Raw genomic sequence first — 57,671 nt, 5'->3', positions numbered from 1 at the left:
TCAATTAACCCTCGTCTTAAGCATTTTATCTTCTCTTGCATTCTTCGATAGTAGTTACCTGGCTGGTGGCGTACTGGCCTTGTTTTCGGTGGGGCTAATAATTACCTACTTCACAGATAAGGCGAGAGCGATGTATGATTTATCAGAAGCCTTTAAAGCGTTGCCTGGGAGTGAAGACCTCATTATGCCAATCACAGAAAAAGTTTTCCAACAGGAAACAAAAATGATAGAGTCACAAGTTGCCTACGTCCAAAGCTTAGTCCAGGAAGACAAAATTGTCAAGAATTATTCACGGCGGGATTTCCGGGAAAAAAGAGTGTTGGAAATCCTTATCGAAAACAATTAGTACAATTTATTCGCCTTAATCGGTTGATCAAATATGACAAACATTGGCGTTATCAAAAGACTGTTGGGTTATGTTTCGTGTTATCGGATAAAATTGATAGCACTGATACTCGTCGCTATGATCGGGGTGAGTTTCGAAGTAGTAAAGCCTTTGCCTATTAAAATTGTAATTGATAATGTGCTGGCAGGTCATCCACTACCCGCATTCCTGCAAGACATAACAGGATTAACTATGCCCGGCGGGAAAAGAGAGCTATTGCTTTTTTGTATTATCGCAATTGTTTTTGTTACGATAGGAGGCACCCTGGTTTCCTTAATCGTAAGTAATATGACAGTTGGGCTTGCCCAGAAACTCGTATATGACATTTCTGTAGACCTGTTTAGCAAGCTGCAGCAATTATCGCTATCCTTTTACAGCAAAAACAAAGTCGGAGATCTTCTGCAACGGGTAACCGGTGATGCTTTCGTTATATATTTCCTGGTAGCACAAATCATTATTCCCGCTATCACTTCGCTGATTTGTCTTGTCGCCATGTTTTATATCATGTCACGTATCGATATGCAGATGGCAATTATTGCTATGGCAGTTGTGCCGTTGCTCGCTGCAACACTGGCTTATTTCAGCAGGCCGATGAATGATACCACCATGAGCCAATATAAGAAGCAGGGCGATCTGTCAGCATTTTTGCAGCAGAGCCTTTCTTCGATCAAGATCATCCAGGCATTTGCCCGTGAATCATACATGCACGGAAAACTGCAAGATCATGCCTGGGACTTTGGCAAAGCTTTTCAAAAAGCTACCAAGGTATCTACAAAATACAACCAGCTTATTACTTTGATCACGGGTCTTGCCTCTGCAGTATTAATTGGCATGGGCGCCTATCGCGGAATGAATGGAAATCTCTCCGCCGGTGATCTGTATATTTTCCTGGGTTATGTCACGGCATTATACGGACCTGTCAATTCTCTTTCTACAGCCGTTGGAACGGCGGTAATCATAGGATCAAGAGGAAAAAGACTATTTGAAATACTAGACTCCAATGAAATCGTAAAAGAAAAAGTCAATCCCCATTCTCTAAAAAATGTTCGGGGCGAAATTGCATTTGAAAATGTTCAATTCGGCTATGAAGACAGTACAGGTAAAAAAAATGTCATTTTACAGGATATAAACTTTCGTACACAACCCGGCCAGATAACAGCTATCGTGGGACCTACCGGTGCGGGGAAAACATCGTTGATCTCGATGATAGCCCGGTTTTATGATCCGGTTAAAGGAAGGGTAACGATCGATGGTTTTGACCTGCGAAATGTTCAGCTACATTCTTTAAGAGAAAATATCTCGCTGGTACTGCAAGAGTCTTTTCTCTTTCCTATGACCATCCGGGAGAATATCGCTTTCGGAAAACCAGGAGCATCTTTCCAGGAAATTATGGAGGCGGCTAAAGCGGCGCAGGCACATGATTTTATTATGCGGATGCCATTACAATATGACACGCCGGTAAGTGAAATGGGCAGTTCGTTGTCTGGTGGCGAAAAACAACGAATTGCTTTAGCCCGTGCTTTTTTGAAAAAAGCTTCCATTCTTATTTTGGATGAACCGACATCTGCACTCGATGCACTCACCGAATCCCGGATCTTTAAAAAACTGCCTGAGATTGCCAAAGACAAAACTATTTTCCTGATCTCTCATCGCTTATCGACCATCAAACATGCGGATCAAATCATTACACTGCAGAATGGCTATGTCGTAGAAACCGGCACTCATGAAAACTTGATGCAGCAGGGAAATTTGTACGCCGATCTGTATAAATATCAACACATAACTTAAGAGGATGGAGGTTGCACAAATAACATATCGACTTTTTGATAAAAAAGATCTTCCGGGCATTCTATCGCTCTGGGAAAATTTTTCTGGCTGGGGCGGCATAAGTAAAAAACAATTCAATGACTGGTATCTTAATATACCGGGCGGCCCTAGTCTTATTATCGTTGCAACGAATGGCGAAGACGAAGTAATCGGTCAACTGGTTTTTGTTCCCGCAAAAGTGTTCTTATGCGGTAATAAAGTAAAAGCACTCCGTCTCTCGGCCCCTATTCTACATAAAGATTTCAGGCAAACCGACCTGAGAAATAATGAACATCCTGCATTTATGATGATAAAAACAGGTTGTGAAATTGCACAAAAACAGGGTTATTCATTACTCTATGGCTTGCCAGCTCATGGATGGATCGGATTACTAAAATTGTTCCCGCGGTTTGGACTACCTGATGTGGAAATGACCACATGGGGCTGTTCCTCCATTTCATTGAAAAATGAAATGATATGGGAACAATCAAACAAGGAAAATTTTTCTACGAGCATCGGAACTTCTTTTGACGAATCTTATAACAAGTTATGGGAAACCGCTGTTTCAAACTTCCCGGTACAATGTGGAGTTGTACGAAATGCCCCGAGGCTACAATGGAAAATCAGCCGGCACCTTGTGATTGAAGTAAAAAAAGAAAATGAACTTTTGGGTTATGCTGCTTACAAAAAAGCTGATGGCTTGCTGGTTGATATCCTGGCAGGTAACGTTAAAGATTTAAAAAAAGTGCTGCTTGCATCTATAAAAGCATTGCATCATAAAAACGAAAACCGTTACGCTTTTCCCCTTGAGGAAATCAAACTAATGCGTAGCCCGCATATAGTGCCATTGCTTAAAGAAATTGATCATAGTAATATTGATTTTCAGTTTGCATTTGGTTGTTACCCGCTGCAAGCCGCAATTGCAAAAGACGCTATTTTACCGGAGAGATGGTATATTATGCCAGATGATTAAATAATTAAGAAACAGTATGGCTTTTACTTACAGGATGTCGACCATCGAAGATATAGATCAACTAGTTGAATTTTGGAATATCAACTCGGGCTGGGATACTATTGACCGGAACGAATGGGAGCGCCGCTTTCGTTATACACCCTTGGGAGAACCCGCCATTTCACTGGCCATTGACGAACAAACAAACAAACTGGCAGGCCAGTTTATTTTTATACCCTCTAAAGTCGTGGTAAGCGGAAAATACTACAAGGCCTTCAGGCCCTTTGCTCCGGTACTCAATAAGGAGTTACAAAAATTTAATTTTTTGAACCTGTTGCAGCACCCCATCTTCCAGTTATATAACCAGGCGGTTTCTTTTTTTCGCGAAGAAGGCATTGCCTTAATCCATATGGTTCCTGATCCGCGTTGGTCAAGAGCATTTCAGTTTGTTCCTTTTTTTCAAACCCAATCATTCCCGCTATGGAGTAAGCCTCTCGCTGAAAACGTTACCACCGATTTGCCGCAGGAAATATCAATTCAAAAAATTGAACCTTCGGACGCACGGATTGATGCACTATGGACACAAGCCTCCCAGGTGTACAGTTGTCAACTCGTTCGCAGCACAGACATTCTACCCTGGAAAATCAGTCACGGCGATTATCATTTAACAGGGGTATTTTATGATAGCGAATTAACGGGGCTGTTTACCACTTTACGAAAAGCAAAGGAACGACAGTGGCTGATCTGCGATATTGTGACAAAAGATGGGAGGGATGGGCTCAGGAACAGTTTACAGGCAGCCTGTTTTTCCATAAATAAGGAACACTCTGCATTACCATTCCATGAACAACAAAATAACAAGATCGCATTGCTGAGTACTCCATTGATTGAACCTGTCATAAAAGAAATGGGATTCAGAAAAGATAATTATCAATTTACCCTCGTTGTGCATCTGTTGAGCGAGCAGCTTTCCAAACACGATGTAAATCCACGAGACTGGTATGTAAGTGCCAACGATTAAATTTTAGATATGCAAAAACTTCGCATCATAGTGGGTGGATTTATGGCCATACTCCCGGCCGGTGGTGCGACATGGGATTATATACAATATCCTCTTGGATTCTCACTCATGGGACACGATGTCTATTATATTGAAGATACAAGGCTATACCCCATTTACCAGAAAACCGGTAGCGACTGGGATGATTGTTCATCTTGCGTGGAACGTCTTAAATCGGTAATGGATTATTTTAACATGAGCAATCGCTGGGCTTATCGTGATGAAGCGTCGGGAAGATGTTTTGGCTTGAGCGAAAGTGAGATAAAAGAAATTTGCCGGGGTGCTGATGTTTTTGTCAATATTTCCTGCTCAACATGGATGCGTGAAGAATATTTAAAAATCCCTGCCCGCATATTAATTGATTCAGATCCTATGTTTACCCAGATACAATACATGTCACAACAAATGTTTACTCCAGGCAAACCCGGTCTGCGTGAACTATTGGATCAACACAACTACCTCTTCACTTTTGGAGAAAACATTGGTTCGCCGGATTGCCAGATTCCGGATTGCAACTTGTTATGGCATGCCACCCGTCAACCGGTTTGCATGAATTACTGGAAACCAAATCCCTTACCTGCAAACGATGAAATACTATTTACAACATTGATGAACTGGTCGGCTGCAAAGAAATTAAAATATGATGATACGGAATGGGGGCAAAAAGATATCGAGTTTAATAAATACATAAAGCTTCCCAATCAAATGCCCGCTATCCAATTGGCGATGGTGATCAATCAAACGGGCGGCACCGATCAAACTTTACAAAAGCAACAGGTAGAAGCCGAAGGCTGGAAAATATTAAGCCCGGATCAGTATGCCGGCAATTGGAAAGACTACCAAACTTTTATTCAACAATCAGACGGAGAATTTTCTGTTGCTAAAGAGACCTATGTAAAAGCAAATACAGGATGGTTTTCCTGCCGTTCCGCCTGCTATCTCGCTGCCGGTCGCCCGGTCATTACACAGGACACCGGTTGGAGCAAATACATTTCCAGCGGAAATGGCCTTTTTGCTTTTCATAATGTTGAAACCGCTGTCGATGCATTAAAGAGTGTTACCTCCAACCTGGCTCATCATGCAAAAGCGGCAAGATCAGTCGCCGAAGATTTCTTTGACAGTAGAAAAGTATTAACTTCTTTATTAGAAAAACTAGCGTAAATCAAAACCATTTTATATGCCGACAGATTTAATTTTTTCTAAAGTTGCCGGGCTTATTGCCGCAAACGCAAATGTTGACCCCGACAAAATTACTATGGACTCCAATTTTGCGGACCTGGGTATGGACTCACTTGATGGCTTAGAGTTGATCAACGATCTTGAAGACGCATTTAAGGTAAGCATTCCTAATGAGGAGGTCTTAAAAATCAAAAGTGTAAGACAGGCTGTAGAAAGTCTTCAACGGGTAGTAGTGGCAGTGGCTCAATAAAAAGGAGAAGGGAATGCAAAAAAGAAGAGTGGTCATTACCGGGTTAGGAGCAATTACTCCATTGGGTAACACTGTGGACGAAGTATGGCAAAATATTGTACTGGCTAAATCGGGTATTGCACCTATTCGGCTGGTGGACGGGAGCACGGTGAAAATCCCTTTCACTGCTGAAGTAAAAAATTATAATCCCGCAGATCATTTTGACGAAAAGTTATTGGAGCAATTAGATCGCTTTTCTCAATTTGCATTAATTGCGGCCCGGGAAGCTATCAAAGATGCGGGTATTAAATGGGACAATGAATTGCAGTACCGCACCTCTGTCATAACAGGTACAGGTATTGGTGGACAGGAGTCCATGGAAAAAACATTCAGTGACCTCTATAAAGAAAATAAAAGCCGTCCTCATTCTCTTAGTGTTCCCCGCATCATGCCGAATGCGGCGGCCAGCCAGATCAGTATGGAGTTTGGTATTAAAGGAGTCTGCTACACAGTTGCCACTGCCTGTGCATCATCCAATCATGCCATCGGCAACGCATTTTGGATGATCCGAAACGGTATTTCCGATATGGCCATTACAGGCGGCAGCGAAGCTCCTATCAGTTTTGGTTGTCTTAAAGCCTGGGAAGCTATCCGGGTTATCTCCGGGGATACCTGCAGGCCCTTTTCAAAAAACAGGTCGGGTATGATATTAGGAGAGTGTGGAGCAATGTTAGTGCTGGAGTTATTAGACAGTGCTCTTCAACGCAACGCAAAAATTTATGGTGAAATTGTTGGCTTAGGTATGAGTGCTGATGCCGGGCACATTACGAGGCCATCCCAGGAAGGTGCGGAAAGGGCTATGCAACTTGCCCTGAAGGACGCTGACATTAACCCGGAAAAGATTGACTATATCAACGCTCATGGAACCGGAACTTCTGCCAATGATGTTATGGAAGTTGCAGCCATCAAAAATGTTTTTGGAGAGCATGCATATCGACTGGCAATAAGCTCCACCAAGTCCATGCATGGACATGCCCTCGGTGGAGCCAGTGCACAGGAAGCCGTTATAACGGCGATGGCAATAAAACACCAGCAACTACCACCAACGGCCAATTTCGAAGTGACAGATCCGGAATGTGATCTCGATGTAGTGCCCAACCAATCACGCCCTGCAAAAATTGATTATGCATTATCCAATGCTTTTGCATTTGGCGGATTAAATGCAGTTATAGCTTTTAAAAAATGGGAAGGTTAAACAAAAATTGAAATCATTTTATGCAAAAAACTTCGTCCATATTATTTCATCCTTTGCGACCCGGTGAGCCTATCCCCGGAGATTGGTTTAACGGCCGTATACCATTAAATATGGAGGTTGGCGAAAATACAATCGCCGACTCCTCTTTTTGTTTTAAACATTATTTCTCCGGCTTGCCGGTTGGCTTAAAGCTGGGAGACAATGTTACCCTGTGGCGAACATCCCTGGCTGCAGAAGAAAATGCTTTTATTGAAATTGGCAATTACTGTTATATCGCCAATGCCTCATTGGTGTGTTCTGAAAGAATAACTATAGGCAACTATGTTTTCATTGCTGGGGGTGTTACAATTGCCGACTCGGATTTTCATCCCATAACACCAGCTGCACGAATGGCTGATACAATCGCCTTATCTCCGCTTGGCAACCGTCGAAAAAGACCGTTGATAAAAACAGCACCGGTAGTAATTGAAGACGATGTATGGATCGGGTTTAATGCCACCATTTTAAAAGGCGTTCATATTGGAGAAGGCGCTGTAATTGAGCCCGGCGCTTTTGTCACATCAGATGTTGAAGCCGGCTCCATTGCTTCGGGTAATCCCGCAAGAAAAATTTTATCACCATATGAGACAAAACATCGTACAAACTCCCTCTAAAGCTGAAAACGGACGGATCTACCTTGAGTATGATTGGTTTGAAAAAGGCATTCCTGGAAATGTAAAAATTTCAGAACATGCATTTATTGATACCTCTTATGGTTTTGAAGCTTTTAATTCGGTCGTACCCGATGCAATGACGATTGGGAGCGGCAGTGGGTGTTATGACAGAGCCAGTTTTATCGTAGGTGAAAATGGTAAAATTGAAATTGGCGAGTTTACTATCCTTAATGGGTCATTATTCATTTGCGGTGATCATATCGTGGTGGGAAATCATTGCATGTTTGCATGGGGATCCGTCATAACGGATGGTTGGAAAAATTCCTCCTATTTCTCTCCCGCTCAGCGGAGAAACTTATTGAGAGCAACGGCTTACAGTCCTTCACGACAATTACCCATATTATCAAATTCAAAGCCAGTTATCATTGAAGATAATGTTTGGGTAGGATTTGACGCAGTCATACTACCAGGGATAAGACTGGGACAAGGTTCCATAGTGGGAAGTAAATCTGTGGTAATAGAAGATGTGCCACCTTACTGTATTGTAGCCGGAAATCCTGCAAAGGTTATCCGGAAACTTGAGGCTGATGACACAGTTGATGCAAAAAACTTTGCCATGAGCGAATACATGTTACAGCAATAAAGCACCTTCATGCACTGAAGATTTTTTTCACCCGACCAAAAAATAAAAACTGTTGTGATAAAAATCAGCCATACGGCCCCCCTTCGTATTGTTGTTGCAGGTTATATTGTGGGCGGCCCCCTGGGAGGCCTGGTATGGCATCACCTGCAATATGTTCTGGGTTTGAAAAAAATGGGGCATGAAGTCATTTTTCTGGAAGACAGTAATGATTACCCGTCTTGTTACAACCCCACTACACACATGTTATCAAATGATCCCACATATGGGGTTCAATTTATCAAGCAAATATTCTCTCAATTCGATTTGCAGGATAGCTGGGCCTATTATCATGCATACTCAGGCAATTGGTATGGTATGTCTGAAAAAGCAGTAAAAAACTTTTGCAACACTGCAGATGTTTTTTTAAACCTTTCGGGTATGAACCCAATGAGGGAGTTCCTGCAAAAAATCCCGGTGAGGGCATTTGTAGATACTGATCCTGTTTTTACACAAATTCGCCATCTTACTGATCAAAGCGCTATTGAACTGGCAAGAAAACACAACTGCTTTTTCTCTTTTGGTGAAAACTTTGGAAAATCCGTTTGCACAATCCCTGATGATAATCTTCCCTGGAAGCCTACCAGGCAACCTGTCGTGCCTGAAGTATGGAAGATGGTTGCCGGCAACCAAAATTCGAAATGGAGTACCGTGATGCAATGGGACAGTTACAAAACAAGAGAGTACAATGGAAAAATATATGGAATGAAGTCGTCTTCTTTTGATCCCTACCTGGACTTGCCTCAATCCATAGATGAATCATTTGAAATTGCAATGGGAAGTGTAACGGCCCCTAAAAGTAAACTCAGCAGCCTGGGATGGATAATTGAAGACCCGTTAGCAATTACAAAGAGCCCTGAAACTTACCAGCAATATATTCGTTCTTCCAAAGGAGAATGGAGCATAGCAAAGCATGGCTACGTAATCACTAATAGTGGTTGGTTCAGTGAAAGAAGTTGTTGCTATTTGGCGAGCGGCAGACCGGTCGTTGTACAGGATACCGGGTTTTCATCATTTATTGAAACAGGAATTGGTCTGTTTTGCTTTAACGATGCTGAAGGAATCAGTGCCGCCATACACGATGTAAACAGGAATTACCAAAAACATTGCAAAAATGCAAGGGATGTTGTCGAAGCATATTTTGGATATCAAAGAGTATTGGATTCGCTATTGGAGGAGGCGTTTGTTTCCGTATGATTGATGTGCCAGCCCATAGCATCAGTGAAAGAATTGATCGGTGATTACTTCAGTTGCATTAAAATATTCCGCCTGGTTGTCTTGCCGGTGGTGTGCCTGCCAGTATCCTGAAGACAGGTGTTGTTTGGGTGTTTGGGAGCAGCTGCTTACAAATATTAAAGCGCATACCACTGCAAATCCTTTTTGTTACCACAAAATATGCTCTAAAAAGCTACAGCCTCACAAGTGTTGTTTAAATTGCCATATCATTTTTGGTATTTAGGGAACAGCACATATGAAAAAGAAGATCCCCGTAAAGAAAGTCATTAAGAAATCTGCCACAAGGAAAACGCTTCCTGTCAAAAAAAATGTGGATTCATTTTTTGAAATGGTTTATGATATAGCAAGGCTTATTCCAAAAGGAAGAGTTACCTCCTATGGCGCTATTGCTAATTATGCCGGCATCAAACTATCGGCACGAATGGTGGGCTGGGCCATGAATGGCGCCGGTAAAGTGAAACCAAAAATTCCGGCTCACCGCGTGGTAAACAGGCTGGGGATGTTGAGTGGTAAACATCATTTTGGTGATCCCGATGCCATGGAAAAATTATTGAACAAAGAAGGAATAAAAGTGAAGAATGATAAAATCGTTGATTTTGAAAAGCTGTTTTGGGATCCTGCAGATGAGCTGGGCTTTTAGTACAGTATAAAATACAAACAGGTAGTGAGATTTTATTACCCTGCTTTTTCTTACCATTTCAACTCTACCAGTACCGGGTAGTGGTCGGAAGGAAATTTTCCATGATAAGTATCCGTCAGGATACCATATCGTCTTACCTGGAAATCCTTCGATATAAAAACATGATCGATGATATCTTTGGATGGATTATTTACTTTGAAGCTATTAAAACTTCCATTGTTTACATAGGGATGAGGCGCCTCAAACAACGCATCTTTTAGCCAGCCGCTTTTATTGATAAAGTTGTACCATTCACTTTGATGATTGCCATTGAAATCACCGGTAAAGATCACCGGGCTTTTGCCCGCGATTTGCTGAATCTTTTGAATGATCAGTTTACTACTTTCAATTCGTGCCTGCACACCCTGGTGATCATAGTGAACATTGAATACATAAAATGCTTTCTTTCCTTTCTTTTCTTTAAGCTTTACCCAGGAGCAGATACGGTTATGTTTAGCGTCCCAACCCCAACCTGGTTTTTCAGGATGTTCAGATAGCCAGAAATCACCGCTATCGATCACATTGTATTTTTCTTTTTTATAAAAAATAGCAGAATGCTCTCCCTTTGATTTTCCATCATCCCTGCCAATACCATAATAAGCATACTCTGGCAATGACTGATGCAAATCGTCCAGCTGATTCTTCAGGCCTTCCTGTGTTCCTACGATATCAAATTCATGAAACCGAATTAACGCGGCGGCTATGGGTGCACGGTCCTTCCAAAGATTTCCTGTGTCTCTGGGAGTATCGTAACGTAAATTAAAAGTACCAGTAATGATTGTCTGGGCTGATAACCCAAGCATGAGACATACGCTGAGCAGGCAAACAATTATTTTTTTCATATTAGTTACTCTTATAAACTCAAAGGGCTTTGCCGGCAATTTACACATTTGCCTGTTTAATAAACCCTTTATAAAAATGATGGAACCTGCCGTTTATTCCCATCCCGGATTTTGGCCTAATCGCGGATTGATAAGCAGATCAGCAGTGGGGATAGGATACAGGTATTTTTTATCCTCCCACTTTCTTTCAATGTTGTTTAGCCAGGAAATTTCGCCGACTGTATCGTTCGACAGGCGTTGAGGATTGACTGATCCGTTCGCCAATGTAGCCGATACATTAATAAATGTAACTCCCGAAATGGGCGACGGCGCTGTTCCTTTATAAAACAGGACATCATTCTTTCCATCACCATTCAGATCCATTGCCTTATTCAGCTCAGGCACATAAAAACCGTTCCAGGGCATCGTCAACAAATCACCCTTCTTCCATCGTACCAGGTCAGCGAAACGCAATCCTTCCCATGCCAGTTCAATGGCTCTTTCCCGGCGAATTTCTAATATAGTGGCGTCATTAATTTCCGGAAAATAATTTTCCTGTAAATAAGTATCGATCTGCGTGGGCTTTGAGGTAAGGCCACCTGTAATGCCGGCTCTTGCACGAAGTGCACCAATTGTTTTTCCCCAATCCTCATCTGTTAATGTTCCGAGTTCTGCTTTGGCTTCTGCATAGTTAAGCAACACTTCAGCATATCGTATCAATGAAATTGAGTTGTCATTCCGTGTACCTCCATCGTAATACACATCATCCAGTGTCCATTTAATAGGCTGGTAGCCGGTGTAGGTATAAGAGAACACCGGCGGTGCGGCTTCCTGCGCTCCGGCATTTATTCTTTTATAATTCCCCATCCTAATGGTTTGCTGCAGCCGCTTGTCCCTGTTTTTCACTTCATCAGCAAAAACCATTGTCTCGTAACCGGGTGTTGAGGTGAAAGCTGTACCGTCAATATTTAAATACGTGTTGACAAATGTTCTTGTAAAGCTAAGACGGGAGCCATAGGTAGCAGAGGTCCAATACCAATTTGCATCATTCAATACATTCAATGTGGCGTCTGCTACATTGGAAAGAATGATCTCCGCAGACACGGGTTGTTTGCTGGTGAATAGCTGGCGGTAAGAAAGATCAGTGCGCCCATTGTTGTTTAACCGAAACCCGCCTTCACTCATTACTACTTGTGCCGCATCAACGGCTTGTTGTAACCAATCGTTAGCAGTACCGGCAATAGATGCTGCTAAACCGCCGGGCTGTCCATGATATTTTCTGAATGTGCCCTCAAACAAACAAATGCGGGATTTATAGGCCAATGCCACATATTTTGTGATCATACTTCGTGTAGCATCAGTAGCAGTGATATTGTTAATAGCAAAATCAAGATCTGCTAATACAGAGTCCATCACCAGCTTTCGGGAATCTCTTGGTTTTTTTAACATCGCCGTATCAGATACAGCAATGGTTCTACCATACCAGGGTACATCACCAAAGCGCTGTACCTTATCATAATAAAACAAAGCCCTGAAGAAACGAGCTATACCAATATAATTTTGACGAACAGCATCGGGAATAGCAGGATTTGTACAGTTTTCGATAAAGTAGTTAATATTTCTTAAAGCCGTCCAGCTCCAGCCTGAGCTTTGCAAAGCGGTAAAGCCTGTAGTGGTTAAAAAGCTTGGCACATCTGTTCTTGCGCCATAATCACTCATGGCATCTGCTCTTACCACATCATTACCGGAAGGAAGATTGTTGTAAAAAGATGCTACATACAATTGCAATCCTTTTTCACTTCCAAATACAGCATTTGCTGAAGCCGTAGCCTTTGGTTCCTGGTCAAGTTTTTTGCAACCGGAAATAAGCAGGCCAAGAATACTTATATAAAAAATTACCTGTTTCATTTGCTTAGTAAATAATGGTGATCAATTAAAGTCCTATGTTTATTCCTACTGTCCATCCTTTCAGCATCGGGTAGTTATTACCATTACCGTTGCCTCCGTTAGTCAGTACCCTGTCAGAACCCTGGATATTCTCTACATCCAGGTTATGCGTGATTTTGTACATTGGTGAGTACGTCCAAATATTATCCACAGAGATATATGCTTTCACCTGGCTTAGCTTTAAGCGGCTGATGAGTGTTTTTGGTAAACTATAACCAAGTTGAAGATTCTTTAACCGTACATAGGCTACATTTTGCAGGTATTTTGTTTGTGTCACATTCAATGATCTTCCTGTACCCTGTGCTATATAACCCCGCAGTCTTGGAAAATAAGTGTTAGGGTTTGACTCAGACCATATCTCATTGACCATCTCTGCAGGTACCCGGTTGTAAGGCCTGTTATAAGGTCCCCAAAAAGCATCTGCCTCTGCACCCGGCCACCAGTCTTGTTTACCTACACCCTGGAAAAATGCGCTGATGAAGAAATTGTTCCAGTCAAAATCAAACAAAGCACCAAACGTATATCGTTGTTGAGAGTTACCAATGATTTTGCGGTCGCCGGGATCAGCAACAGTGTTTGCCCCGGTATTAATCGTTCCGTCTTTATTCAGATCAAGAAACTTTATATCACCAATTAAAGTGGTTCCGGAATTCGAACTCTTGATTTGCGATTGCTGAGCAGCCTGTCCTATATTTTCGTTAGTGAAAAATCCATCCGTTACATAGCCCCATATCTCACCCAACTTTTGACCTACATAGTAATCATTCAATAATTTAGTCGGATTATTATAGCGTGTTATTTCTGACTGATAGTCGGCGAGTGATAAGCGAATGCCATAGCCAAATGGTTTACCTGCCAACTTTCCATTATCTCTCCAGGCTGCAACTACTTCCCAGCCTTTTGTTCTCAGGTCTGCGTAGTTGCCCTTGGGTACAGAGGTTCCGAATACTGCCGGCAATGTCGGACCTGTTGTAAACATATCTTTTGTATTGCGGATATACCAGTCAGCATTCACCTGTAAACGATTATTCAAAAATGCAATATCAACTCCGACATCAGTAGTGGTTGCTTCTTCCCACGTAAGGTTATCGGGTAGCACACTTGGTTGCGAAGTAGTTTGTGGACGAATGCCTCCTAACACACGACCCGACTGGCTGATACCAAACTGTTCAATAAAGGCATAAGAAGCAATATTACCATTACCCAACGAACCATAGGAAGCTCTTATTTTCAGATCAGATATGCTATTCTTTGGAACATTCCAGAAATGTTCTTTCGCCACTCTCCATCCGGCAGAAACAGACGGGAAAAATGCATACCGTTTATTAGATGGAAATTTTGAGGAACCGTCGTAGCGTCCATTCACCTCGAGTAAATATCTTTCGTCAAAACTATAATTCAACCGAAAGAATCCGCCTTTGATATTCCACTGCTCATAAGGGCCTGCGGTAGTAATCGCTGTCCCGAGTGCGAGGTTAATGCTCTCAACGTTTTCATAGATCAAACCATTCCGCTGGGTATTTAGTCCTTTGTACGTTGATTGCTCGTAGTTGAAACCCGCCAGGGCTTTAAAATAATGTTGTTGTTTTATCGTATTCTCATACTCGGCATAGAGGTTTGTAGCCAGATATTGAGTTTCCGTATAATTTTCTGCAATATCATTGGTGGTAGTGCCGACATACTCAATTACACCAGGCTTGCGGCTATAAGGTACGGCCACACGAATGGTTTTAGAATTGTTGTCAAGATTTTGAATAGTGAAATCTCCTTTTAGCCGAAGTGTGTTGTTGAAAAATTCGGTTGTAAAAGCGGTACGGTTACGCAAAATTCTCTTGTCAAAATCAATTCCATTTTTACCGTAAACAAAATCACCAACGGTATAAGCTGCCGAGTAAGAAAGATTGCCATCCGGGTTAAACAACGGAGACATTTCATGTCCTTCATCTGCTATATTTCTCCAGATGCCGCCGCCTTCACCTACATTCAGCGGGTTATGATAAAGCATATTGGAATAATCCATATTGTTTTCAATCCTCAACCAGGGAAGAGCCTGTATGCTTCCTTTAGCCCGGATATTATACATTTTATAGTCATCGGTATTGTAACGAAACAGACCATTCTGTCCATAATAACGGGCCGTGACCATATAACTCGCTTTTTCATTGCTGCCGCTGATGGAAAGATTATGGTCCATGGCTTTTGTATTGTCTTTGTACAATAGTCCATACCAATCCGTGTTTTCATAATACACATATTCGCCATTCGCATTCACTTCCACTTTTGGCAAGGAGGGATCTTCATTGCGTCTTTTTAATTCCGCCAAATAATCCTGCGAAAACCTGACTGTCTTATTTACGTTTTGCGGAAACTGTGAGTAGTCATTCCAGGCACTCCATGCGTCATTAAATATCCTGGCAAACTCATAACCATTGGTCACATAATCAGGAACCACGATGGGCGACTTGATTGAGTAGTTGGTAGAATAGTTAATACTTGTTTTTCCCTTGACAGGATTTTTGGTAGTAATAAGAACGACACCAAAAGCACCACGGGCACCATAGATAGCAGCAGATGAAGCGTCCTTCAGAACCGTAATATTGGCGACATCGTTAGGATTTAATAAAGATGGGTCTCCTTCCACACCATCTATCAATACCAATGCACTTCCTCCCTGGCCGATTGATGTATTGCCACGAATATTATAGGCAGGTGACTGCGTAGGTTTGCCATCGCCCATTACAAGATTTAGATTGGGAATAAATCCCTGCAAACCTTGTGACAAATTGGAGATGGAACGATTTTCCAACACTTTGCCCGATACCTGGTCAACTGCGCCGGTGAGATTCGCTTTTTTCTGTGTTGAATATGCTACCACTACAATTTCATCACCGGTTGACCTTGTTGGTTCGAGGCTAATGTCAAAGTTTAATTCCCCGCCCTCCGTAACTGATACCGCCTCAATAACACGACTTGCATAGCCAACATAAGAAACAGTAAAAACATAGTCATCGCCTTGCGGAACTGCAGCAATGACAAACAATCCGTCATTACCGGACTGCGTGGCCTTTTTAAAACCAGATTTGTTTTCAACTAAAACGGTGGCACCAATCAATGGTTCCGCCTTATCATTTTTTACAGACCCCTTCACTGATAATTGTGAAAAAGAAAAATAGCCGGAGCCAATAAATAAAAAGAGCAACAAGAGTGTTTTGGTTTTCATCCCCTTCAATTTTGCAGCAAAACTCCGGGATACGCTTTACGGAATTATTAACGCCGTGTTACGCTAACATTAATATTCAATCGATTTAGCAAGAAATATATCCTTAATGGTAATTCCTCTTAGTTGCAGTAAGGACTAATTACCAATTGATGGTCAATATCAAGCTAATTTATGATAGCACCTGGGTTGGTAAACATTTGGCAAAAAACTATCGCTTTACAAGTGAAGTGTTCATTGCGTATTTTTTTTGCTATTGAATAAAGCTTTCATACAAACACTTTACCGATTGCCGTATCACTGCATTGAATCCATTGTTATAGGCAGGATTGCAACCATTGGAGATAACAACGATACCAAACTTTTCTTTTGGATGAAAAAACATAGCGCTGTAAAGACCGTAGGCAGAACCGGTATGACCTTTCATCGTTTTGCCGGGAATCAATTTGTCAGTTGTAGAAATAGCTAGACCATATTCTTCTTTTTCATCTACCGGCACTTGCATTTGTTGAGCACTTTTTTTTGAAATGATCCTTTTCCCTTTATGTCGACCCTTCTTCATATGCATGATCATATACTCCGCCAGGTCATGTGCTGATATTTTCATTCCCCCGGTAGGCGAAAAGATCGGTGTACTATAACCCATCACATAATTATTGATTTCTTCACGGCGTGGGGCATAGGCACCGGGAGAAGCGATAAATCTTTTCAATGAGTCATTGTATTCATAAATGGTAGCAAACCGGGAGCTGTCTAATGAATCAATACAATACCCACCATACAAACCCAATGGATCAAGGATATGATGCCTGACATACTGATCGAACCGCTCACCGGATCTTTTTTCGATGATCGTTCCCACCATATTATAATTGAGGTTGCAATACATATACCCTGTTCCTGGTTGGTAATCATTATAACATTTTGCCCAATCCGCGTTTTTATCGGGATTAATAACATCAAGGGCAAAATAACCCTGGCTATCATTGAGCGAAGAACGGTGAGACATCACCATTCGCAACGTTATAACCGTTTCAGGAAATTTAGGATTTCTAACCTTGAAACCAATCAAATTACTGATATCATCATCCAGTGATAATTTTTTTGCTTCCACCAATTGCATAATAGAGGTGGCTGAAAAAGATTTGGAGATGGAAGCGATCCTGAAAAGACAATCATTGGTCAATGGAGCATTGCTGGCTGAGTCTTTCAACCCAAATGAATGGGTATAGATGATCTTATTCTTTTTTACTACTGACACTGACAGGCCCATCACCTGTGATTGTTGCATCAGGTCACGGATGCAGGCTTCTGCATTTTCGGCCTGGCCAAAACTTTCGACACTAATCAATAAAATAAAAAAAATCTTGCTGCAAGATTGTATAACCCAACTTTTGCTCATTTCAATTCAATTAATGGCTAAATATAAAGCTAAGGGGAAAATTTTCCCGGCTTGACTCGCAAGTACAGGATTACTTTACAATTTGTCCATCGGCTATTAGCTAACCTATTGCTGTTTCAAGCGGTCTGAAATTTGATACTTTATTAGCAGAATAAAACTATTACTATGGCCAAGCAACCTAAAGACAAAAAAGAAAAAAAGGACGAAAAAGAACCTTTACTGCAACCTGATCCTGAAACCCTGCATAAAACCGATCCGCAGGAGAATATGGAAGGGCCTGTATCTTCCGTCGTTCAAGCCATCAAAGAAGAAGCGGAAGAAAATGAAGAAAGAGATAAAGAAGACAAAAAGAAAAAGGATTAAAAAAATTGGGTATTACTGCTTTCGTAAATGTTGCACACAATTCGAAAGAGACCGCAGCTGATGATAAGTTGCTTTCCAAATATGTCCTTTTAAAGCTTTCTTTTTTTCAGGCCTTGTATCAAGACCTTCTTCATACCAATCACCATACTGGTGATCGATGATATATATCTTGATATATTGCCATTGTTTCTTGAATTTTTCAAAATACCGCATCGAATCATTCGGAAAGTGATCGGCCATCAGTAACAAGGTATTCAGACATTCCGCCTGCGACCACCAATTTTTACTATTCTTTATAATGGTGATGGTGCTTTTGTTTTTAAAATAATATCCCTCATCATAAAACCCGCCATTCTTTTTGTCCCATCCATTTTGCAATGCATGGTCCACCATTCGCTTTGCCACTTTCATGGTGGCCGTATCATTTTTTAATCCTAGCACATGCAAGGCTTCCAGCATGAGGTAGGCCGTTTCCACATCGTGACCAAAAGAAATGTGATCCAAATTGCGATGCTTTAGCACAACCAATTCCGATGAATCGGCAAAAGTAACAGGTGTCCAATCAGGTCGTAAGAAAAGAGTAAGGCCGCCTCTTGGTGTGGTGATGACATCACGGACCAGGTAAAGCATTTCCTTTAAGCGCTGCTGCAACAACTCATTGGGCCATACGCTGTAGAGTTCGGTAAAAGCTTCCAGCAAATGAATAGAGCTGTTTTGATCTTTGTAACCGAGGGAAGACGTAGAAGGAACAACTGCTGTCCGTTTTATGGGTGTACCATCGGGCAACAAGTCTTGATAATAGCCTTTATAAACAGGATCATGTGCTTTTTCCAGCCATTGAAAGCAATCCTTTGCCAGTTGAAGTGCGGCTTTATCACCTGATGCTTTGTACCATGCGGCTGAAGCATAGATTCCAAAGGCATTTCCATAGGCGGTTTTTGCGCTACTGTCTTTTAAATTCCCCTTGCGATCCACCAATGTATAAAAGCCGCCATGGTTTTTGTCCCACATTTTATTTTTTAGAAAAACAAAACCCTGGGCTGCGCATTTTTTGTAATGATCCGTCTGTGGATATAAGCGTGAGGCCAATGCATTGGACCATACATGCCTTGCCTGTGTCACGATCATTTTGTCCTGAGGACCGGTTGGCTGAAAGTCATATGTAAATGTGGTGAGAAAGCCACCATACACACTATCGACACTTTGTGGATACCATTTATTAAGCAGTTCATTGCGCATCGCTTTTTCCATTTCATCAGCCAATCGTAACCGCTCCTGACGAAACTCTTTTTTTGCGGGGAGGTTCTGGGCTTGTACATCCGACATGAATAATAAAGCAAAAAGCAAGTTTTTTATTACGCAGATAAATGCCTTCATTAATTGTGGAGGTTAAACACCAGAAGTTTTTGATGCAGCACTATTGCTATATAGCAGGATCAAACCGCTATCCTGCCGGTTGCCATTCCATTTTTGAGAAGATAATCATAGCTTTCTTTCAGGGCCTCGAATACATCACCGGTAGTCTTATCCATTTCTACAATCATCCACTCAGTATTGCCTGCAGCTGCTTTTACGATAGCCGGAAAGTTTTGAGCCCCTTTACCAACAGCCACCATTGGATCAGGGTGATCATCCGCTAATGAATCCCGCCAAATGGCAGGTCCGTCTTTGATATGCAGCATCGGAGCCCTTTTCCCAAACTTCTTCACGATAGCTGCAGGATTCTGACCCGCTACTTTTACCCAATAGGTATCTATTTCAAAAAAAATATCCTTGTCCAACATTTCTAATAGCACTTCGTAAACAAAGCGTTTACCGGCTTTATTGCGGAATTCCCACCAATGGTTGTGTATGCCAAACTGCAAGCCATTGGCTTTGGCAAAACGATTAGCGTCATTATAAACGGTCACCAATTGTTTGGTACCGGCAAGTGAACCATAACGGATATCTTCCGGCCAACCATGCCAGATCATTTTTTTACAACCCATTGCTTTCGCTGTTTCCAGGAAAGCAGCCTTTTTATCACCAATGGGTAATTCAATATGCGCAGAACAAACAGGCAGGCCTGCTTCTTTTAAATATTGTCCCGCCTGTTGTACGCTAACACCATCCGGCCAAAAAGCTGTTTCTACCGCCTCAAAGCCGATATCAGCGATCCGTTTGAGCGTACCCCGTATATCTTTCTCTATTTCTTTTCTTACCGAGTAAAGTTGCACAGCAATCTTTGCTGGCTTCTTTTGCCCGGTCGCTTCTGTTAATCCAGAAAAGAGGGTAGAAGGAGTGATAGCAGCTCCCAGGGCTCCCAGGCCTCCTAATTGCAAAAATTTTTTTCGTTGCATTAGCAATCTTTAGCCCTATAAATTTAAAATAAAATATTGGTGCAAAAGTTCATCCCTGCCGGACAAATAAAGAATATGCAGGATTTAATTTTTCTTTCCACCGGGATAAAATGATACTTATGATCAAATAAAAATTCGGCAACCAGCTTAATTAATATTACATTTAATAACCTCTTTACCCCTGTAACAACCATCCTGCCCCTTCTATTTTTTAATCTTCAAAAAACAAAATCAATGAAACGGTTACATTTTGCCGGCTTGCTTTACTGCTCAACGATGCTATTGTTTTTTACCTCCTGTGGTGGAGGCGACAGTAAAAAAGAAACTACTACTGACTCCACTACTGCTGAAACCACCACACCAGTTGCTCCGCCTGAAGTAAATACGATCATCACCACACCGCAAAACATGATGATCGCACGGCATAAGGTAGCTAATTTCACCAAATGGAAAACTTCTTACGATGAACATGATTCCTTGCGGCTTGCCAATGGTATACACAGTTATGTCATTGGCCGGGGTGTGGAGGATTCCAACACCGTGCTCGTTGCTGTCAAAATTGACGACTTAGACAAAGCCAAAGCTTTTGCCAAAGATCCCAGCCTGAAAAAGGCGATGCAAAAGGGTGGGGTCACCGGCACACCACAATTTAATTTTGTGACAGCCATCTGGCAGGACACGGCTGTAATCGGCGCAGCTCCCCGGTCGATGACCACTTTTACGGTTAAAGATTGGGATGCCTGGAAGAAAAGTTTTGATGAAGGAAAACAGGATAGAGAACAGAATGGCATAGCGGTCAGAGTAGTCGGTCATGATGCCGATGATAATAAAAAGGTGGCCCTGGTAACGGCTCTGATGGATACTGCCAAGGCTCATGCTTACTGGAAATCTGATGCATTGAAAAAAAGAAGAGAAGCCGGTGGCGTAACCAGCGAACCACAACGTTTTGTATTTCGTGTTGTTCAGCGTTATTATTAAATATTGATCCCTGGTTTATTGGTTTATTGATTTTTGGTAAATCTGTATGCTGCTGAAGAGTTTATTTTAGATATTCTTACTCATAAAAAGATAAAGCAATTGTTTCATCCGTATATCCTTATTTTATTTTGGTCGGATGGTACTTACCATGACAAAATTTTCATTACATATAAAGAGCAATGAAAATTTTGTCATGGACGTTTCATCTTTTTTGTTTTTAATAACGGCCAAGAGCGGAAGCTGATCGTAAGGTTGCACTTTAGTTCAGAAATAAAATGCAAATCGGATCCGTCTATCTGTTTTGTATTAGCAAAGCAATCAGCGCCGCGATAAAAATAACGCCGTAACCCATATAGAGATATTTTCTTAGTTTACGGCTGCCTGCCCAAATGCCAATTCCCATTTTTACCAGTGTATTGGAAATGGCAGCGATGATGACTGCATTGGCGGCAATGGAAAGGTCAAGATTGGAATGTGCCAACTTAGACACAGAAATTGTAATAGCGTCTATATCCGACAGGCCGGCAATAGCGCTGGATAACAGCATTCCCTTTTCGCCGAGTTGATCATTGGCATAGCTCACCACCAGCAAAATGACTATATAAATAAGACCAAATACCAGGGCTCCCTGTAAGTCAAGGGGTTTGGTTTTAGGAATGGTCGCTTCTATTTTTTCTTTCCTTTTTTGTTTGTGATACTTGTAGTAGATCAGCAGCGTAATACCGATCCCTGCCAGGAATACAAGCAGGATGGAAAGATAAGTTTTGTTAAACAAGGTGCGGTTAAACAAAAAAGTCCAAACCAGCACCCTGATGATCATAATGGAGGAAGCTGCTAAAATAGCAATCGAACAACTATGGGATAAGGCCTCATTCTCCTTACTTTTTTTGGCAAAGACCCAGGTTACGGCTGTACTGGAAACCAATCCGCCCATGATGCCGCTTAAAAGTATACCCCTGCTGGCTCCCAGGAGCCGCATCAGGATATAACCGGCAAAGCCCAACCCGGAAGTAAGGATGATAACCCAACCGATCTCACGGGGATTAATCACATTATAAGGGCCTAAATTTTGATCAGGCAGAAAAGGAAAGATCAATAATGCCACCACAACAAATCGGATAAAAGCATAGAGCTCTTCCGCAGTGATCTTTCCGACGATGGTTCTTAATTGCAATTTGACAGACAGCAAGACCACCATCACCACAGTGATGGCAAGGCTGGCCACTATCAAACCCAGCAAAGACAAAGTACCGAGGAAAAAAACTGCCAACAATGAGAACTCTGTAGTAGCGCCAATATCGCCTTTGGATGCCGTGATCCAATACGATACCCCTGTCAATATAATTACTGCCAGCAAAATGCCCGCATATACCAATGGAGAAAGCAGGTAAAAAGTCATGCCTGCTATCAAGCCAAGAAGTGCAACAAAAATAAAAGTTCTGATCCCTGCAAAGGCTTCCACCTTTTCCTTCATAGCGGTATATTCCCGCTCTAGTCCAATAATAGCTCCGATACCAAGTGATACTAAAAGCCGGATAATAAAATCAGCCTGGGTTAACTGGAATGTTTCAGTATTGATAAGATAGTTGTCCATGACAATAACGGGCCGCTATAAAATTAGCTGAATGTAATAAATCACATGCCTATCCGTCTTGCTCCCAATGTCCAAGTTCCTCTTATTCAATTTTAACACCAAATTGAAACATTTTGATACATGCTGTGTTTTTTCATGAGGTTATTGAAAAAACCCGTCCCTAACAGCAAATTACTGTGCAGCATGAAAAATCATGAACCCACTTACTCATTATTAGATGTAGCTCCTGTCGCCAAAGGCAGCACGGCTGCCAAAACATTTAAAAACAGCCTGGACCTGGCCCAAAAAACAGAAGCGATGGGCTATACCCGTTTTTGGCTTGCCGAGCATCATAATATGTTACACATTGCAAGTGCGGCTACTTCGGTATTAATTGGTCATATTGGGGGTGGCACTAAAAAGATAAGAGTGGGTTCCGGGGGTGTAATGCTGCCTAATTACTCACCGCTGATTGTAGCGGAACAGTTCGGCACATTGGGTTTGCTCTATCCCGGTCGCATTGATCTTGGCCTGGGCCGGGCACCCGGAACCGATCCGGATACAGCTTTGGCCATCCGTGCAGACAGGATGGCATCAGTGCATAATTTTCCCGAAGAGATTAGCCGGATACAACAATATTTATCGACTGAGAATAGCAATTCGAAAGTCAGAGTTCCCTTTGCCGAAGGTGTAGATCTGCCCATTTATATTTTGGGCTCCAGTACTGATAGTGCTTATGTAGCTGCGCAGAAAGGTCTTCCATATGCTTTTGCCAGTCATTTTGCTCCGGCGCAACTTTTAGCGGCACTGAATATTTATTACAATGAATTTCAGCCTTCATCATTTTTACAGGAACCTTATTCCATTGCCTGCATCAATGTGATAGCAGCGGATACTGACGAAAAGGCTGAAAAACTTTCCACTTCATTACTCAGGATGTTTGTCAACATCCTGACCGGGAATGCTGATTACCTGCAGGAGCCAACCGGGATGACAACAGAGTTACGGGAACTTTGGCTCCACCCTTCCGTTCAGCAAATGCTGAAGTATACATTTGTGGGGAGTAAAGAAACCGTAAAAAGAAAAACGGAAGAATTTTTAAGGGAGACAGGGGTCAATGAATTAATGGTTGTAACCAACACATATGATCACGCCGACCGGGTGCAGTCATATCGAATCTTTGCTGAAATAATGCAGGAACAAAAAACTGAAAAGGTTTCTACTGACAATATTTCTCAAATCGGTTGATGCATTGTGGGCTACAGAACACTTCAATTTATACCGATTTATTCCAATCCGTTTCGTTCATTGAATAAAAAGACCGCCTGTACGATTTTGAAATAATCATCCATTTAATAAGACTTTCTTTGTTCCTAATAAATTTTCAGCAATGAACACCAGCCTATTTCCCAGGATAATTATCGTGGTCTTTGGTCTATTTTATTTTTCTAATATCAACGCCCAGGATAATTATCGTTATGCAGTTGATCTTACGAAGGCGGATGATGATCAGCTGGCGGTTGAATTGATTACCCCAACTGTTACAAAGAAAAACATTGTGTTCTATTTTCCCAAGATCGTTCCGGGAACTTACATGAACAGCAATTATGGCAAGTACGTACACAACCTGAAAGCCTTTACAAAGACAGGCTCGGAATTGCCGGTAAAGCAAACGGGCGATAATAGTTGGGAGATTAAAAATGCTGATAAACTAAACCGCATCACGTACAAGGTGGAAGACACCTGGGATTCAGAAATAAAAAACAAAGTGTACACCATGTGCGGTACCAATTTCGAAGCAGGTAAAAATTTTGTAATCAATACGCCTGGGCTCTTTGGCTATTTCGATGGCATGAAGAAAAACGCTTTTGATTTATCGTTTACCAAACCAAAAGGTTTTTATGCCGCTACGGGTTTAAAACCTGTTTCAAGCACTGCGACGAGCGACCTGTTTCGTGTAAGTAATGCAGACGAACTTTATGATTCACCTATCATGTTTTCTTTGCCGGATACCACTACTATCCGGGTGGGCAATGCCGATGTACTGATCGCTGTTTATTCTCCCAAAAAGCTGGTGACCTCAAAATTCATCGCAACCCATTTGGACAAACTCTTAATGGCAACAAAAGATTATTTAAAAGGCAAATTGCCAGTCGATAAATATGCTTTCATCTATTATTTCAATGGTGAACAAAAACCACTCAGCAGTGCAGGTGCGTGGGAGCATTCCTATTCTTCTTTTTACAGTGTGCCTGAACAGCCGCAGGAAGAAGGTATTGGTATGTGGGTAGATATTTCTTCGCATGAATTTTTTCATATCGTGACACCACTCACAATCAGCTCTAAAGAAGTAAAGGAATTTAATTTCAATGAGACGGTGCTATCCAAACATCTCTGGCTTTACGAAGGAAGTACCGAGTACTATGCGCATCATGTGCAGGTATGGGGCGGACTGATCACTCCTGAGAAATTTTTGGAAACAATGGCCCAAAAGATAAACTATTCACGGAGCCATTACAAGGATGATCTTTCCTTTACGGAGATGAGCAAGGAGAGTGCTGGTAAATATGCGGATCAATACAACAATGTGTACCAGAAAGGTGCGTTGATCTCGGCCTGTCTTGATCTTTATTTGCTTCATCTTTCCGGTAATCAATATGGCTTGCGGGATCTGAAGCATGACCTGGGGGTGAAATATGGAAAGGATAAATATTTTGAGGATGAGCAATTGTTTGATGAGATCGAAAAATTGACTTACCCGGAAATAAAGGAATTTTTGCTGAAGTATGTTCAGGGCAGCGAACCTATTCCTTATGAAAAATATTTCGGACTGGCAGGAGTGAAATATATTCCGACAGAAATGAGCCGGACCATTTCCCTGGGTAGCATTGGCCTCACTGCTGATTCGTTGGGAAGGATCGTAGTGAATGATGTGAAGGCAATGGATGACTTTGGAAAGAAAATGGGCTACCAATTGAATGATGAGTTAGTAAGCCTGAATGGTAAAACCTTAACGCTTAGCAATGCAGGAAATTTGATACAGCAATTTTTTAGCAACACCAAAGAAGGCGATCCGGTAAAAATAGAAGTGAGACGCAGCATAGCTAATGGGCAACCGCAGTTGATGACTTTAACTGCGCCAGCCATGATGGTAGACAAACCGAAACTACACCAGTTGAAATTTGATGAACAGGCGACACCGGAACAATTAAAGTTGAGAGGGTCTTGGTTGAGTGGCACCCCTAAGAAAGGATTTTAGCTATACTGATACAGCTTTTATCCAGGTTTAACCTTGTCATTAAAAGAAAAAATGAATGCCTGAAACTATCATCTACATGCCTGGTAAAGGCATTGATTCATGTATTTCTATGGACGCTCCGGTATTCCATTGTAAATGCGGATGACCTATTAACAGTGATTTGGCTTCGTTCATGTCGTTTGCCTGCAAAATAGAATAACCGGCCACATTTCGGTTACTGCTTATGGCCTGGCCATTGGGAAGTAGTTCTTGTCCGTTCATCAGTGGCGAGCCCAAATCAATCAATTTATCACCGCATTGGTTCGCCCATTGCCTCCATGCTTCCATTCCCTTCACCTGGTCCTCCGGCTCCATATTGGCTGTTTCCTGCATAGCACCAAAAGGCGCATGATAGAGAACGACAAATTTTTTCATATTGGTAAGTTTTAGCGGTGAAGAAATCAGGTATTACAGGAGTTGAGATAGTAATGCAAAATTATCAACATTGATCCATTAAAAATTTTGATGCCACTGGTTATAAAAATATTGAGCTGGATGAGATTGTTGCTGTAAAGGCAGTGGGTGTTACGCCGGAGTATTCAGAATATGAAATCAAAGGGATTTAACAATAGCTGCATACAAAATAAATGACACTGAAAAGCCTTCACCAGGAAACCCAAAACCAACAAGCCGCAGCAGGAATGGGTTCGCTCTCCTGGTTTCATACTAATTCTGGTGCTGGCAGTTTTTTACTGGTTGATAATTCTGCCACAGGTTGTGGCAGAATTTGCCTTAATAATACGGACTGATCATCAGGTACACCGCCACGCCTGTGATGGCAACATAAAGCCAAACAGGCCAGGTAATGCGGGCCAGCTTTTTATGCCGTGCATATTCACCTATGAGGCCACGGTAAGCTGTAAACAAAATAAAAGGAAGAATAAGACCGGCCAGAGGAATATGTGTGCCGAGTATGATATAGTAAATCATTTTGGATGTGCCTTCACCACCAAATTTAGTTTCACCTGCAAATAAGTGATGACAGATATAGCTGACCAAAAACAGGATAGATAAAACCATCGCTGTCAGCATTATCCTTTTATGCGCTTCATACTTACCTGTTTTAACAGCCCATAAGGCTACGATCAGCAAAACCGCTACTGCCGAATTGATCAGTGCATTTAGCTTTGCAAAGAGATGTACATCGAAACCAAGGTCCACTTCCAATTTTACCCGGCTCAATAATACAACCGCCGCGAAAACAATTATAGAAAAGACGATGATCAGCCATGAAGCTTTTTGGTCATTTTTTTTCCAAACAGGTAACAGCATTTTCTATTTTTTTCGAATAATAATTAATAATACACCCACACCCAGGATCGCTATCAGAAAGACCACAGCGATCAGTTGCAGCTTACCTGCCAGGAAACTTTTCCGCGTTGGATCTTTTTCCATGGTTAGTAAAATAATATCATTGGACAATTGCCTGAGCGAAGCTGAATCCAACCCATGATAATAACCCCGCACATGACGGTTGCTATCGATCAAAACAAAATGATCGGTATGAATAAAGTTCGTATCAACACCCTGGCCGTCTACTACGCCAATCTTCATTTCATTAATAGCCATATCATAAATTTCCTTCTTGGGACCGGTTAGCAACCACCATTGTTCAGGATTTACCTGGAAGCGGTCTGCCCATTGTTTCAACCTGGGCACTGAATCTCTTTCGGGGTCGATACTGAAAGACAGGAAATGCAGAAAGTCAGGCGTTTTATCGCCAACCCGTTGCGAATTATTGATCGACTGCTGCAACCAACGCATATTGCTGGTAAGCCGCGGACAAATAGTGGGACAATGCGTAAAGAAAAAATCAGCTACGACTACTTTTCCTTTCAGCGATGACCATGAAACGGTGTCACCTTGTTGGTTAGTCAATGAAAAGTCGGGCAATTTATGCCAGGCCGTATCAGAAACTTTCTTGCCTTTTTCTGTTTTGGTAATGATGGAATCCGCCAGGTAATGACGCGGCATATGAATGGCCGAATCACTATAACCCTTGACGATAAAATAACAAAGCAGTGGCACTAATACTGCCAGCAACAATGCATATAACGCTTTCTTGTTCACAGATACATCATTTATCTATAGTCGCTAAATTATTTCCAGGTAAAACTTCTCGCAACGTCTTCATTAGTTAAGTCGTTTTAATAATCGTATATTCTGTTTTACTTTTTGCCTTGATGCAAAAAGTAACAAAAAAATCAAGGCTGCAGAAAAATGGCTAAAATTTGTTTCGTTACGCTACGGCGAAAAAGCTTACTATCATCAGCATATCGCTACTCAGCAATTCTATGTATCTGCTTTTAAAATTCTCATCAACATTTTCGCCGCTTAACGCTTCACTTAACAAATTTCTTAACGCCATTTTTCTGAGGCCGTCCCATTACTGTAGCACCCCTTTAAATTTTAAGCGACTCTTATAATAAAATCGCCGGTCTGAAATGCAGTTGCAAAGACCGGCGATCAAATTTTTATAACAAAAGTTTACTGCTTACCGGGCTTCACCTCTTCAGGAGCTTTCTTCTCTGCATGGTGCTGCTGCGGCATAGTAGACTCCTCGAAATGCTTGTCATATGTATTGCGAAGATTCTTATAGGAATTACCGTCGACAATAAACGCAATGATAAACCAGATGAATAACAACAGCGGTACCACAATGGTCATGATCATGTTCCTGATCTCGTCACCCAGGTGCATAAAGACAGAAACGATATAATAAGCCTTGGCCAGCGTCAGGATGCATACTACACCTTTAAACATCAATACCAACAGGTGACTGGGATCAGGTCCTTTGTGTATTGTATAAATCCCTAAACCAATTGCCAGCTCAATCACCGTGATCACTGACAGCAGTATGGTTGTCTTTCTTACCTTCTTCCTGAATTCTTCATCCGTCTGATGCTGGTGCGGAATGGTGATTTCAGATGACATTGCGTGTTGATCCATATAAAAAAGTTTAACCCCAAACCCCTAAAGGAGCTTTCGAATAGTCATTAAAGTTGAAAATATCCTGCTTTAATGAATTGGTCTATTAAAAAATATTAATTAATTACTATAAAGAACTTCCAAATCTAAACCCGGTTTCATTCTAAGTCCTCCGCCGCGGCGGAGACAGGGGTTTTAAATCAAATAAAAACACAGGAATACGAAAACCCATACCAGGTCTACAAAGTGCCAGTACAAACCAGCTTTTTCTATCATCAGGTAATGTCCTCTCTTTGCAAACACATCTTTTTGTGTCATGATCAGCATCACCATATTAATGATAACACCAGAAAATACGTGGAAGCCATGGAAACCTGTGATTCCATAAAAGTAACCACCGAATGCCACCGGTCCGTTCTTCCGGATATGCAGTTCGGATACATTGATCATATCGATCAACTTTTCTTTTGGCATTCCCATCAGCTGCTCATGCACCAGCGAATGATTTTGTTCGTGTGCCAGCAGCGCCAATGAATGTTGTGATGAGTTTTTCAAAGCTGCACTCGCCTGTTCAGCACCTACCAAATCACCCCAGGGGTTGACGGTAGTTGTTTGCCCCACCCACTGAATGGTACCATCGATCAGCGTTGGATGTGTCCCGGTGATTAAGTGATGCCATTCCCATGCCTGACAACCCAGGAAAGCTAAGCCACCAACAATAGTCCAGGCCAACCATTTTATTACACCTTGCTTATCTCCTTTGTGACCGGCATGTACCGCCAATACCATTGTTACCGAACTAATGATCAAGATAAATGTCATTACACTCACAAAGGCCAAAGGCAAATTAGCATGCCCTGCACCCGGAAATGCATTGAACACTACGTTTGGATCGGGCCAGAAGTTTTGACTGAAACGAATACTTCCGTATGAGATCAGGAAGGCGCCGAATGTAAACGCATCACTCATCAAAAAATACCACATCATCAATTTTCCGTACTCCAGGTTGAAGGGGCTTTTACCTCCACTCCACCATTTTGTCTGATGCGCTGTAGCTGTTGTCTCCATAATATTTAAAGTTCCAAAGGTTTAAAAGTTTAACAAGTTTCAGAAGCACCCTACTTCATCAATTATTCAAACTTTCTTATATCCATGTTTAAAAAAATTCCAAATTCCTTCTTAGTTCAAAAGGTTTCAGAAGTTTAAGAGGTTTCAAAAGTTGGTTCATGTTGCAGTTAACCTTTTAAACCTATTGAACCTGTTAAACTTAAACTCACTATCCAATCACAATAAAAAATACCAACAGGTAAATCCAGAGTATATCAACAAAATGCCAGTAAGTAGCTGCTACTTCTACCGGTATTGAACTATATACTTTCAGTCTTCCAAAAAATGCTTTCATCGTCAATACCGTCAGGGCTATCACTCCGCCCACAACGTGCAGGGCATGTAACCCAAATATCACATATAAAAACTGGCCTGCTCCGGTTACACCTTTCAATTTAATACCCTGTTGCTCCCAAAGATCTTTAAAACCCAGCCACTGACAAATCACGAAGACAATTCCTAACACAACAGTCAGAGCAATCTGCCACCTATAGCTACTCATTTCACGTTGACGAAATGATCGCAACGCCATTTGGATCATCAGGCTGCTCAATACAATCACAGCCGTTGATACCCAAAATATTTTCGGCATGTCAATCTGCCTCCAGCCCACCAGGTTGCTTTTTACAATAAAAGCACTGGTCAATCCGGCAAACATCATCAGTATGCTTGCTATCGCCACCCACAAAGTAAACTTATGTGGATGTATTCTATTTTTTTGTTGATTCATCACCGCTTCCATCACACTTTTATTATAGTTACATTTTACTCATTAATAAAGCCAGCAATACTACCGGCAAATACAAATAGCTTCCAAACATCACTTTCCTGGCCGAGGCTATGTCCATTTTTTGATATAGCGTTATACAACGTAGCAACATAAACAGGTTTGCCAGCACTACCAGGAACAGGCTGATCACGCCTTTTACATCATCATAACTGCACATGCCGGTCAAAAATGGCAATACGGTTACCGGTATTAACAGCAATGAATAAATGATCGTCTGCAATGCCGTAAACCTGGTTGGTCCCTTATCAGCTGGCAACAATCTAAACCCTGCTGTTGCATAATCCTTATGTGCCACCCAGGCAATAGCCCAGAAATGAGGGAACTGCCACAGGAACTGAATGCCAAACAAGATCCAGCCTCCCAGTGATAATTGACCATCTCCCGCTGTCCAGCCAATCAGGCAGGGCAAAGCACCGGGTACCGCTCCAACCAGCACGGCAATAGAGCTTACTTTCTTTAGCGGCGTGTAGATAAATGCATACAGAAATAAACTAAACGCTGCCAAACCGGCTGAGAGAAAGTTGAAAAAATAACCCAGTATAAAAACACCAATAGCACCTGTGATAATCGCAAAGGCCCATCCATGTTCCACACTCATTCTGCCGGAAGCAACCGGCCTCTTGCCCGTTCGCTTCATCATGGCATCCGTATCTTTTTCAACTACCTGGTTGATGGCATTGGCACTGCCTGTTACCAGCATCCCACCTACAAAGAGCATGAGTATCCTGAACCATTTATCTTCATACGCCTCAAAACCTTTGCTTAGCATAAAACTGATCACACTGCTAAACACCACCATGATACTCAACGAAAGCTTGACCAACTGTAAATAATCTTTTAAGCGTCCCATCACCAAGCCTCCTCCCGACCTCCTCCGAAGGAGGAGGCCATCAACACACAGCCCTCGCTTTTCGAAAATTCATTATTATAGTTCAAAGGCATTCTTTTTTATATTTTCCCATTACGCAAAAATCATTTCAACTAATCAGACTCTTCGAAAGCCCTCCCTTCGGGAGGGTTTGGGTGGGCCTAATGCTTACTCTCATTCGCTCCAATCGGTTCTGTCTGGGGAATATAATCTCTTCCATCTTTACCATAGTCATAAGCCCAGCGATGTACTTCTGGTATCTCGCCTTCCCAGTTACCGTGACCAGGATTGATAGGCGTTGTCCACTCCAGCGTAGTAGCACCCCATGGGTTGGTTGAGGTTACTTTTCTTCCTTTGAAAATAGAGTAGATGAAATTAAATATAAACATTAACTGAACTGCAAATACTATGATCGAAACGATGGTGATCATTTTATCCAAATCACCAAACTGGTTGAATGAAAGCCAGGTGCTCTTATCCAGGTAACGGCGGGGAATACCAGCCAGACCCTGGTAGTGCATCGGCCAGAAGATCAGGTAAGCACCAATCAATGTCACCCAGAAATGGATATAGGCTAATGTACTGTTGAGATATCTGCCATACATTTTGGGGAACCAGTGATATATACCGGCAAACATACCAAACATAGAAGCCACCCCCATTACAATGTGGAAGTGCGCCACTACAAACATGGTATCATGCAGGTGAATGTCAATAGTGGAGTTACCGAGGAAGATACCGGTTAAACCACCGGATATAAATAAGCTTACAAAACCAATGGAGAATAATGCGCCGGGAGTGAAGCGGATATTACCCCGCCACAAAGTAGTAAGCCAGTTAAACACCTTGATCGCTGAAGGCACGGCAATCAGCAATGTCAGCAATACGAACACCGATCCGAGGAATGGATTCAAACCTGTTACAAACATGTGGTGCGCCCAAACCAGGAAGGCAAGGATAGCGATCGCAAATAAAGATCCCAGCATCGCCATATATCCAAAGATGGGCTTACGTGCATTTACCGAAAGAATTTCAGACACCATTCCCATCGCTGGCAACAGGATGATATATACTTCGGGGTGACCCAGGAACCAGAATAAGTGTTGATAGAGGATTGCACTTCCACCTTCGTTCGGCAAAATTTCACCGTTAACTACGATATCACTCAGGAAGAAGCTGGTACCCAGGTTACGATCGAATAATAAAAGAACCGCACCGGATAACAATACGGGGAATGATAATACACCCAATACTGCGGTAAAGAACAATGCCCACATCGGCAAAGGCAGACGTGTCATGCTCATACCTTTTGTCCGCATGTTCAGAATGGTTGAAATATAGTTCAGACCACCCATTAACGATGATACGATGAACAACGCCATACTGATTAGCCACAAATCGGCTCCGATCTTGGATCCATCACCGGCTTGTCTCAACGCACTCAGCGGAGGATACATCGTCCATCCACCACTGGCGGGACCTGTTTGAGTAAACATTGATGAAAGCATTACTATACCGGCTATAAAGAAGAACCAGTATGATAACATGTTGAGGAAGGGCGAAGCCATATCTCTTGCACCTACTTGCAGAGGAATCAAAAGATTGGCGAAGGTTCCACTCAAACCCGCTGTCAATACAAAGAACACCAGGATGGTTCCATGCATCGTCACAAGAGCATAGTAGAATTCTGGCTTGATCAAACCACCCTCGGCCCAGTGACCAAAAAATGTTTCAAGGATCGGGAACGTTTGGCCCGGATAACCTAATTGCAAACGAAACAGTACGGAAAACAAACCACCGACAACTGCCCAGATCATACCTGTGATCAGGAATTGCTTGGCGATCATTTTGTGATCGGTACTAAAAACATACTTCTGAATAAAGGATTGATGGTGATGATCATGATGATCACCGTCGTAATGAACCTCATGTCCTACGGCTACCTCAGGGTGTATATGCATTGCTTCGCTCATAATCTTTTATTTGTTGGCAACACTTCTTAGTTGCCTGTTAGTAACATTTTAATCTTAATGACCACTCATTGCTACAGGAGCAGGAGCTGCTGCTTTGGTTGTATCTGCTGCTGGCTTTTGAACAGATGGATCTTTATCCGGGAAAGCGGCAAAATATTTCGGCTTCTTAGACAGAATCCAGGCATCAAATTCTTCCTGTGTTTCTACAACTATTTCTCCTCTCATGGTATAGTGACCTCTCCCGCACATCTGATCACAGGATATTTCGAACATAAAATCGGGATTACTGGTTTCTTCACGCATCTGCTTGGTTGTTTTCGTTGGTGTAAACCAAATGCTGGTAGGTGTACCGGGCACGGCATCCATCTTCATCCGGAAGTGCGGAAGACCTACATCGTGAATAACATCTTTGGCGCCAATCACCATTTTGACCGGCTTATTAATTACCAGGTGCATCGGCTCACCACTTACAAAAATATCATCGTGGTTGGCAGGATCATCCCAAAGTTGTCCCAGCGGATTATTAGCTGCATCGTCGATATTTTTATAATATTTCTTTCCTAAGATTTTATCTTTTCCGGGATAGCGGTATTCCCATTTAAACTGGCTACCGGTGACTTCAACCAGCATGGCATTCTTGGGTGCTTCACCAGTAATCTTAAACCAGTAGAAGATTCCAAAACCAACTAGCACTGTGAGTGTAATAGCAGGGATAACCGTCCAAATCAACTCCAGCTTATTATTGTGCGGATAATAATAAGCTTTACGGGTGTCAGACTCCTGGTATTTATAGCAGAACCAGAACAGAATGATTTGTGTAATGAAGAATACAATACCGGTAATGGCTATGGTGATGTAGAGCATATTATCAATATGCACACCGTGGTTGGATGCCGGTTCGCCTAAAATTTTTCCTTTCAGCCTTTCATTGCAATAATAAACGCCAATCATTCCGGCAATCAGGAACACCAATAACAGGAAGGCATTGATCTTATTAGTTTGTTTTCTCGATCTTTCTTCGCCCCTCATGATGGCCACATACTCACTGGCCTTGGCGATCTGAAAAGTGATCAGAAAACCCAGTACCAGTATCGCAATGATGAAAAAAGTTTGCATAATCTTTTATTCAGTTATTAGTACTCTATTTTTTGTTTCAAAGGTTTCAGCGGTTTAAAAAGTTTAAGAGGTTAGAGAAACTTATTGAACCTTTTGAACTTGTTAAACTTTTCAACATACTACGTGTGATGGATAATACTTTCTTTAATGAACGGATGATTTTTTGCCAGCAGCGGGAACTTCGCTAATGTTCTCGTCGTTACAAACATGATCAATCCTACAAATCCAAGCGCAATACCAAAATCATATAATATTGACGGTACATGCTCTGGTGACGGGCTTGGGAATACCATCTGGAAAAAATCCAGCCAGTGACCCAGCACAATCAACATCGACATAAATGTCATTGTCGTATAATTTCTTTTAGCATCTCTGCTCATTAAGATAAGAATTGGCGCCACAAAGTTGATGATCAGCATGAGCCAGAATATACCGCTATAAATACCTTCGGCCCTTGGTTTGAAATAAACTGTTTCTTCCGGGATATTGGCATACCATATCAGCATAAATTGGGAGAACCACAGGTAAGTCCAGAAGATGGAAAACGCAAACTGGAACTTTCCGAGATCATGCAGGTGCTCATTATTAGTATATGGAAGATAGCCATGGTTCTTAAGATAGATCACAAATAAAGTGATCACAGCAATGCCGGCTACAAACGTGCTGGCAAAAGTGTACCAGCTATACATGGTGCTGTACCAGTGTGCATCGATGCTCATCAACCAAAGCCAGGGAATAGAGGACATTACTGTCAAAGCAAAAACTACCAGGTATAAAGCCGCCCATACCGTGTTGGTCCAGATATATTTTTTTCCTTCTTCTACAGATGGTAAAGGGTTTTCGTCCAGCATACGGGAACGCTGGCGCATCTTCCAGCCAAGGAATGACCATAATACAATTGTCAGCACAGTAACTACTGCAAAAAAACCTTTACTTAAAAACCCGGCTTTGTGCAATAATGTAGGATCATGTTTTACATGTTCAGCGTCTGTCCAGTGATAGATTTCATGATTACCACCAAAAGCTATCGATAATAGAATGGCTCCGCATATAACACCCATCACCGGCACGCAAGCCGATACTGCTTCACTCACCCTGCCAAATGCAAGCTGAAAACCACCCCAGCCCAATGTAGTAGCACAGATGAAGAACATAGCAGCATTTACTACCAACAAGAAGTAAACGCTGTTCTGCAACAGGCTACCCCAAAATCTTGCCTGTTGGTGCGGATCACTTTTAGATCCCGACGTTACATACAAACCAATAATTGCCAAGATACCTATTGCCATTAAGACAAGAGACACTGTATTGAACTTCTTTGGTACTATAAAATTTTCCCGGCTTGACATCAGCTTTCTTTTATTTTCTTAATCAAAATCTTATTTCGTTGTTGCTACTGCGGCACTGTCAGCAGCAGGCTTTGCAGTGGAATCCGTCGCAGTTGGCGCAGCCCCACCACCTGGAAACTGTTTAGCCTTTATATAAGCTATCACTTCCCAGCGTTGTTTTGTATTCAGTTGTGATGCATAGCTACCCATTTGTCCTTTTCCATAAGTTACAGAATGGAACATCGTGCCTTCAGGCATTGCTTTCATTGCAGCATCCATAAAGTTTTTCGGAGCAGCCGAATAAGGGCCGTTCCCATCTTTCCACAAAGGACCATTCCCATCCAGCTTGGGACCATGACAAATACCGCAGTTCACCAGGTATAATCTTTCTGCCTCTTTCATATTCACTGAAGCAGCGGCTACAGGGCTTTTTATACCAGCCGACTGCACATAGCCTGCTGAGTCATTCTTCAACGTGTAAGCCACCATATCACCGCGGGCAATTGTTCCTTCTACTGGCCGGCCCGTATAATGCACTTCACCTTCAACCCCGGAAGCTTTTAGTCTTTCCTGGGCAGGAGCGTAGGTTTCATAAGCGTTGCTATTAGCCATATCGGGCATATAAGCCCTGCCCGGATTACGGCGTACATTATCACAGCTTATTAATGCTGCCGTCAGAACTACACATCCACCTATGATTAAAAAATTCCTTGTCATCATTATCGTGTTTAAAATCCCAAATATCAAATTCCAAATTCCAGCGAAATCTTCAACTTATAAACTCTTCTGTTCTCTATCTTCCGACTCTCTCTTAGGCCACCACTTCTTTTTTTCTTTCAAAGCGGACGGTGTCTTTATCATATCTTCCCAACCACCACTGGGTTTCTTTGTACTGCACCGACACATCCTGCGCTCCGATACTATTTAAAAAAGCGGTTGCTTCCTGTTCATCTGTTTTATCGGTGCATTCCAGCGCCATTACAAATGTGTCGTCAGTTGACCGCAGGTTGAAATGATCCTTCTTTACAAAAGGGGCCAGTTGGCAAAGCCAGCAAAAGGTCAGCACCATACCTATTGAAGCAAACAAAACTGTCAACTCAAATGTGATAGGTATCCAGGCCGGTAACGAAAAGAAAGGTTTACCGCCAAAGTTCAATGGCCAGTCAGTAGTTAACATCCAGGTGATGAAACCAAGTGCAGTAGCTGTACCGGTAATACCATAAATAAAACCGGCCACATGAAGACTGGTATCCCGAAGACCCATTTCCTTGTCCAACCCGTGGATAGGAAAAGGCGTAAACACATCGTGGATCTTATAACCCGCCCGGCGAACTTTCTTCACCGCAGGAAACAAAACGGCCTCATCATAAAAATTGCCAACGATAAATTTTTTTACACTCATACCCTGAATCCGCCGCGGCGGACTAATTAGACTCCGAATTTTGTAATCACTTTACTTTTAGTCTTTCGTAAAATTCAGAGTGGTTAAAAAATATTTTTATTTATTCTTCTCTTCTAACTTTTTCAAATCCCTACATGAACGCCGACCTAAGTTCTCCCTTTAGGGGGACAGGGGGTTACGCTCCGTGATCATGTATATGCCTGTGCCCAAACTCATCCGTCGTCTCAGCTTCCACTGCACCCATTTTTTCTTTATACACATCGCCGTTTTTCTTCAATATATGTTTGATCTCAGCAATCGCAATTACCGGGAAGAACTTAGAGAACAGGAAATAACAGGTAAAGAACAAGCCGAATGTTCCCATATAGAAACCAACCTCCCAGATAGTGGGAGTATAGTAAGTACTCCATGCACTGGGCAGATAATCACGGTATACTGAAGTAACGATGATCACAAAACGTTCGAACCACATACCGATATTCACCAATATGCTCATGAAGAAGGTCACAAACAGGTTTCTTCTCATTTTCTTAAACCAGAAGATCTGTGGCGACAATACGTTACAACCCATCATCAGCCAATAGCTCCAGCCATAAGGACTGTTCAGGTTAAGCCTGTTTTCTTTAAACGCAAACCACTCGTAATCTACGTGGCTATACCAGGCCATAAACAACTCAGTGAGATAAGCGATACCAACGATAGAACCTGTCAGGATAATTACTTTATTCATCACCTCGATATGCTCGATCGTGATATATTCTTCTAATGCCAATACTTTACGGGTGATCAACAACAGTGTCTGCACCATCGCAAAACCCGAGAATACCGCACCCGCTACGAAGTAGGGAGGGAAGATCGTTGTATGCCAGCCGGGAACTACAGAGGTAGCGAAGTCAAAAGATACTATTGTGTGAACGGATAATACCAGCGGTGTACTCAAACCTGCCAACACTAATGATAAGGCTTCATGTCGTTGCCAGTGCTTGGTCGAACCTGTCCAGCCAAAAGCCGCTACGCCATAAAACATTTTTCGCCATTTCAGTTTTGCCCTGTCTCTCAATGTAGCGAGGTCAGGCAATAAACCAGAATACCAGAATAATAATGATACAGTGAAGTAGGTAGAGATCGCAAATACATCCCACAAAAGCGGTGAGTTAAAGTTCACCCACAACGGACCACGGGTATTGGGATACGGTAAAGTAAAGAATGCCATCCAAACACGGCCCATGTGCCAGATAGGAAACTGACCCGCACACATTACCGCAAAGATGGTCATCGCTTCGGCTGCACGGTTCACCCCTGTTCTCCATCCCTGGCGAAACAGTAATAAGATCGCAGAAATCAGGGTACCAGCGTGACCAATACCCACCCACCATACGAAGTTGGTGATGTCCCAACCCCAGCCGATGGTCTTATTCAGGTTCCACTGGTTTGTTCCATATATTACTTCCATTGTTACTGACACAACTCCAAACAGCAGCAAGCCAACAGAAATAAGAAATCCGAGCCACCAAAGTTTGGAAGGCTTGGCTTCTACCGGCCGGCATATATCTTCGGTCACCTGGTGATAATCTTTATCTCCCTCTACCAGAGCTGGCCTTACCTGTGATTCGTATCTGAGTAATCCCATAATTTAAGCTTTGAGCTGTAGCCCTGAGCCTGTCGAAGGGTGAGCTACGAGCTTTTCGTTTATTTATTCAACTATTTTTCTTCTTCGTTGTTCTTTTGTTTCCAGCATGAGTGCTACTATCATCGCCTGTTGTGTCACTCACTTCATCGTTCTGTTCGCTATTCAACCCTCCCGACCTCCCTAAAGGGAGGCCACCATTACACAGCCCCTGCTTTTCGAAAATTCATTATCAATTTCTATATTCTAGCTATTGAATGTCATTCCAACAATAAAAAAAAACCCTCCGACCTAAGTCCCCCTTTAGGGGACAGGGGTTCAATGCGCCGCTTCTTCTTTCTTATGCTCACCGGCAGGAACAGCTGCTTCATGTGTTTCCCCGGTTGCATGATGTCCGCCTTTTTCAATTATCTCATCCGTGTTTCTCACTTTAGCGAGATAAGTAACATTCGGTAATACGTGCAATTGCTCCAGCACATAGAAACTACGTTGCGGATTATCATGACGAATTTTGCTCACCTGGCTTTGCGAATCATGCACATTACCAAACACAATAGCATCACCGGCACAAGCTTGCTGGCAAGCAGTTTTTGCATCGCCATCAGCCAACACACGTCCTTCTTTCTTAGCTGTCAACTTAGCTGCTTGTGTCCGCTGAATACAGAAGCTACATTTTTCCATCACACCTCTTGAACGAACCGTCACATCGGGGTTCAATACCATTCTTGTCAGTTCGTCATTCATCTGGTGAACTACCGGGTCAAGCTTACCTACCAGTTGCTGATCCATATTATCAGGGAAGCTATCAGCGCTCATATAATCAGCCCAGTTAAAACGACGCACTTTGAACGGGCAGTTATTAGCGCAATATCTTGTACCGATACAACGGTTATAAGCCATTTGGTTGATGCCCTCAGCACTGTGGTTGGTAGCAGCAACAGGGCAAACATTCTCGCAAGGCGCATTATCACAATGCTGGCACATCATCGGCTGGAACACCACGCCTTTCAGGTCATCAGGATTTTTTTCATCGCTTACAAAGTAGCGGTCAATACGCAGCCAGTGCATATCATGATAGCGAAGTACTTCGCTTTTACCAACTACCGGCACATTGTTTTCGGTATGACAGGCCACCACGCAAGCACCACAACCATAGCAGGCATTCATGTCAACTGTCATTCCCCATTTGATACCGGGCTGCTCATGCACGCCATACAGAGTGGCTTCTTTACGATAGTCACCACTATTTTTTGCATACTTTTCTTTCAGATCATTACGGAAATCGGAGATCTCGTTGGGATTCTTTTTAAATGTAGCCAACGTTGTTTCCCTTACTACTTCTACACGTCCTTCGTAAGAGTTATGTATTTGCGTTTGCGCAATCTTTTGTTTTTTCTTTTGATCCGTTACAGTTACGTTCGGAGCAAAATAGTCGATCGTAGTTCCATTGAAAGAAGCAAAAGGATAAACGTTCTTACCTACACCCGCTGCAGTTTTACCCAAACCATCATTTCTTCCATAGCCCACGGCCACGGCAATAGTGTTGGCATTCATACCGGGGATAACCAGTATCGGCAATTCCACTTCCTTGTTACCAATCGTTAATTTGATAACAGGCTTTTGCGGATAATATTCGTAATCGTTATCCAATTTAATCCCCAGCTCATTGGCTTTTGCCATCGAGATCAACGCATAGTTGTCCCAGGTAGCTTTGGAAATTGGATCAGGCAATTCCTGTAACCAGGGGTTAGCTGAACCGGCGCCTGTGCCGATTGAAACTTTTTGATACAATACCACCTCATCCTTTCCGCCTTTTTTTGCAGCAGCAATAGCAGAAGCAGCCGATGCAACAGCGCCACCACCATATGAACCAGTGCCAGCTGCAGCAGGAGCTGTTTCAATAATACCATCCTGCAAGGCTTTATCAAAAGCGTCTAATGAACCCAGCTTTGCAGTCCAATAGTTTTTGAAGTAAGTATCGTAATCAGTATTGTTACCACTCCATTTCAATAAAGATGTTTGGAATGGACGTGTTTTAAATAAAGGATAAATAGTGGGCTGGATAAAACTGGTAACACCTGACTTTGGTTCCGCATCACCCCAGCTTTCGAGATAGTGATGAGTTGGAACAATGTAGTTACATAGTTCAGTCGTTTCATCCATTTTTTCACCAAATGAAACAGACAGTTTCACTTTTTTCAATGCTGATTTGAACTTGTCTGCATCGAAATAGCTATAAGCGGGATTAGCACCGGCAATCAACAAAGCACCAACTTGTCCGCCATCCATTTGTGCTACCAGGTCAACCAGGTCTTTATCAATTCCCTGGCGGTAGTTTGATGTTACGCTCCAGTCAATTGTTTTACCATAAGCTCCGATAGCATTATTGATAGCATTGACGATGATCTGAACATTTACATCATTGCTTCCTGATACCACCAAACCAGCGCCACTGTTGGCTTTTAAATCAGCAGCCACTTTTGCAATACCGGCTTTCAGTTTCGCATCCGCTAACGCAGGAGCAGCAACTGAACCATCCAACGCCGCTAATAATGCAAGCGCCACAGCACCTGTCTCGGAAGGGCGATGTGTAAACCGCTCGTCGGCGCTACCACCTGTCGTGCTTAAGTAGCCTTCAAACTGGTAATGCTTACTCATCTGCGGGTTCTTCTCATCTATCTTTCTTCCTTTTCCATAACCCACCGCATTTTCCACCGGGTTCAACCAGCTGCCGAGAAAATCAGCACCCAGGCTCACAATTACTTTCGCCGCATCGAACTTATAAGTGGGTAAATTTCTTCCGAACCCGCTTGCTTCATTGGCCAGCAACATACCGCTATAGGAAACGGCATCGGCTTGCACATGTTTGCTTCCGGGATATTTTGCCAGGAACTCAGCAATGACTTGTTTGGTAGAAGGAGAAATAACAGTGCTGGTTAATAATACAACAGCACCACCGGCAGCAGCCAGGCCTTCAGCAATTGTTTTATCGACAAATTCGTAAGTAGTTTCTTCAAATTTTTCACCCACTTTTCTCTTGGGGTGAGTAATGCGGTACATGTCATACAGATCAAGCACGGATGCTTGTACACGGGCTGACGTACCACCCTTTGTATAAGAGCTCAACGTATTTCCTTCAATCTTAATGGGGCGTCCATCCCTCACTTTTGCCAGGATCGAAATAGCATCACCATCCTGCACATACGTTGTAGCGTAATATTTTGCTTCACCAGGAACAATATTTTCAGGTCGGTTGGCAAAAGGAATTGCTTTACGAACCGGCATTTTACAACTGGCCGCCAGTGTAGCAGCCGCGGTACTAAAACCCAGGTATTTTAAGAAATCCCTGCGGGGAGCTTTGGCATCAAGCAGACCTTTTTCATCGAGGTCTTCAAAAGGCAATTCTTCCCGAAATTCATCCGTTACCTTCTGTTGAAAACTTTCCGGATCATTTACTTGTCCAAATCCTTGCCAGTATTGTTTTTGACTCATATACCCCAATCCGCCAGCTGGCGGACATTTAGTTCTCTGAATTTGTCACTTTTCTTCGCTACTCCAGGCACAATTCAGAATGGTTGATAAATATTATTAAAAGAAACTTCAATTTATTAAACGACTCCCATGCTCCCCTTTACGGGTTGGGATTAATAGTGACATTTTTGACATTCCAGGCCACCGATATCTTTCACGGTTACACTATCCATTTTACCCGCTTTGATATCGTTATGGAACTTTTCATAAATGCTGTAGAACTTGTTGCCTTTTGTACTGTCGTAGTTAAAGTCAACCTTGGTATTGCGGTGACAATTGATACACCAGCCCATACTCAGTTCTGAAAACTGTTTTACCTCGTCCATTTCAGGAATATTTCCATGGCAGGTTTGGCATTGTACATTGCCCGCCTTGGTATGTTGCGAGTGATTAAAGTAAACGTGATCTGGCAGGTTGTGAATTCTTACCCACTCAATCGGTTTGGCTTTGGAAGGATCCCAGGCATTAGGATTTTTAGGATCAAAGCCTGCGTATTTGTGCAGCTTGGCAATCTCGGCGGTACCATTTATCTCCTGGCCATCCTTGTCATAAAGTTTAGGCCCTTTTTCATAGCTGGTAATGTTTTTATGACAGTTCATACAAACATTCACCGAGGGAATAGCAGCTGATTTGCCTTCAAAGGCATTACCGTGGCAATACAAACAGTTGATCTGGTTGATACCGGCATGCACTTTATGAGAATAATAAACAGGCTGAACAGGTTGGTAATTTGTCTGTCTTTGCAAACCGATGGCGCCCTTGGTAACAAAATAGCCGCCTACTATAAAGAAGAGCACGGCCGCCATGGCGATATAGATCTTATTTTTATAAAAAGGAACAGGCTCGGGACGTTGAATACCTTCCGCATCATCCGACATTTTTTTCAGGTTGCTGTTTACCTGCATCAATATCAGGGCGATGATGGCGAGGATCAGAGAGATAACACCGAAGATGATGGCGTTTTGATTGCCGCTTGTTTCGGTTGCTGCAGTTGTTGTTCCGGTAGTGTCTCCACCAGATGTCTTTTTTGCAACTTCACCATTAATATAATTAACAATAGCGGTTACTTCTTCCAACTTTAAATCAGGAAAGGGGGTCATCAGAGAACCGAACTTGGCTTTCAGACCTTGTGTATAAGGGTCCTTAGCCATATAACCACCGGGGTTGCTGATCCAAGCCAGCAATTCCTTGTGGTCGGCCCACTTGTGCCTGTCTTCCAAACCAGCTAATGCAGGCCCTGTTCCATCTTTAAAAGGATTGTGACAACTGGCACACTTGCTCATAAATAATGTCTTTCCATCCTGGGCTGAAACATTAATAGCGGAAAAAACAAATAGCGAGAGAAGAAACAGTGTCAGTTTTGAGATCATTGGTTTACAAGGAATCATAGCCGCAATTAATCTGAAAAAATGTGGATAAATAGCTTTAACCGGTTGCAAAAATAAGCCACGAACTTAACAAAAGGCCAACACTCTTAAAAAAATTTTAACCCGCTACCAGCCTGCGTTTCAGCCGATTTATAAAGATTTTTTTTAATCGTCCGAAATTGTTTGTCATAAATTCGTCAATCGCTTTAACATCTTTAGAATATACTCATTGGCTTGTTGGTGGTTCTTTTTTTCTCACATTTGCACGGCATATAAAAATGCAATTGCGGAAAAGAAAAACCATGTAATAGTACTCTCAGCAATACCTTATTTATATATAATGTTTGGACGTTTACAAAATAAATGGAAGGTCGGGGGTCTTCAGGTAGTGCTTATCTTATGCACTTTCGCAATCGGCGGCAGCCTCACCGGTTACACCGGTAAAAAGCTGATGAACACATTGCAGATAGAACAGGGGGCTTTATGGTTAGTGGTTTATATATTAGTAGTTACCTTATTATGGCCATTAGCCGTATTGCTTGTGAGTGTGCCTCTTGGTCAATTTCTTTTTTTCACCAATTATTTAAAAAAAATGGGCAATAGAATGGGGATTAGAAGGCAGAAGGCAGAGGTCGGAGGTCAGAAGCAGGAGATCAGAAATCAGAAATCAAAAGTCAAAAGTGAAACGCAGGATAGCCAGCAACTGGCAACCTGCCTACTGGACAGGCAGGCCGGCAACCAACATCCCGTTCATCTCGCCATCTTTGCCTCGGGCGCCGGATCAAATGCACAAAGGATCATTGATCATTTCAAAAACCACGGGCATATTAAAATCTCTCTTATTGTTTGCAACAAACCGGGAGCAGGTGTTTTGACCATTGCAGATAAAGAGAACATTCCTTCCTTATTAATAGAAAAGGAGAAATTCTTCCGTGGCGACGCCTACCTGGACCAACTAGAAGAATATACAATTGATTTTATTGTATTAGCCGGCTTTTTATGGAAAGTACCTGATCTGCTGATACAAGCTTACCCCGGAAAGATTGTCAATATTCATCCCGCCCTTTTACCAAAATATGGCGGTAAAGGCATGTACGGCCAGCATGTACATGAAGCCGTGATTGCCGCCGGGGAAAAAGAAAGCGGCATTACTATTCATTTGGTAGACGGTCATTACGATAACGGTGATATTATCTTCCAGGCAACCTGCCCGGTGCTAGAAAATGACGACCCCTCGTCATTGGCCAATCGCATTCACCAACTGGAGCACCAGCATTATCCCAAAGTGATAGAAGATATAGTAGTTCAACAGGTTCCTCATTAATCATTTGGTGGTTTATTTTTTCATCCGTAATTTTTTTGTGAAAACACCACTACGTTATTCATTTAAAGATAGATCGATGAAACGCCCATGTGAAATTTTACCCAAGAGGAGAATGTTTATGGGCGTTCCATCTGGCCGAAAAAAAATAAAAAATAAACAGATGAAACAGTTGCTTGTCCTTTTCTTTTTTACGCTTTTAGTAAAATTTTCTTTTTCACAACTTTTGAGAGAAGCGAGTCCTGAGTTAGCAGGCATGTCTTCAGAAAGGCTACAGCGAATTGATAAAGTTTTACAGGAATATGTCGACAAGAAATGGATAGCGGGCGGAAGTGCGATCATCGCAAGGAATGGCAAAATAGTCTACTACAAAGCAACAGGCTATGATGATACGCAAAATAAAATAGCCCTGAAGCGGGATGCCATTTTTCGGATTGCCTCGCAAACAAAAGCCATTACCAGCGCTGCCATCATGATGTTGTACGAAGAAGGGAAATTTTTATTAAAAGATCCAGTTTCAAAATACATTCCTGAATATAAAAATCAGCAGGTACTCGACAAGTTCAATGCGGCCGACACTACTTATACTACCGTGCCGGCTAAAAGAGATATCACCATTCATGATCTGCTCACCCATACATCCGGCATTGGCTATGCGCAGATCGGTAGCAAAGAAGCTACGGCCATCTATGCAAAAAATGGAATTGTGGGAGGTATTGGTGTTGGAAAAATTTTGCTGGCTGATAAAATGAAAAAACTGGGGTCCTTGCCACTGCTTCATCAGCCGGGTGATCAATGGACCTATGGCTTAAATACAGATCTGCTGGGCTACCTGGTAGAAGTAGTAAGCGGTATGAGTCTCGCCGATTTTTTCAGCAAAAGGATATTTGAGCCGTTGGGAATGAAAGACACGTATTTTTATTTACCCAGTGAAAAACACAATCGGCTTGTGACCTTGTATACCGAAGACTCATTGAAACAGGTGATAAAAGCAGCCGATGCCTTTGATATAAAAGGGGAGTTCACCAGCGATTATCCAAATTCAGAAGGCACTTATTTTTCAGGTGGTGGCGGATTATCTTCCACTGCGATGGATTATGCCATTTTTATGCAGATGTTATTAAATGGTGGTGAGTATAATGGCAAACGAATCTTAAGCCGTGCATCGGTCAATATGATGACCGTTAGCCAGTATGATAAGCTGAACTGGCCCGATAATAAAATGGGTCTCGGCTTTAGCATACATACCGAAAAAAGTTTGGCTAATTCGCCACTTTCTCCCGGTTCTTATGAGTGGGGTGGTATGTTCAGCTCTTCGTATTGGATAGATCCTAAAGAAAAAATTGTAGCGCAATTGTTCCTTAATCAATACCCGCAAAGCCACGGGGAAATACATGATAAATTCAAGATATTGGTGTATCAGGCTATAAAGTAAGCTGCGAGCCGCGAGCTATGAGCTACGAGCAGGAAACTCTAAAAGCTCGAAGCTCGCGGCTAATAGCTCACAGCTTTTTTACCATTCATTTTGCAGTTTGTTTCGTTACTTGCCTCACTAATTATCAGCCTTTGGGACTTAGAATTCTACAAATCATCCTTTTTGTTTTTTTATTTCTTCTTTTCAGAGTAGCGCCTGTTGCTGCCCAGTACAAGATAAGAGGCACGGTGTACGACAGCACCCGGGCCTATCCGGTTGGATTTGTAAGTGTGCTATCCACTTCGGGCAAAGGGACCATGACCAATATGTATGGTGAGTATGAAATTGAGGTCGCAGAAAAAGATTCTATTTGGTTTAGCTATCTTAATAAGCCTACGGTTAAATTTCCCGTGCTAAAAATTGCAACGCCGCTAAGTTTCGATATTTCCCTTCAAGTGAATGTACCGGTACTAAAAGAAGTAAAAATAAGACCCCGGAACTACCGGCAGGACTCTATTCAAAACCGGGAAGATTATGCGAAAATTTTCAATTACCAGAAACCAGGACTGAGTGTCGTTACGCCACAATATGGCGTAGGGGCAGGTTTTGATCTCAATGAAATCATCAATGTTTTTCGCTTCAGGCGAAACAGGAACATGCAGTCATTCCAAAAAAGATTGCTGGCACAGGAACAGGAGAAGTTTGTTGACCACCGGTTTAATAAGGGATTAGTGAGAAGGCTTACTGCTTTCACCGACAATGCACTCGATAGCTTTATGCGCATCTATCGCCCATCCTATATATTTACGATGATGGCAGGTGATTATGACTTTCAGAAATATATCAAAGATGCTGCGGAAAGATTTAAGAAAGGCCTGCCGCCTGACCCGATATGGACTGAAGAATTAGAAGAGTAACCCATACTAAAAAAGGAGGGACATCATCCCTCCTTTTTTAACCAGCGATTGCTATTAATAGCCATTCGACGTGGTTGTAGCTGTAGATTTTTTCTTAAACATATTGCTTACGCCGTTTAGATTTTTGTCTAAGAAGTCTTTACCACGCTGACGTAAATTATTTTTCTGCTCTGCTGACATTCTTGAATATCGATAAGCACCATAAGCTGCAGCGGCTGCCAAAAGCAGGCCTATTCCTTTTGTTGTTTGCATAATGGTATTTTTTAGTTTTATAAAATGCTTTACAATAACTTTTATAAATATCATGCCGCAATCAGTAATTGTTTATAACTCGTTTCGCTTTTTAAAATTCTCTTAACCGGCCTGGTTATGCTGTTCCATACTCAGTGGCGAATTTTCTACATTTACCAGCTATCATATAGAAGAAATAATCAAACCAGGCATGCAGAATTTATTCGTATTTTTCAAACTCCAACACAACAAAGGCTTATGGAACAAACAACATTAGGTATTGGCACCCGATTGCAACATACACATTACGGACCCGGTGTGATCGTAGGTATCCGTTATGCTACTTATCTTATCTCCTTTATTAATCATGGCATAAAAGAGATTGATAAAACCGATGAGAAACTGGATGAGATCATTCCTGAAAATGTAACAGAAGAAATAGAAACCCATTCGGAAACAGAACGTTCTTTATTAAAGATCCTGCGTTTGTGGGGCGGTATCACGGAAACCGTACCGCTGGGTGAGAAATGGATTAAAGGAATGCTGCTTATACAACCGGCTGATAAAAGTTTGAAACCAAAAGAAATTCCTATCGATGATTTTTTTCATAAAATAGTGATGCTGCGTGATCGTCTCCGTGTGCTGGAACAAAACATCAACAGCAATAAAAAACTCAGTGACGAAGAAAAAGTGAATATCCAGCAATATATTACCCGTTGCTATGGATCCCTGACTACTTTCAATGTGTTATTTAAAAATAAAGAGCATTGGTTTGTGGGGGAGAAAGGTGGGAAGGAAGAATAGTTGCCCTGTAGTTTTTCTTCAAAATATAGTAACATTTTTTTGGTGGAATGAAAAATGGTGTCTCTCTCCATAAAGCTTTCTAAACGAAGAATTGTACTTACTGATTGCAAACGAAGAATTTGAAATATTTTTTTTAAAAACAGTTAGGAATTGTTCTTTTTATATATATATTTACATTCCATTTTTACCAAGATGTAGAATCATTGCCTCCCCTCCGCTTTATAAATTTTCCGAAGCCATAGTCTGTTCTACAGTTTTCAATTATCGCTATCTTTATTTTCTTCAATAATACTAACTGTTACATGAAAAATTGGAAAAGTCTGTTTGTAAAAACCGATAATACCGACGAAAAAGAAGTTACTCCACCCAATAATCAATTCAGTTTTCCTGTCGGAAACACAACCACCCCTTCTAATGCGCCCATACCAACCACCGGTAGTAATATTGATCAGGCCACATTGAATGAGGTGATCGGTGTGTACGAACGAGGCGTGGATTCGATCAACATGCCGGGTTATGACTTTTATGAGTTTTATAAGGCCATTAGCTCGGTCGCCAATGCGGGGGAGCAGGTTTATAGCATGGCCTTTCACATGGCCAAATCAATGGACAGCAATATCACGCCTAAGAAATTAATGGTGGATGCAGATTTTTATATCAGCAAGATTAATGAGGTGCATAGCCAATATTCTTCCCAGGGGCAGCAGAAATTAAATACACTGGACGCAAAGAAGAATGAAGAGAAAAACAAATTGATGCAGGAAATTGAACAAGGTACCCAGCAGGTTACACAGCTACGAAACCAGTTACATGCCCTGGAATCAGAAATAAATCAAAAACGTGTTGCACTTTCAACGGTTGATGGTAAATATTCGCCGCAGGAAGCAGAGATCAGGCAAAAGCTTCTTGCCAATGATAATGCCAGACAGATCAGTGTAATGAAATTGACAACAGTTAAAGAAGGCATTCAAAAAAATATAAAACAATAAACCATTAACATAAAATGTCAAACGAATCCAACAAGGTACTAGAGTTACCTATTTTAAAACACTTTGAAAAAGGTGACATTTCTCTAAATCCTCAAAACTGGCGCAAGGGTGAAAAAGGAATTGCTGTCATTGTAGGACTTGTTCTGCTTGGCACTATTGCCTGGGGTCTTTATACTTTTATTCTCCCCATTGTTTTTACATGGATAGGAAAAACGCTGGGAGCAATTGCCGTGGCGGTATTGGTCATCGGATTTTTTATTCTTTTACCTGTGATCGTCAAGGGCTTTAAAAAACTAGCCCGGTATCTCCACAAGCTGCTGATAAAATATGATCCGTTTGGAGAACTGGAAGAACAAAAGCAAAAAATGGTGGATAACCGTGCGAGGTTTAAACAAGCCAAAGCAAAAATCAAGGCCATCAAAAGCAATATGGAAAGCGAATCATTGAAAGCCGAGAAGGAAGCTAAAGAATACCAGGATACCGTAGTGACCATGCAGTCGAAAGCAGAAACATTGAAAAATAAAATGAACGCCCTGGAATCTGCAAAAGGTGCAGCATCTAAAGAGACCGATGAATACGTAGAGTTGCAAACCGGCTTGATGAAAACATTAAGCGAAGCGCAAAGGGTTAGCCATATGTTGAATCAAAGCACTGGTCTTGTCAGAAAGTACGGTAGCCGTGCCCATGTAATCGGGAAACTTGACCGAAAGTTAAACATGGTGGATACTGCTATGGAAATAAAAATTGCAGACTTCGATGTCAGCATTGGCATGTTAAAAAAAGAATATGCGTTTGCACAGGCAGCCAGGGAGGCTACGGAGCAGGCCAAATCAGCCATGTTGTTTACAAAAAGCTGGGAACTGGAGTATGCATTGGACGTTGTTACCAATACTATTTCAATGGATCTGGCTAACACCAAAGAAAACCTGCTTGACCTGGATTCGCTTACCAGCCAGTACTCTGTTGACAGTGACGAACTTTATTCGAGACTGGATAAACTGGCCGACCAGATAAAAACAAATAACTATGCTCTGCCGGAGTCACAGAAATATAACAACCCCAATTACAAACTCACAGGTGAAGATAAAATGGAAAGCGGTGGTTTTGGTGACATATTCAACTAATCATATTTAAAATATAACATTACAACTATGAAATGGTCAAAACTGACTTTTTTTTCGAAAGCCCTGATAACATTATTAGTTGCCGGCGCTATAGGTACAGCGGTTTACTATTTGTCTCCGGGATTGAGAACATCTGAGTCAAAAACATTAGGTAAGCTTGATGTAACGGACAAAGATGTAAACAATGTAACGACCTCTGCCGAGCTCCCTTTGCCGTCTGCTGAGGTTTCAACTGATGCTGCATCCAAACCATTGGTAAGATTGGCAGGCTATGCGTGGAATGCACAATCAGGAATTATCGTCGCTAATGGCGGTCCTAAAACGACTAAGGGTTCACTGATGGAACAGAATGGTGTAAATCTGGAAATCGTTCGCCAGGACTGGCTTTCAGAGCTCCGTAATCTTCAGATGAAATTTGTTGAAGAGTTTGACCGGGGAAATAATTTTCCTAAAGATGGTGTAGCTGGTATTATGATCATGGGTGATGGTGTACCATTTTATATCAGTTCAGTACAGCAAGCTTTGGATGATAAATATGGAAAAGGTAAATACAGCTTACAAGTTGTCGGCGCCATTGGTTTAAGTTATGGTGAAGACAAATTGATCGGTCCCCCTAGCTGGAAGATGAATCCACAATCCATGAAAGGCTCATTGATATCAGCTGTAATTGGTGATGGCGATTGGGTAACTGCTGTGAATTATGCTTTTGCCAGCAATATTAAGGTTAATCCCGACCCGACAACTTTTGATCCGGAAGCCGTTAACTTTTTGGCGTCTGCCAATGACGATTATATTGAATCTGCTAAAGAATTGATCAAATCGCAGAAGGAAGGATGGACCGTTCCGTTGAAAGAAGTGAAAGACGGTAAACTGACTGGCAAAACCATCAATAAAAAAGTAGATGGTTGTGCTACCTGGACTCCCGGCGATAAGATGGTTTTTGATGCCTTGACAGGCTTTACTGATATCGTTTCTACCCGTGAATTTAATAACCAGATGGCAACTACTCTAATAGTATTGAGCCAATGGGCGGAAAAAAACAAGGATATTGTTAATAATATCCTGAAATCTTCTTATGTAGCCAGCAACCAGATCAAACAATATGATGCCTGGAAGAAGAGAGCTTCAGAAGCTGTGGCCAAAACATTTAATATGGAAGATGCCGATTACTGGTACAACATGTTCAAAGGACAGAAGGGTGAAAAAAATGGCATTTCCTATAATATGGGTGGCTCGAGAGTATTTAATCTGGCCGATGCAAATCAGTACTACGGTATCACTGATGGAACTAATCGTTATAAAGCTGTTTATGACCAGGTATCTAAATATTTGAAAGAATTGAACCCAGCTGGTTTTAATCAAAATGTAAAACGCATTGTTCCTTACGACGAGGCGGTAAACTTATCGTTTGTCAAACAGGTTGAAAATATTGATGCAGGTAAAGCGGATGTGGCTGACTATTCTAAAAAGGCGACCCAACAAGTTGCTTCAGGTGAATGGCAAATCAATTTTGATATGGGCCGGGCCACGTTGAGACCCGAAGGCAAAGATGTGCTTGACCAGGTGTATAATTTGCTCATACAGGCTGAAAACTCAAAACTTGAATTGTTCGGCCATACAGACAACACGGGTACACAGGAAGGCAATTATTCATTGTCAAGAGCAAGAGCTGAAGCAGTAAAAAGTTTCTTAATTCAAAAGGGAATTCCCGCTAACCGCTTTCAAAAAATTGAGGGTAAGGGTCAGGATGAACCAATTGCTGATAATTCAACTACTGGCGGCAAGGCACAAAACAGAAGAGTAGCTATTAACCTGCTAAACTAAATGATTGATGAACCCTAAAAAATGGTTCAGACCTTTTGAAGAAATTGCTTCGGGTCATCGGTTATTAATTACTGGTATATGGATTGTGCTGATTATTGGATATTGGATTTTTTCATCACTCGGCACCAAGCATCTATTTCCAACACCTTCGCAGGTCTGGGATGGATTTCAATCTTTATATAATGAAGGGCTGATAGTTCATATTGTCAGCTCTTTATCGCTTTGTTTAAAGGCCGCATTATTTTCTTTATTCATCTCGCTACTGATAGTTTATTTGTCACCATTGCCTGTTTTAAAACCAGTTGCAGTTTTTCTAAGCAGGCTTAGATATTTACCACTTACCGGTATTACTTTTTATTTGTCAATATTAGTGACCGGAGCCAGGACCATGCAGGTATGGGTATTGGTAGTGTTCATGAGCCTTTATTTTATCACTTCACTATTAGCCGTACTAAAAGATATACCGGAGGATGAAATTGATCATGCCCGTTCACTTAAATGCCGCCGCTGGGAAATATTATGGGAAGTAGTTATTAAAGGGAGATTGGATTATGTGCTGGACGTGCTTCGGCAGAATTTAGCTATTATCTGGATGATGCTGGTAACGGTTGAATCCATTTTAGTTGCTGCCGGCGGCTTGGGTGTATTGATAAAAAACAGTGACAAATTCGCCAATCATGGCCGCATAGTGGCTTTGCAAATAATTATTTTGTTGATCGGGTTATTACTGGACTGGATACTGCATGTCATGAGAAAAGGATTATTTCGCTATTCAACTTATTAGATGCCCATAGCAATTACATACGAGCAACAAGACACCATACTTCACGTAGAAAACCTCAGCATCTCTTACGGTGAAAAAACAATTATTTCAGGTATCAGTTTTGTTGAAAAAAATGTGGTGAGACCTGGTAAACTACAAGGACAAACTATTGCTTTTGTTGGCAGATCGGGAAGAGGTAAATCAACTTTATTTAAAGCATTGACTGGATTGGAAACACCGACAACAGGTTCTGTCTTAATTCCTGATTTTTCAAAACAAATTGCGAATGGTAAACAACCAGCAAAAAAAGTAGAAGAAGGAGATGTGGGCTTTGTCAACCAGAAGTACACTTTGTTTCGGCACAAAACTATTTATCAATCGTTGATGTTTGCTTTGCGTAATGCAACGATGACGGCAACAGAAAAGCAGGACAAAATAATGCATTATCTTAAAGATTGGGGATTGGAAGCCTGCAAAAATCAATATCCCAACGAGCTTTCGGGTGGTCAGCGTCAGCGAACTGCCATTTTAGAACAATTGCTCAGTTCAGGTTATTATATGGTATTGGATGAGCCTTTTTCAGGATTAGATGTCGGAAACATAATGAATGTAAAGGCTGCTTTTAAATTAATCAATGACAGCCATGAGTTAAATACTATTATCTTCAGTACACATGATATAGAATTGGCTGTTGAGTTGGCCGACTCATTGTATGTTGTTGGTTATGGAAAAAATGAGGATGGCTCATTAAGTTCTATCGGCACACTATTAAAACATTATGACTTAAAGAAGCTTGGCCTTGCATGGCATACTGAATTTAACAACGAACACCTGGAACTTTCAAAAGAAATAAAAGAGATTATGCTGCAATCATAAGATACTTATCTGCACCTTTGATGTTTTTTATTCTTTTTTCCAGCACCTTGTTTTGCAGGCTAGTCTTGTAAAAAATGTAACTATCAAAAAATAGAAGCAATCGGTTGGCGGTGTACAAAGTAGAGAAAGCGAAAAATAAAGGAGTAAACTTTTAAAATTACTCAAAGGAATAAACTAACCTTAGATCGATATATTCAGCTATATGGCGGTGCGCTTTCAGGTTCAGTCCTATGCCTATGTGTTTGTTTGCCCGGAAATGAATTCCCCAACAGTGAAACAGTGCATCATAGTAAGGAGTTTGATCAAAAAGATACACCCCGAGGCGTTGGCTGAAAATAAATTTTCCCAATAAAAATTCATGCCCACCCAAAAGCCCTGCTCGTATGGCGCTTGCCCGGGTACTATCTTTCTTCAGTTTCAGGTAAAGCGAACGATCACCGGTGATCTCCATACCAACAGTAAGGGCATTAATCCTTCCTACCTGCCTGGCTGCCTGTAATTGTAAACCAAACAAGAGCACTCTTTTGTTTGGGCCACTATCCTGTACCCAGCGTCGCGGCATTCCAAACAAACCGATATCCCATCGGGGTGACCGGCTTTTCCAATATTTATCTGTTGAGCGTTTACCGGAAAAAAAGGGCATCGGATATGGCGTGTAATTTATGGTCAGTCCTGCGGTGGGCCAGTTGATACCTTTATTGGGTTCACGCATGCCGCCATTTGAAATGTGCTGATAATTGATCGAAGGATTGATCCACCATTTATCATGCAAGCGGATCCAAATTCCCGTTCCTACCAGTAAGTATCCGCTCACAGCACTGCTGTAGGACAAGTTATTGGGGTTCCGGTCAGGGTGCTGGGGCTTGGTTAAATAAGCGAGGCCTGCCGCACCTTTAAAAGAGAAAAAAATATGTTTGCCCAGTCTATAGGAAGGTTCGAGAAAATAAGCGGAAGCTATGCCGCTGCCTAAAATATTGTTATCATAATTATAATAGGCAAGCAGTAAACCTTTTCTTGGATAGCAATTGCAAAGATCCCATGACTTCCGGTCATTCCGTTGCCAGCTCAGCAGGATTTCTGCACCGTAGGGATAAGAACCCTTGGTATTTTCAACTGCTTTTGAATGGGCAAAAATAAAACCATATTGACCGCCCACACCCAGGTTGAAAATATTTGCCTTCGAAGTAGCAGGCTGTTTATGACGCCTCCCTGTATCCTGTGGAAAGCAGGAAAACTGCAACAACAAAAAAACAAAAAGCAAAGCCATGTTTTTCATACAGGCCTTTTGAACTACAAAAGTAGCCAATATGTAAGCCGCAGGATGAGTACCGGTATTCCCCCGGCAAAGCATCTCCATTTCTTTTCTTTCATTATCTTGAGTTGATGAAACGTCCATGATAAAATTTTCATTATATCCCACAGGGGTCCCGATGGCGACCATCGGGATTATCATGGTAAGTTCCATTCGACCTTAAAAAGGCAAAAAATATACGAATGAAATGGTTATTTCTTTCACTGCTATTTCCTTTGGCAATAACGGCCCAGCAATCCGCCTGCGATATATTGATCAAAAATGGAAAAATTGTTGATGGAACAGGTAATAATTGGTTTTATGGCGATATAGCAGTAAAAGACGGAAAGATTGCAGCCATTGGAAGGCAGCTGAATTTCTCTTCGGCAAAAACAATCGATGCCACCGGTCTTATGGTTGCTCCCGGTTTTATTGATGTACATACGCACCTGGAAGGTGATGAAAAAAATGATCCCCTGGCGCAAAGCTTTATTTATGACGGCGTCACTACATGCATTACCGGCAACTGTGGCGCTTCCAATGTTGATATAAAAAAATATCTGCAGTGGATCGACTCCTTACAACTTTCGATAAATGTTGCTTCGCTTATCGGCCACAACGATGTCAGAAAAACGATCATGGGCCGGGCTAACCGGGATGCTACTCCGGCAGAACAAAATCAAATGGATAGTTTAGTTGACCGGGCAATGCGTGATGGAGCAGTTGGCTTGTCAACAGGTTTAATTTATATACCCGGCACTTATACCAAAACACCGGAGATCGTTTCACTGGCAAAACAAGCTGCGAGGTATAATGGAGTTTATGCTACGCATATGCGGGACGAAGGTGATAAGGTAACCGAAGCCATTGACGAGGCCCTTATCATCGGCCGTGAAGCAAATATCCCGGTGGAAATTTCACACTTCAAACTCAGCGGTCAGCAAAACTGGGGACGAAGTAAAGAAACAATTGCTTTGATAAAAAAAGCCAGGGAGGAAGGTATTGAAGTAACTATTGATCAATACCCCTATACCGCCAGCAGCACATCTATCAGCACATTAATACCGGATGAAATACTGGCGGATGGGCAGGATTCTATTACAGCGAGATTGCAAAGACCGGAGATAAAAAAATATGTAATCAATGAAATGCTAAAGAAGCTGAAGAAAAGAAAGCTTAAACATTTCAGTTATGCCGTAGTTGCTTTTCACAAAGCAGACACCACTTATAACGGTAAAAACATAGAAGAAATTAATTTACTGAAAGGAAGAAAACATAAGGCGAAAGCCGAAGCTGAAACAGTGATAGACATTATGATCAATGGCGGCGCCAGCGCCGTATTTCATGGTATGGGAGAAGATGATGTGAAATACATCATGCAATATCCGTTCAATATGTTTGCAAGTGATGCCAGCATCCGCATCTTTAATGCCGGGATGCCTCATCCAAGAGGCTATGGTACTAATGCAAGAGTATTGGGTAAATATGTACGGGATGAGAAAGTAATTTCTTTAGAAGAAGCGATTCGCCGGATGACCTCCTTGCCTGCACAAAAGTTTCAGTTAAACAACAGGGGATTGCTACAGCAAGGCTATGCCGCGGACATCCTCATCTTTAACGATAAAGAAGTAAGTGATATGGCCACCTTTGAAAAACCACATGCTTACTCAAAAGGTTTTCGCTATGTATTGGTAAATGGAGTGATGACGGTGGAAAATGAAAAGCACACCGGAGCAAGAGCCGGCAAAGCGTTATATGGCCCGCGTCACAAATAATATTTATCAATCTCTTCCTAAGGCCTGAAGGCTTTTTGTTTTTTGAATTAATCAAAAAATCCCTCAGCCAGAATAGCATTTACTTATGTGCTTTGGCTGGCTCCTCCAGTTTTACCGACAGTGGTCCATTGCCTGCTATTAAAAAATAAATCAGTAAGAGCAGCACTATTATTGAAATCAACAGCTCTGAATAAGGTTTCATCGCATCACCAGGCATGTTGATCAAAAAAACAGCTCCAAGAAGTATCGGAATT

General features: G+C 41.9%; 51 protein-coding genes (2 of these 51 cut by a window edge). 25 read left to right on the top strand and 26 right to left on the bottom strand.

Annotated elements, in window-relative coordinates; all coding sequences use genetic code 11:
• From P2W73_RS13195 to P2W73_RS13145, 11 genes are all read left to right on the top strand, one after another.
• Window positions 1-346 carry the final stretch of a glycosyltransferase gene (locus tag P2W73_RS13195; RefSeq protein ID WP_276502520.1) on the top strand. The gene continues 2,351 nt to the left of window position 1, outside the view, so the window shows 346 of its 2,697 coding nt (coding positions 2,352-2,697); its start codon lies off the left edge, out of view; its stop codon occupies window positions 344-346.
• A 33-nt stretch (window positions 347-379) separates the two neighbouring features.
• Complete coding sequence (locus P2W73_RS13190; RefSeq protein ID WP_276502519.1) at window positions 380-2,173, top strand: ABC transporter ATP-binding protein; 1,794 nt, start codon at window positions 380-382, stop codon at window positions 2,171-2,173.
• A gap of 4 nt (window positions 2,174-2,177) precedes the next feature.
• Window positions 2,178-3,164 (top strand): hypothetical protein, encoded by a 987-nt coding sequence (locus tag P2W73_RS13185; protein WP_276502518.1) that lies wholly within the window; start codon window positions 2,178-2,180, stop codon window positions 3,162-3,164.
• A 16-nt stretch (window positions 3,165-3,180) separates the two neighbouring features.
• The gene (locus P2W73_RS13180; protein ID WP_276502517.1) at window positions 3,181-4,164 is read left to right on the top strand and encodes a hypothetical protein; all 984 of its coding nucleotides are present in this window, start codon (window positions 3,181-3,183) and stop codon (window positions 4,162-4,164) included.
• Between the two features lie 9 nt (window positions 4,165-4,173).
• Window positions 4,174-5,364, top strand: coding sequence for a hypothetical protein (locus P2W73_RS13175; protein WP_276502516.1), 1,191 nt, complete (start codon window positions 4,174-4,176; stop codon window positions 5,362-5,364).
• Between the two features lie 16 nt (window positions 5,365-5,380).
• Entirely contained in the window at window positions 5,381-5,632 is a 252-nt protein-coding gene (locus tag P2W73_RS13170) for an acyl carrier protein (RefSeq protein ID WP_276502515.1), read from the top strand.
• A 13-nt stretch (window positions 5,633-5,645) separates the two neighbouring features.
• On the top strand, window positions 5,646-6,866 hold the full coding sequence (locus tag P2W73_RS13165; protein WP_276502514.1) for a beta-ketoacyl-[acyl-carrier-protein] synthase family protein: 1,221 nt from the start codon (window positions 5,646-5,648) through the stop codon (window positions 6,864-6,866).
• Between the two features lie 20 nt (window positions 6,867-6,886).
• Window positions 6,887-7,519, top strand: a complete 633-nt coding sequence (locus P2W73_RS13160) for an acyltransferase (protein WP_276502513.1) — start codon at window positions 6,887-6,889, stop codon at window positions 7,517-7,519.
• On the top strand, window positions 7,488-8,162 hold the full coding sequence (locus tag P2W73_RS13155; RefSeq protein ID WP_276502512.1) for an acyltransferase: 675 nt from the start codon (window positions 7,488-7,490) through the stop codon (window positions 8,160-8,162). Before P2W73_RS13160 ends, P2W73_RS13155 begins: the two co-directional genes overlap by 32 nt.
• A 54-nt stretch (window positions 8,163-8,216) precedes the next feature.
• A complete protein-coding gene (locus P2W73_RS13150) occupies window positions 8,217-9,395 on the top strand; it encodes a glycosyltransferase (RefSeq protein WP_276502511.1) in 1,179 nt (392 codons plus the stop codon).
• A 274-nt stretch (window positions 9,396-9,669) separates the two neighbouring features.
• Window positions 9,670-10,074, top strand: coding sequence for an MGMT family protein (locus tag P2W73_RS13145; protein WP_276502510.1), 405 nt, complete (start codon window positions 9,670-9,672; stop codon window positions 10,072-10,074).
• A 50-nt stretch (window positions 10,075-10,124) separates the two neighbouring features.
• On the opposite strand, the gene P2W73_RS13140 is transcribed toward P2W73_RS13145, so the two are convergent.
• The 4 genes from P2W73_RS13140 to P2W73_RS13125 all read right to left on the bottom strand — a co-directional run bounded on the left by P2W73_RS13140 (window position 10,125) and on the right by P2W73_RS13125 (window position 17,500).
• Window positions 10,125-10,955 carry an endonuclease/exonuclease/phosphatase family protein gene (locus P2W73_RS13140; RefSeq protein WP_276502509.1) on the bottom strand — a complete coding sequence of 277 codons (831 nt, stop codon included), beginning with the start codon at window positions 10,953-10,955 and terminating at the stop codon, window positions 10,125-10,127.
• A gap of 93 nt (window positions 10,956-11,048) precedes the next feature.
• Window positions 11,049-12,842 carry a RagB/SusD family nutrient uptake outer membrane protein gene (locus P2W73_RS13135; RefSeq protein ID WP_276502508.1) on the bottom strand — a complete coding sequence of 598 codons (1,794 nt, stop codon included), beginning with the start codon at window positions 12,840-12,842 and terminating at the stop codon, window positions 11,049-11,051.
• 25 nt (window positions 12,843-12,867) lie between these two features.
• Complete coding sequence (locus tag P2W73_RS13130; RefSeq protein WP_276502507.1) at window positions 12,868-16,101, bottom strand: SusC/RagA family TonB-linked outer membrane protein; 3,234 nt, start codon at window positions 16,099-16,101, stop codon at window positions 12,868-12,870.
• 250 nt (window positions 16,102-16,351) lie between these two features.
• A complete protein-coding gene (locus P2W73_RS13125; protein WP_276502506.1) occupies window positions 16,352-17,500 on the bottom strand; it encodes a serine hydrolase domain-containing protein in 1,149 nt (382 codons plus the stop codon).
• 165 nt (window positions 17,501-17,665) lie between these two features.
• On the opposite strand from P2W73_RS13125, the gene P2W73_RS13120 reads away from it, so the two are divergent.
• Window positions 17,666-17,863 (top strand): hypothetical protein, encoded by a 198-nt coding sequence (locus P2W73_RS13120; protein ID WP_276502505.1) that lies wholly within the window; start codon window positions 17,666-17,668, stop codon window positions 17,861-17,863.
• A gap of 12 nt (window positions 17,864-17,875) precedes the next feature.
• Here P2W73_RS13120 and P2W73_RS13115 read toward each other — a convergent pair whose 3' ends face one another.
• Complete coding sequence (locus P2W73_RS13115; protein ID WP_276502504.1) at window positions 17,876-19,240, bottom strand: AGE family epimerase/isomerase; 1,365 nt, start codon at window positions 19,238-19,240, stop codon at window positions 17,876-17,878.
• A gap of 59 nt (window positions 19,241-19,299) precedes the next feature.
• Window positions 19,300-20,202: a sugar phosphate isomerase/epimerase family protein gene (locus P2W73_RS13110; RefSeq protein ID WP_276502503.1), complete on the bottom strand. Its 903-nt coding sequence runs from the start codon at window positions 20,200-20,202 to the stop codon at window positions 19,300-19,302.
• A 234-nt stretch (window positions 20,203-20,436) separates the two neighbouring features.
• On the opposite strand from P2W73_RS13110, the gene P2W73_RS13105 reads away from it, so the two are divergent.
• Window positions 20,437-21,180: a hypothetical protein gene (locus P2W73_RS13105; RefSeq protein ID WP_276502502.1), complete on the top strand. Its 744-nt coding sequence runs from the start codon at window positions 20,437-20,439 to the stop codon at window positions 21,178-21,180.
• Window positions 21,181-21,472: 292 nt separating this feature from the next.
• Here the strand turns inward: P2W73_RS13105 and P2W73_RS13100 are convergent, their stop codons facing one another.
• Window positions 21,473-22,774 (bottom strand): MgtC/SapB family protein, encoded by a 1,302-nt coding sequence (locus P2W73_RS13100; RefSeq protein WP_276502501.1) that lies wholly within the window; start codon window positions 22,772-22,774, stop codon window positions 21,473-21,475.
• Window positions 22,775-22,957: 183 nt separating this feature from the next.
• On the opposite strand from P2W73_RS13100, the gene P2W73_RS13095 reads away from it, so the two are divergent.
• Together P2W73_RS13095 and P2W73_RS13090 are read left to right on the top strand one after the other, a co-directional pair.
• The gene (locus tag P2W73_RS13095; protein ID WP_276502500.1) at window positions 22,958-24,001 is read left to right on the top strand and encodes an LLM class flavin-dependent oxidoreductase; all 1,044 of its coding nucleotides are present in this window, start codon (window positions 22,958-22,960) and stop codon (window positions 23,999-24,001) included.
• 142 nt (window positions 24,002-24,143) lie between these two features.
• On the top strand, window positions 24,144-26,012 hold the full coding sequence (locus P2W73_RS13090; RefSeq protein ID WP_276502499.1) for a M61 family metallopeptidase: 1,869 nt from the start codon (window positions 24,144-24,146) through the stop codon (window positions 26,010-26,012).
• Between the two features lie 72 nt (window positions 26,013-26,084).
• On the opposite strand, the gene P2W73_RS13085 is transcribed toward P2W73_RS13090, so the two are convergent.
• The 16 genes from P2W73_RS13085 to P2W73_RS13010 all read right to left on the bottom strand — a co-directional run bounded on the left by P2W73_RS13085 (window position 26,085) and on the right by P2W73_RS13010 (window position 44,091).
• Window positions 26,085-26,426: a hypothetical protein gene (locus P2W73_RS13085; RefSeq protein WP_276502498.1), complete on the bottom strand. Its 342-nt coding sequence runs from the start codon at window positions 26,424-26,426 to the stop codon at window positions 26,085-26,087.
• Between the two features lie 357 nt (window positions 26,427-26,783).
• Window positions 26,784-27,323 carry a DUF420 domain-containing protein gene (locus P2W73_RS13080; protein ID WP_276502497.1) on the bottom strand — a complete coding sequence of 180 codons (540 nt, stop codon included), beginning with the start codon at window positions 27,321-27,323 and terminating at the stop codon, window positions 26,784-26,786.
• A 3-nt stretch (window positions 27,324-27,326) separates the two neighbouring features.
• Window positions 27,327-28,121, bottom strand: coding sequence for an SCO family protein (locus tag P2W73_RS13075; protein ID WP_276502496.1), 795 nt, complete (start codon window positions 28,119-28,121; stop codon window positions 27,327-27,329).
• Window positions 28,122-28,290: 169 nt separating this feature from the next.
• Complete coding sequence (locus P2W73_RS13070) at window positions 28,291-28,419, bottom strand: hypothetical protein (RefSeq protein WP_276502495.1); 129 nt, start codon at window positions 28,417-28,419, stop codon at window positions 28,291-28,293.
• Window positions 28,420-28,538: 119 nt separating this feature from the next.
• Window positions 28,539-29,000 carry a cytochrome C oxidase subunit IV family protein gene (locus P2W73_RS13065; RefSeq protein ID WP_276502494.1) on the bottom strand — a complete coding sequence of 154 codons (462 nt, stop codon included), beginning with the start codon at window positions 28,998-29,000 and terminating at the stop codon, window positions 28,539-28,541.
• Window positions 29,001-29,174: 174 nt separating this feature from the next.
• Window positions 29,175-30,047, bottom strand: a complete 873-nt coding sequence (locus P2W73_RS13060) for a cytochrome c oxidase subunit 3 (RefSeq protein ID WP_276502493.1) — start codon at window positions 30,045-30,047, stop codon at window positions 29,175-29,177.
• A gap of 208 nt (window positions 30,048-30,255) precedes the next feature.
• On the bottom strand, window positions 30,256-30,816 hold the full coding sequence (locus P2W73_RS13055) for a cytochrome c oxidase subunit 3 (protein WP_276502492.1): 561 nt from the start codon (window positions 30,814-30,816) through the stop codon (window positions 30,256-30,258).
• A 28-nt stretch (window positions 30,817-30,844) separates the two neighbouring features.
• Entirely contained in the window at window positions 30,845-31,726 is an 882-nt protein-coding gene (gene cyoE / locus P2W73_RS13050; RefSeq protein ID WP_276502491.1) for a heme o synthase, read from the bottom strand.
• 179 nt (window positions 31,727-31,905) lie between these two features.
• Window positions 31,906-33,717, bottom strand: a complete 1,812-nt coding sequence (locus P2W73_RS13045; protein ID WP_276502490.1) for a cytochrome c oxidase subunit I — start codon at window positions 33,715-33,717, stop codon at window positions 31,906-31,908.
• A 54-nt stretch (window positions 33,718-33,771) separates the two neighbouring features.
• A complete protein-coding gene (locus tag P2W73_RS13040; RefSeq protein ID WP_276502489.1) occupies window positions 33,772-34,833 on the bottom strand; it encodes a cytochrome c oxidase subunit II in 1,062 nt (353 codons plus the stop codon).
• 119 nt (window positions 34,834-34,952) lie between these two features.
• Window positions 34,953-36,182, bottom strand: coding sequence for a quinol:cytochrome C oxidoreductase (locus tag P2W73_RS13035; RefSeq protein WP_276502488.1), 1,230 nt, complete (start codon window positions 36,180-36,182; stop codon window positions 34,953-34,955).
• A 30-nt stretch (window positions 36,183-36,212) separates the two neighbouring features.
• Window positions 36,213-36,878, bottom strand: coding sequence for a c-type cytochrome (locus P2W73_RS13030; protein ID WP_276502487.1), 666 nt, complete (start codon window positions 36,876-36,878; stop codon window positions 36,213-36,215).
• Between the two features lie 94 nt (window positions 36,879-36,972).
• On the bottom strand, window positions 36,973-37,563 hold the full coding sequence (locus tag P2W73_RS13025; protein WP_276502486.1) for a DUF3341 domain-containing protein: 591 nt from the start codon (window positions 37,561-37,563) through the stop codon (window positions 36,973-36,975).
• Between the two features lie 175 nt (window positions 37,564-37,738).
• Window positions 37,739-39,193, bottom strand: a complete 1,455-nt coding sequence (gene nrfD / locus P2W73_RS13020; protein WP_276502485.1) for an NrfD/PsrC family molybdoenzyme membrane anchor subunit — start codon at window positions 39,191-39,193, stop codon at window positions 37,739-37,741.
• 315 nt (window positions 39,194-39,508) lie between these two features.
• Entirely contained in the window at window positions 39,509-42,682 is a 3,174-nt protein-coding gene (locus P2W73_RS13015) for a TAT-variant-translocated molybdopterin oxidoreductase (protein ID WP_276502484.1), read from the bottom strand.
• Between the two features lie 152 nt (window positions 42,683-42,834).
• Window positions 42,835-44,091, bottom strand: coding sequence for a c-type cytochrome (locus tag P2W73_RS13010; RefSeq protein WP_276502483.1), 1,257 nt, complete (start codon window positions 44,089-44,091; stop codon window positions 42,835-42,837).
• A 337-nt stretch (window positions 44,092-44,428) separates the two neighbouring features.
• Here P2W73_RS13010 and purN point away from each other — a divergent pair, with 337 nt between their 5' ends.
• From purN to P2W73_RS12995, 3 genes are all read left to right on the top strand, one after another.
• A complete protein-coding gene (gene purN / locus P2W73_RS13005; protein WP_276502482.1) occupies window positions 44,429-45,412 on the top strand; it encodes a phosphoribosylglycinamide formyltransferase in 984 nt (327 codons plus the stop codon).
• Window positions 45,413-45,572: 160 nt separating this feature from the next.
• A complete protein-coding gene (locus P2W73_RS13000; RefSeq protein ID WP_276502481.1) occupies window positions 45,573-46,844 on the top strand; it encodes a serine hydrolase domain-containing protein in 1,272 nt (423 codons plus the stop codon).
• A gap of 131 nt (window positions 46,845-46,975) precedes the next feature.
• Window positions 46,976-47,740 carry a peptidase associated/transthyretin-like domain-containing protein gene (locus P2W73_RS12995; RefSeq protein ID WP_276502480.1) on the top strand — a complete coding sequence of 255 codons (765 nt, stop codon included), beginning with the start codon at window positions 46,976-46,978 and terminating at the stop codon, window positions 47,738-47,740.
• Window positions 47,741-47,794: 54 nt separating this feature from the next.
• Here the strand turns inward: P2W73_RS12995 and P2W73_RS12990 are convergent, their stop codons facing one another.
• A complete protein-coding gene (locus P2W73_RS12990) occupies window positions 47,795-47,992 on the bottom strand; it encodes a hypothetical protein (protein ID WP_276502479.1) in 198 nt (65 codons plus the stop codon).
• A 237-nt stretch (window positions 47,993-48,229) separates the two neighbouring features.
• On the opposite strand from P2W73_RS12990, the gene P2W73_RS12985 reads away from it, so the two are divergent.
• From P2W73_RS12985 to P2W73_RS12960, 6 genes are all read left to right on the top strand, one after another.
• Complete coding sequence (locus P2W73_RS12985; RefSeq protein ID WP_276502478.1) at window positions 48,230-48,775, top strand: DUF8685 domain-containing protein; 546 nt, start codon at window positions 48,230-48,232, stop codon at window positions 48,773-48,775.
• Between the two features lie 302 nt (window positions 48,776-49,077).
• Window positions 49,078-49,764, top strand: a complete 687-nt coding sequence (locus P2W73_RS12980) for a hypothetical protein (protein ID WP_276502477.1) — start codon at window positions 49,078-49,080, stop codon at window positions 49,762-49,764.
• 14 nt (window positions 49,765-49,778) lie between these two features.
• Window positions 49,779-50,888 (top strand): hypothetical protein, encoded by a 1,110-nt coding sequence (locus tag P2W73_RS12975; protein WP_276502476.1) that lies wholly within the window; start codon window positions 49,779-49,781, stop codon window positions 50,886-50,888.
• A 27-nt stretch (window positions 50,889-50,915) separates the two neighbouring features.
• Window positions 50,916-52,712, top strand: coding sequence for an OmpA family protein (locus P2W73_RS12970; protein WP_276502475.1), 1,797 nt, complete (start codon window positions 50,916-50,918; stop codon window positions 52,710-52,712).
• Window positions 52,713-52,719: 7 nt separating this feature from the next.
• Window positions 52,720-53,496, top strand: a complete 777-nt coding sequence (locus P2W73_RS12965; RefSeq protein WP_276502474.1) for an ABC transporter permease — start codon at window positions 52,720-52,722, stop codon at window positions 53,494-53,496.
• Window positions 53,497-54,351 (top strand): ATP-binding cassette domain-containing protein, encoded by an 855-nt coding sequence (locus P2W73_RS12960; protein WP_276502473.1) that lies wholly within the window; start codon window positions 53,497-53,499, stop codon window positions 54,349-54,351.
• A gap of 157 nt (window positions 54,352-54,508) precedes the next feature.
• Here P2W73_RS12960 and P2W73_RS12955 read toward each other — a convergent pair whose 3' ends face one another.
• Window positions 54,509-55,747, bottom strand: coding sequence for an acyloxyacyl hydrolase (locus tag P2W73_RS12955; RefSeq protein WP_276502472.1), 1,239 nt, complete (start codon window positions 55,745-55,747; stop codon window positions 54,509-54,511).
• 98 nt (window positions 55,748-55,845) lie between these two features.
• On the opposite strand from P2W73_RS12955, the gene P2W73_RS12950 reads away from it, so the two are divergent.
• The gene (locus tag P2W73_RS12950) at window positions 55,846-57,417 is read left to right on the top strand and encodes an N-acyl-D-amino-acid deacylase family protein (protein WP_276502471.1); all 1,572 of its coding nucleotides are present in this window, start codon (window positions 55,846-55,848) and stop codon (window positions 57,415-57,417) included.
• A gap of 79 nt (window positions 57,418-57,496) precedes the next feature.
• Here P2W73_RS12950 and P2W73_RS12945 read toward each other — a convergent pair whose 3' ends face one another.
• Window positions 57,497-57,671, bottom strand: partial view of a DoxX family protein gene (locus P2W73_RS12945; protein WP_276502470.1) — the end only. The gene runs 269 nt beyond the window's last position; only the last 175 of its 444 coding nucleotides appear in the window; its start codon lies off the right edge, out of view — the gene reads right to left on this strand; it ends in the stop codon at window positions 57,497-57,499.

It is taken from the genome of Terrimonas pollutisoli, from assembly GCF_029360765.1.
In the GTDB taxonomy this organism is placed as follows: Bacteria; Bacteroidota; Bacteroidia; order Chitinophagales; family Chitinophagaceae; genus Terrimonas_B; species Terrimonas_B pollutisoli.
The sequence above is the reverse complement of the archived record's forward strand: the minus strand, read 5'-3'. Positions and strand labels throughout refer to the sequence as shown.

Coding starts and splice junctions, on each gene's coding strand:
- P2W73_RS13190 (WP_276502519.1), top strand. CDS start 380: ATGACAAACATTGGCGTTATCAAAAGACTGTTGGGTTATGTTTCGTGT.
- P2W73_RS13185 (WP_276502518.1), top strand. CDS start 2,178: ATGGAGGTTGCACAAATAACATATCGACTTTTTGATAAAAAAGATCTT.
- P2W73_RS13180 (WP_276502517.1), top strand. CDS start 3,181: ATGGCTTTTACTTACAGGATGTCGACCATCGAAGATATAGATCAACTA.
- P2W73_RS13175 (WP_276502516.1), top strand. CDS start 4,174: ATGCAAAAACTTCGCATCATAGTGGGTGGATTTATGGCCATACTCCCG.
- P2W73_RS13170 (WP_276502515.1), top strand. CDS start 5,381: ATGCCGACAGATTTAATTTTTTCTAAAGTTGCCGGGCTTATTGCCGCA.
- P2W73_RS13165 (WP_276502514.1), top strand. CDS start 5,646: ATGCAAAAAAGAAGAGTGGTCATTACCGGGTTAGGAGCAATTACTCCA.
- P2W73_RS13160 (WP_276502513.1), top strand. CDS start 6,887: ATGCAAAAAACTTCGTCCATATTATTTCATCCTTTGCGACCCGGTGAG.
- P2W73_RS13155 (WP_276502512.1), top strand. CDS start 7,488: ATGAGACAAAACATCGTACAAACTCCCTCTAAAGCTGAAAACGGACGG.
- P2W73_RS13145 (WP_276502510.1), top strand. CDS start 9,670: ATGAAAAAGAAGATCCCCGTAAAGAAAGTCATTAAGAAATCTGCCACA.
- P2W73_RS13140 (WP_276502509.1), bottom strand. CDS start 10,955: ATGAAAAAAATAATTGTTTGCCTGCTCAGCGTATGTCTCATGCTTGGG.
- P2W73_RS13135 (WP_276502508.1), bottom strand. CDS start 12,842: ATGAAACAGGTAATTTTTTATATAAGTATTCTTGGCCTGCTTATTTCC.
- P2W73_RS13130 (WP_276502507.1), bottom strand. CDS start 16,101: ATGAAAACCAAAACACTCTTGTTGCTCTTTTTATTTATTGGCTCCGGC.
- P2W73_RS13125 (WP_276502506.1), bottom strand. CDS start 17,500: ATGAGCAAAAGTTGGGTTATACAATCTTGCAGCAAGATTTTTTTTATT.
- P2W73_RS13120 (WP_276502505.1), top strand. CDS start 17,666: ATGGCCAAGCAACCTAAAGACAAAAAAGAAAAAAAGGACGAAAAAGAA.
- P2W73_RS13115 (WP_276502504.1), bottom strand. CDS start 19,240: ATGAAGGCATTTATCTGCGTAATAAAAAACTTGCTTTTTGCTTTATTA.
- P2W73_RS13110 (WP_276502503.1), bottom strand. CDS start 20,202: ATGCAACGAAAAAAATTTTTGCAATTAGGAGGCCTGGGAGCCCTGGGA.
- P2W73_RS13105 (WP_276502502.1), top strand. CDS start 20,437: ATGAAACGGTTACATTTTGCCGGCTTGCTTTACTGCTCAACGATGCTA.
- P2W73_RS13100 (WP_276502501.1), bottom strand. CDS start 22,774: ATGGACAACTATCTTATCAATACTGAAACATTCCAGTTAACCCAGGCT.
- P2W73_RS13095 (WP_276502500.1), top strand. CDS start 22,958: ATGAAAAATCATGAACCCACTTACTCATTATTAGATGTAGCTCCTGTC.
- P2W73_RS13090 (WP_276502499.1), top strand. CDS start 24,144: ATGAACACCAGCCTATTTCCCAGGATAATTATCGTGGTCTTTGGTCTA.
- P2W73_RS13085 (WP_276502498.1), bottom strand. CDS start 26,426: ATGAAAAAATTTGTCGTTCTCTATCATGCGCCTTTTGGTGCTATGCAG.
- P2W73_RS13080 (WP_276502497.1), bottom strand. CDS start 27,323: ATGCTGTTACCTGTTTGGAAAAAAAATGACCAAAAAGCTTCATGGCTG.
- P2W73_RS13070 (WP_276502495.1), bottom strand. CDS start 28,419: ATGGCGTTAAGAAATTTGTTAAGTGAAGCGTTAAGCGGCGAAAATGTT.
- P2W73_RS13065 (WP_276502494.1), bottom strand. CDS start 29,000: ATGGATCAACACGCAATGTCATCTGAAATCACCATTCCGCACCAGCAT.
- P2W73_RS13060 (WP_276502493.1), bottom strand. CDS start 30,047: ATGGAGACAACAGCTACAGCGCATCAGACAAAATGGTGGAGTGGAGGT.
- P2W73_RS13055 (WP_276502492.1), bottom strand. CDS start 30,816: ATGAATCAACAAAAAAATAGAATACATCCACATAAGTTTACTTTGTGG.
- cyoE (WP_276502491.1), bottom strand. CDS start 31,726: ATGGGACGCTTAAAAGATTATTTACAGTTGGTCAAGCTTTCGTTGAGT.
- P2W73_RS13045 (WP_276502490.1), bottom strand. CDS start 33,717: ATGAGCGAAGCAATGCATATACACCCTGAGGTAGCCGTAGGACATGAG.
- P2W73_RS13040 (WP_276502489.1), bottom strand. CDS start 34,833: ATGCAAACTTTTTTCATCATTGCGATACTGGTACTGGGTTTTCTGATC.
- P2W73_RS13035 (WP_276502488.1), bottom strand. CDS start 36,182: ATGTCAAGCCGGGAAAATTTTATAGTACCAAAGAAGTTCAATACAGTG.
- P2W73_RS13030 (WP_276502487.1), bottom strand. CDS start 36,878: ATGACAAGGAATTTTTTAATCATAGGTGGATGTGTAGTTCTGACGGCA.
- P2W73_RS13025 (WP_276502486.1), bottom strand. CDS start 37,563: ATGAGTGTAAAAAAATTTATCGTTGGCAATTTTTATGATGAGGCCGTT.
- nrfD (WP_276502485.1), bottom strand. CDS start 39,193: ATGGGATTACTCAGATACGAATCACAGGTAAGGCCAGCTCTGGTAGAG.
- P2W73_RS13015 (WP_276502484.1), bottom strand. CDS start 42,682: ATGAGTCAAAAACAATACTGGCAAGGATTTGGACAAGTAAATGATCCG.
- P2W73_RS13010 (WP_276502483.1), bottom strand. CDS start 44,091: ATGATCTCAAAACTGACACTGTTTCTTCTCTCGCTATTTGTTTTTTCC.
- purN (WP_276502482.1), top strand. CDS start 44,429: ATGTTTGGACGTTTACAAAATAAATGGAAGGTCGGGGGTCTTCAGGTA.
- P2W73_RS13000 (WP_276502481.1), top strand. CDS start 45,573: ATGAAACAGTTGCTTGTCCTTTTCTTTTTTACGCTTTTAGTAAAATTT.
- P2W73_RS12990 (WP_276502479.1), bottom strand. CDS start 47,992: ATGCAAACAACAAAAGGAATAGGCCTGCTTTTGGCAGCCGCTGCAGCT.
- P2W73_RS12985 (WP_276502478.1), top strand. CDS start 48,230: ATGGAACAAACAACATTAGGTATTGGCACCCGATTGCAACATACACAT.
- P2W73_RS12980 (WP_276502477.1), top strand. CDS start 49,078: ATGAAAAATTGGAAAAGTCTGTTTGTAAAAACCGATAATACCGACGAA.
- P2W73_RS12975 (WP_276502476.1), top strand. CDS start 49,779: ATGTCAAACGAATCCAACAAGGTACTAGAGTTACCTATTTTAAAACAC.
- P2W73_RS12970 (WP_276502475.1), top strand. CDS start 50,916: ATGAAATGGTCAAAACTGACTTTTTTTTCGAAAGCCCTGATAACATTA.
- P2W73_RS12965 (WP_276502474.1), top strand. CDS start 52,720: ATGAACCCTAAAAAATGGTTCAGACCTTTTGAAGAAATTGCTTCGGGT.
- P2W73_RS12960 (WP_276502473.1), top strand. CDS start 53,497: ATGCCCATAGCAATTACATACGAGCAACAAGACACCATACTTCACGTA.
- P2W73_RS12955 (WP_276502472.1), bottom strand. CDS start 55,747: ATGGACGTTTCATCAACTCAAGATAATGAAAGAAAAGAAATGGAGATG.
- P2W73_RS12950 (WP_276502471.1), top strand. CDS start 55,846: ATGAAATGGTTATTTCTTTCACTGCTATTTCCTTTGGCAATAACGGCC.